This window comes from Klebsiella sp. D-Nf1 (genome assembly GCF_002810515.1).
Taxonomy (GTDB): Bacteria; Pseudomonadota; Gammaproteobacteria; order Enterobacterales; family Enterobacteriaceae; genus Klebsiella; species Klebsiella variicola.
This window is the reverse complement of the sequence record NZ_PIOK01000002.1, coordinates 225,286-282,185: the sequence shown is the minus strand read 5'-3', so window position 1 is coordinate 282,185 and position 56,900 is coordinate 225,286. Positions and strand designations below refer to the sequence as shown.

General features: G+C 56.8%; 57 protein-coding genes and 1 other RNA gene (2 of these 58 only partly in view). 30 read left to right on the top strand and 28 right to left on the bottom strand.

All coding sequences use genetic code 11. The features are described 5' to 3' along the window. The 4 genes in view from CWM54_RS11345 to CWM54_RS11330 are tightly spaced (at most 49 nt apart) and all read left to right on the top strand, a layout consistent with a single transcriptional unit that may run on beyond the window. Positions 1-264, top strand: the 3' portion of a protein-coding gene (locus tag CWM54_RS11345) for a copper resistance protein (RefSeq protein WP_100697119.1). The gene continues 96 nt to the left of window position 1, outside the view; 264 of the gene's 360 nt are visible here — the last part of the coding sequence; its start codon lies off the left edge, out of view; its stop codon occupies positions 262-264. A gap of 49 nt (positions 265-313) precedes the next feature. Next, positions 314-2,323 (top strand): protein-disulfide reductase DsbD family protein, encoded by a 2,010-nt coding sequence (locus CWM54_RS11340; protein ID WP_100697117.1) that lies wholly within the window; start codon positions 314-316, stop codon positions 2,321-2,323. A gap of 1 nt (position 2,324) precedes the next feature. Then, positions 2,325-2,936 carry a DsbA family protein gene (locus CWM54_RS11335; RefSeq protein ID WP_100697115.1) on the top strand — a complete coding sequence of 204 codons (612 nt, stop codon included), beginning with the start codon at positions 2,325-2,327 and terminating at the stop codon, positions 2,934-2,936. Beyond that, entirely contained in the window at positions 2,926-3,429 is a 504-nt protein-coding gene (locus CWM54_RS11330; RefSeq protein WP_100697113.1) for a protein disulfide oxidoreductase, read from the top strand. The genes CWM54_RS11335 and CWM54_RS11330 overlap by 11 nt, the downstream gene beginning before the upstream one ends. Positions 3,430-3,577: 148 nt before the next feature. On the opposite strand, the gene CWM54_RS11325 is transcribed toward CWM54_RS11330, so the two are convergent. The 8 genes from CWM54_RS11325 to CWM54_RS11290 all read right to left on the bottom strand — a co-directional run bounded on the left by CWM54_RS11325 (position 3,578) and on the right by CWM54_RS11290 (position 13,699). Further along, the gene (locus tag CWM54_RS11325) at positions 3,578-4,321 is read right to left on the bottom strand and encodes an SDR family oxidoreductase (protein WP_100680710.1); all 744 of its coding nucleotides are present in this window, start codon (positions 4,319-4,321) and stop codon (positions 3,578-3,580) included. Positions 4,322-4,381: 60 nt separating this feature from the next. Beyond that, positions 4,382-7,255, bottom strand: coding sequence for an aminomethyl-transferring glycine dehydrogenase (gcvP, locus tag CWM54_RS11320; RefSeq protein ID WP_100697111.1), 2,874 nt, complete (start codon positions 7,253-7,255; stop codon positions 4,382-4,384). Between the two features lie 206 nt (positions 7,256-7,461). Then, a complete protein-coding gene (gene gcvH / locus CWM54_RS11315) occupies positions 7,462-7,851 on the bottom strand; it encodes a glycine cleavage system protein GcvH (protein ID WP_008806439.1) in 390 nt (129 codons plus the stop codon). A 24-nt stretch (positions 7,852-7,875) separates the two neighbouring features. Further along, positions 7,876-8,970, bottom strand: a complete 1,095-nt coding sequence (gene gcvT, locus CWM54_RS11310; protein WP_100697109.1) for a glycine cleavage system aminomethyltransferase GcvT — start codon at positions 8,968-8,970, stop codon at positions 7,876-7,878. A gap of 422 nt (positions 8,971-9,392) precedes the next feature. Further along, on the bottom strand, positions 9,393-10,595 hold the full coding sequence (gene ubiI / locus CWM54_RS11305) for an FAD-dependent 2-octaprenylphenol hydroxylase (protein ID WP_100697107.1): 1,203 nt from the start codon (positions 10,593-10,595) through the stop codon (positions 9,393-9,395). Positions 10,596-10,605: 10 nt separating this feature from the next. Further along, positions 10,606-11,784: a 2-octaprenyl-6-methoxyphenyl hydroxylase gene (gene ubiH, locus CWM54_RS11300; RefSeq protein ID WP_100680708.1), complete on the bottom strand. Its 1,179-nt coding sequence runs from the start codon at positions 11,782-11,784 to the stop codon at positions 10,606-10,608. Next, positions 11,781-13,097 (bottom strand): Xaa-Pro aminopeptidase, encoded by a 1,317-nt coding sequence (gene pepP / locus CWM54_RS11295; RefSeq protein ID WP_100680707.1) that lies wholly within the window; start codon positions 13,095-13,097, stop codon positions 11,781-11,783. The genes ubiH and pepP overlap by 4 nt, the downstream gene beginning before the upstream one ends. A gap of 23 nt (positions 13,098-13,120) precedes the next feature. Then, positions 13,121-13,699, bottom strand: a complete 579-nt coding sequence (locus tag CWM54_RS11290) for a YecA family protein (RefSeq protein ID WP_084441568.1) — start codon at positions 13,697-13,699, stop codon at positions 13,121-13,123. A 166-nt stretch (positions 13,700-13,865) separates the two neighbouring features. Here CWM54_RS11290 and zapA point away from each other — a divergent pair, with 166 nt between their 5' ends. From zapA to CWM54_RS11275, 3 genes are all read left to right on the top strand, one after another. Then, positions 13,866-14,195 carry a cell division protein ZapA gene (zapA, locus tag CWM54_RS11285; RefSeq protein WP_004205298.1) on the top strand — a complete coding sequence of 110 codons (330 nt, stop codon included), beginning with the start codon at positions 13,866-13,868 and terminating at the stop codon, positions 14,193-14,195. 41 nt (positions 14,196-14,236) lie between these two features. Next, a non-coding RNA gene (gene ssrS / locus CWM54_RS11280) (6S RNA) lies at positions 14,237-14,420 on the top strand. 99 nt (positions 14,421-14,519) lie between these two features. Beyond that, positions 14,520-15,116 (top strand): 5-formyltetrahydrofolate cyclo-ligase, encoded by a 597-nt coding sequence (locus CWM54_RS11275; protein WP_100697103.1) that lies wholly within the window; start codon positions 14,520-14,522, stop codon positions 15,114-15,116. Between the two features lie 83 nt (positions 15,117-15,199). On the opposite strand, the gene serA is transcribed toward CWM54_RS11275, so the two are convergent. Further along, entirely contained in the window at positions 15,200-16,432 is a 1,233-nt protein-coding gene (serA, locus tag CWM54_RS11270) for a phosphoglycerate dehydrogenase (protein WP_074387601.1), read from the bottom strand. A 269-nt stretch (positions 16,433-16,701) separates the two neighbouring features. Beyond that, on the bottom strand, positions 16,702-17,361 hold the full coding sequence (rpiA, locus tag CWM54_RS11265) for a ribose-5-phosphate isomerase RpiA (RefSeq protein ID WP_061153342.1): 660 nt from the start codon (positions 17,359-17,361) through the stop codon (positions 16,702-16,704). Between the two features lie 167 nt (positions 17,362-17,528). On the opposite strand from rpiA, the gene argP reads away from it, so the two are divergent. Continuing rightward, the gene (gene argP, locus CWM54_RS11260) at positions 17,529-18,422 is read left to right on the top strand and encodes a DNA-binding transcriptional regulator ArgP (protein WP_008806448.1); all 894 of its coding nucleotides are present in this window, start codon (positions 17,529-17,531) and stop codon (positions 18,420-18,422) included. A gap of 54 nt (positions 18,423-18,476) precedes the next feature. Here argP and CWM54_RS11255 read toward each other — a convergent pair whose 3' ends face one another. The 7 genes from CWM54_RS11255 to tkt all read right to left on the bottom strand — a co-directional run bounded on the left by CWM54_RS11255 (position 18,477) and on the right by tkt (position 26,946). Further along, positions 18,477-19,235 (bottom strand): oxidative stress defense protein, encoded by a 759-nt coding sequence (locus tag CWM54_RS11255; RefSeq protein ID WP_061153341.1) that lies wholly within the window; start codon positions 19,233-19,235, stop codon positions 18,477-18,479. Positions 19,236-19,324: 89 nt separating this feature from the next. After that, a complete protein-coding gene (gene argO, locus CWM54_RS11250; RefSeq protein ID WP_008806450.1) occupies positions 19,325-19,960 on the bottom strand; it encodes an arginine exporter ArgO in 636 nt (211 codons plus the stop codon). Between the two features lie 151 nt (positions 19,961-20,111). Beyond that, on the bottom strand, positions 20,112-20,969 hold the full coding sequence (locus tag CWM54_RS11245; protein WP_061153340.1) for a small-conductance mechanosensitive channel MscS: 858 nt from the start codon (positions 20,967-20,969) through the stop codon (positions 20,112-20,114). Positions 20,970-21,160: 191 nt separating this feature from the next. Further along, positions 21,161-22,240: a class II fructose-bisphosphate aldolase gene (fbaA, locus tag CWM54_RS11240; RefSeq protein ID WP_008806452.1), complete on the bottom strand. Its 1,080-nt coding sequence runs from the start codon at positions 22,238-22,240 to the stop codon at positions 21,161-21,163. 97 nt (positions 22,241-22,337) lie between these two features. Then, positions 22,338-23,501: a phosphoglycerate kinase gene (gene pgk / locus CWM54_RS11235; protein ID WP_039102545.1), complete on the bottom strand. Its 1,164-nt coding sequence runs from the start codon at positions 23,499-23,501 to the stop codon at positions 22,338-22,340. A gap of 39 nt (positions 23,502-23,540) precedes the next feature. Beyond that, positions 23,541-24,569, bottom strand: a complete 1,029-nt coding sequence (gene epd / locus CWM54_RS11230; RefSeq protein ID WP_061153339.1) for an erythrose-4-phosphate dehydrogenase — start codon at positions 24,567-24,569, stop codon at positions 23,541-23,543. Between the two features lie 385 nt (positions 24,570-24,954). Continuing rightward, complete coding sequence (tkt, locus tag CWM54_RS11225; RefSeq protein WP_100697101.1) at positions 24,955-26,946, bottom strand: transketolase; 1,992 nt, start codon at positions 26,944-26,946, stop codon at positions 24,955-24,957. Positions 26,947-27,225: 279 nt separating this feature from the next. Between tkt and CWM54_RS11220 the strand changes: the two genes are divergently transcribed. Then, positions 27,226-27,984 carry a M48 family metallopeptidase gene (locus tag CWM54_RS11220; RefSeq protein WP_012540572.1) on the top strand — a complete coding sequence of 253 codons (759 nt, stop codon included), beginning with the start codon at positions 27,226-27,228 and terminating at the stop codon, positions 27,982-27,984. A gap of 124 nt (positions 27,985-28,108) precedes the next feature. Here the strand turns inward: CWM54_RS11220 and CWM54_RS28585 are convergent, their stop codons facing one another. Then, positions 28,109-28,273 (bottom strand): hypothetical protein, encoded by a 165-nt coding sequence (locus CWM54_RS28585; protein ID WP_165785923.1) that lies wholly within the window; start codon positions 28,271-28,273, stop codon positions 28,109-28,111. 88 nt (positions 28,274-28,361) lie between these two features. On the opposite strand from CWM54_RS28585, the gene CWM54_RS11215 reads away from it, so the two are divergent. After that, a complete protein-coding gene (locus CWM54_RS11215) occupies positions 28,362-29,630 on the top strand; it encodes an OprD family outer membrane porin (protein WP_100697099.1) in 1,269 nt (422 codons plus the stop codon). A 131-nt stretch (positions 29,631-29,761) separates the two neighbouring features. Here CWM54_RS11215 and speB read toward each other — a convergent pair whose 3' ends face one another. The 4 genes from speB to CWM54_RS29270 all read right to left on the bottom strand — a co-directional run bounded on the left by speB (position 29,762) and on the right by CWM54_RS29270 (position 33,595). Further along, entirely contained in the window at positions 29,762-30,682 is a 921-nt protein-coding gene (gene speB, locus CWM54_RS11210) for an agmatinase (RefSeq protein WP_002916572.1), read from the bottom strand. A gap of 233 nt (positions 30,683-30,915) precedes the next feature. Further along, positions 30,916-32,892 (bottom strand): biosynthetic arginine decarboxylase, encoded by a 1,977-nt coding sequence (gene speA, locus CWM54_RS11205; RefSeq protein ID WP_008806456.1) that lies wholly within the window; start codon positions 32,890-32,892, stop codon positions 30,916-30,918. A gap of 8 nt (positions 32,893-32,900) precedes the next feature. After that, positions 32,901-33,032, bottom strand: a complete 132-nt coding sequence (gene yqgB / locus CWM54_RS11200) for an acid stress response protein YqgB (protein ID WP_002916578.1) — start codon at positions 33,030-33,032, stop codon at positions 32,901-32,903. A gap of 287 nt (positions 33,033-33,319) precedes the next feature. After that, entirely contained in the window at positions 33,320-33,595 is a 276-nt protein-coding gene (locus CWM54_RS29270; RefSeq protein ID WP_136027425.1) for a hypothetical protein, read from the bottom strand. A 138-nt stretch (positions 33,596-33,733) separates the two neighbouring features. Between CWM54_RS29270 and metK the strand changes: the two genes are divergently transcribed. The 8 genes from metK to ruvX all read left to right on the top strand — a co-directional run bounded on the left by metK (position 33,734) and on the right by ruvX (position 40,991). Next, positions 33,734-34,888: a methionine adenosyltransferase gene (gene metK / locus CWM54_RS11190; protein WP_061153336.1), complete on the top strand. Its 1,155-nt coding sequence runs from the start codon at positions 33,734-33,736 to the stop codon at positions 34,886-34,888. A gap of 380 nt (positions 34,889-35,268) precedes the next feature. Continuing rightward, on the top strand, positions 35,269-36,663 hold the full coding sequence (locus CWM54_RS11185) for a sugar porter family MFS transporter (RefSeq protein WP_100697097.1): 1,395 nt from the start codon (positions 35,269-35,271) through the stop codon (positions 36,661-36,663). A 77-nt stretch (positions 36,664-36,740) separates the two neighbouring features. Next, positions 36,741-37,241, top strand: coding sequence for a SprT family zinc-dependent metalloprotease (locus CWM54_RS11180; RefSeq protein WP_008806459.1), 501 nt, complete (start codon positions 36,741-36,743; stop codon positions 37,239-37,241). Between the two features lie 94 nt (positions 37,242-37,335). Next, positions 37,336-38,043 (top strand): deoxyribonuclease I, encoded by a 708-nt coding sequence (gene endA, locus CWM54_RS11175; RefSeq protein ID WP_100680703.1) that lies wholly within the window; start codon positions 37,336-37,338, stop codon positions 38,041-38,043. 91 nt (positions 38,044-38,134) lie between these two features. Further along, a complete protein-coding gene (gene rsmE / locus CWM54_RS11170) occupies positions 38,135-38,866 on the top strand; it encodes a 16S rRNA (uracil(1498)-N(3))-methyltransferase (protein WP_061153332.1) in 732 nt (243 codons plus the stop codon). A 20-nt stretch (positions 38,867-38,886) separates the two neighbouring features. Continuing rightward, complete coding sequence (gene gshB, locus CWM54_RS11165) at positions 38,887-39,837, top strand: glutathione synthase (protein ID WP_008806462.1); 951 nt, start codon at positions 38,887-38,889, stop codon at positions 39,835-39,837. Between the two features lie 174 nt (positions 39,838-40,011). Further along, positions 40,012-40,575, top strand: coding sequence for a YqgE/AlgH family protein (locus CWM54_RS11160; protein ID WP_012540566.1), 564 nt, complete (start codon positions 40,012-40,014; stop codon positions 40,573-40,575). Further along, on the top strand, positions 40,575-40,991 hold the full coding sequence (gene ruvX / locus CWM54_RS11155; protein ID WP_012540565.1) for a Holliday junction resolvase RuvX: 417 nt from the start codon (positions 40,575-40,577) through the stop codon (positions 40,989-40,991). The genes CWM54_RS11160 and ruvX overlap by 1 nt, the downstream gene beginning before the upstream one ends. Before the next feature lie 52 nt (positions 40,992-41,043). Here the strand turns inward: ruvX and CWM54_RS11150 are convergent, their stop codons facing one another. Further along, positions 41,044-41,697 carry a LuxR C-terminal-related transcriptional regulator gene (locus CWM54_RS11150; RefSeq protein ID WP_100697095.1) on the bottom strand — a complete coding sequence of 218 codons (654 nt, stop codon included), beginning with the start codon at positions 41,695-41,697 and terminating at the stop codon, positions 41,044-41,046. Between the two features lie 348 nt (positions 41,698-42,045). Further along, complete coding sequence (locus tag CWM54_RS11145) at positions 42,046-43,026, bottom strand: type IV pilus twitching motility protein PilT (RefSeq protein ID WP_100697093.1); 981 nt, start codon at positions 43,024-43,026, stop codon at positions 42,046-42,048. A gap of 16 nt (positions 43,027-43,042) precedes the next feature. Between CWM54_RS11145 and CWM54_RS11140 the strand changes: the two genes are divergently transcribed. From CWM54_RS11140 to CWM54_RS11105, 8 genes are all read left to right on the top strand, one after another. After that, complete coding sequence (locus CWM54_RS11140; protein WP_061153329.1) at positions 43,043-43,744, top strand: YggS family pyridoxal phosphate-dependent enzyme; 702 nt, start codon at positions 43,043-43,045, stop codon at positions 43,742-43,744. A 20-nt stretch (positions 43,745-43,764) separates the two neighbouring features. After that, entirely contained in the window at positions 43,765-44,331 is a 567-nt protein-coding gene (locus tag CWM54_RS11135) for a YggT family protein (RefSeq protein WP_004205182.1), read from the top strand. Next, entirely contained in the window at positions 44,328-44,618 is a 291-nt protein-coding gene (gene yggU, locus CWM54_RS11130) for a DUF167 family protein YggU (protein ID WP_002916614.1), read from the top strand. Before CWM54_RS11135 ends, yggU begins: the two co-directional genes overlap by 4 nt. A gap of 12 nt (positions 44,619-44,630) precedes the next feature. Beyond that, positions 44,631-45,224: an XTP/dITP diphosphatase gene (locus tag CWM54_RS11125; protein ID WP_012540562.1), complete on the top strand. Its 594-nt coding sequence runs from the start codon at positions 44,631-44,633 to the stop codon at positions 45,222-45,224. Continuing rightward, positions 45,217-46,353 carry a radical SAM family heme chaperone HemW gene (hemW, locus tag CWM54_RS11120; protein ID WP_100680701.1) on the top strand — a complete coding sequence of 379 codons (1,137 nt, stop codon included), beginning with the start codon at positions 45,217-45,219 and terminating at the stop codon, positions 46,351-46,353. The genes CWM54_RS11125 and hemW overlap by 8 nt, the downstream gene beginning before the upstream one ends. Positions 46,354-46,658: 305 nt before the next feature. Next, the gene (locus CWM54_RS11115; RefSeq protein WP_100680700.1) at positions 46,659-47,645 is read left to right on the top strand and encodes a TRAP transporter substrate-binding protein; all 987 of its coding nucleotides are present in this window, start codon (positions 46,659-46,661) and stop codon (positions 47,643-47,645) included. 45 nt (positions 47,646-47,690) lie between these two features. Further along, a complete protein-coding gene (locus CWM54_RS11110) occupies positions 47,691-48,194 on the top strand; it encodes a TRAP transporter small permease (RefSeq protein ID WP_100680699.1) in 504 nt (167 codons plus the stop codon). Beyond that, a complete protein-coding gene (locus CWM54_RS11105) occupies positions 48,194-49,495 on the top strand; it encodes a TRAP transporter large permease (RefSeq protein ID WP_100680698.1) in 1,302 nt (433 codons plus the stop codon). The genes CWM54_RS11110 and CWM54_RS11105 overlap by 1 nt, the downstream gene beginning before the upstream one ends. A gap of 47 nt (positions 49,496-49,542) precedes the next feature. On the opposite strand, the gene CWM54_RS11100 is transcribed toward CWM54_RS11105, so the two are convergent. The 3 genes from CWM54_RS11100 to trmB are packed head-to-tail and all read right to left on the bottom strand — an operon-like array spanning position 49,543 to position 51,358. Next, the gene (locus tag CWM54_RS11100; protein ID WP_012540560.1) at positions 49,543-50,262 is read right to left on the bottom strand and encodes a DUF2884 domain-containing protein; all 720 of its coding nucleotides are present in this window, start codon (positions 50,260-50,262) and stop codon (positions 49,543-49,545) included. Positions 50,263-50,312: 50 nt separating this feature from the next. Next, entirely contained in the window at positions 50,313-50,639 is a 327-nt protein-coding gene (locus CWM54_RS11095) for a YggL family protein (RefSeq protein ID WP_012540559.1), read from the bottom strand. Next, complete coding sequence (gene trmB, locus CWM54_RS11090; protein WP_100697091.1) at positions 50,639-51,358, bottom strand: tRNA (guanosine(46)-N7)-methyltransferase TrmB; 720 nt, start codon at positions 51,356-51,358, stop codon at positions 50,639-50,641. Before trmB ends, CWM54_RS11095 begins: the two co-directional genes overlap by 1 nt. A gap of 136 nt (positions 51,359-51,494) precedes the next feature. On the opposite strand from trmB, the gene mutY reads away from it, so the two are divergent. The 4 genes from mutY (at position 51,495) to CWM54_RS11070 (ending at position 55,431) form a co-directional block, all read left to right on the top strand. Then, positions 51,495-52,553 (top strand): A/G-specific adenine glycosylase, encoded by a 1,059-nt coding sequence (gene mutY / locus CWM54_RS11085; RefSeq protein ID WP_061153325.1) that lies wholly within the window; start codon positions 51,495-51,497, stop codon positions 52,551-52,553. A 27-nt stretch (positions 52,554-52,580) separates the two neighbouring features. Then, a complete protein-coding gene (locus tag CWM54_RS11080) occupies positions 52,581-52,856 on the top strand; it encodes an oxidative damage protection protein (protein WP_004105744.1) in 276 nt (91 codons plus the stop codon). A 48-nt stretch (positions 52,857-52,904) separates the two neighbouring features. Next, entirely contained in the window at positions 52,905-53,987 is a 1,083-nt protein-coding gene (gene mltC / locus CWM54_RS11075) for a membrane-bound lytic murein transglycosylase MltC (protein ID WP_100680696.1), read from the top strand. Between the two features lie 190 nt (positions 53,988-54,177). Then, positions 54,178-55,431 (top strand): nucleoside permease, encoded by a 1,254-nt coding sequence (locus CWM54_RS11070; protein WP_100697089.1) that lies wholly within the window; start codon positions 54,178-54,180, stop codon positions 55,429-55,431. 43 nt (positions 55,432-55,474) lie between these two features. Here CWM54_RS11070 and CWM54_RS11065 read toward each other — a convergent pair whose 3' ends face one another. Then, on the bottom strand, positions 55,475-56,900 hold the 3' portion of the coding sequence (locus CWM54_RS11065; protein ID WP_100697087.1) for an ornithine decarboxylase. 713 nt of this gene lie beyond the right edge of the window; only the last 1,426 of its 2,139 coding nucleotides appear in the window; the start codon falls outside the window, past its right edge — the gene reads right to left on this strand; the stop codon is at positions 55,475-55,477.

The window sequence follows — 56,900 nt, the reverse complement described above, 5'->3', positions numbered from 1 at the left end:
TTGGTCATGAACCTCACCGCCGACAGCCCGTCGCTACAGCAACATCAGGATAAGGCCGATGCTCCGGTTACGCCGTGCGAGCTCAGCGCCAAGTCGCTGATGGCCGTTCCGCCGATGCTGTTTGAAGGCGCGCTGTTGGCTATCGCCCTGCTGCTGGCGGTGCTGGCGGCCATCCCGCCGCGTATCGAACGCCAGTGGCCTCCCCGCGTTATCTCCCCACCCCGATTACGGGTGCATCTGCGATTATGCGTCTTCCGTGAGTGATTAATTCTCCTGACAGCTCAGGTTAATTTATTACTTACGGAGAAAATTTATGTTTATGGTATTCAGGCGACTACTGGTCTGCCTGCTTTGGCTATGGCTGCCCGTCAGCCAGGCCGCCGACAGCGGCTGGCTGCGCGTCGCCGACAATCAACACGCCAGCGTGCGCCTGCGGGCGCAAAGCGAAAGCAATGGCGAAACCCGCCTGCTTTTAGACGTAGCGCTGGAAAAGGGCTGGAAAACCTACTGGCGTTCGCCGGGCGAAGGCGGCATTGCGCCAACTATCGCCTGGCACACGCCGCTGGAGGTGAACTGGCGCTGGCCGACGCCGCAACGCTTCGACGTCGCAGGTATATCCACTCAGGGGTATCACGGCGACGTCAGCTTCCCGATGACCCTGCGCGGCAAAATACCGCCGACGCTTAGCGGCGTCCTGACGCTCTCTACCTGCAGCAATGTCTGCATTCTCACTGACTACCCCTTTTCGCTGGATATGACGACTGCGGCGGGGGAGCGATTTAATTACGATTTCACCCGCGCGATGGGCACGCTGCCCCTGCGCGACGGTCTCACCTCGGCGCTTAACGCCAGCTACGTCAGCGGTAAGCTGACGGTGACCGCCCGCCGCGATGCCGGCTGGCAGCAGCCAGCGCTGTTTATCGACAGCATGGAGGATGTCGATTTCGGCAAGCCGAGTTTTACCAGCCGCGGCGATACGTTGACCGCCACCGTACCGGTCACCGATAGCTGGGGCGAAGCGGCGCCGGACCTGAGCGGCAAAACGCTGTCGCTGGTGCTGGCCGATAGCGGCCAGGCGCAGGAAAGCCATATTGCCATTGCTGCCGGCAGTGCGGCGCCGGGGCTGGCATTAGGCTGGGTGCTGCTGATGGCGCTGGCCGGCGGGCTCATTCTCAACGTAATGCCGTGCGTGCTGCCGGTGCTGGCGATGAAGCTCGGCTCGCTGGTGCAAACCGAACGTCGCGAACGCGGCGCGGTGCGGCGGCAGTTCCTCGCCTCGGTATGCGGGATCGTCGTCTCCTTCCTGGCGCTGGCTTTGATGATGACGCTATTGCGTTTAGGTAATCAGGCGCTCGGCTGGGGGATCCAGTTCCAGAACCCGTGGTTTATCGGCGCGATGGCGCTGGTGATGGTGCTGTTCAGCGCAAGTTTATTAGGGCTGTTCGAAATCCGTCTCTCCTCCAGCGCCAGTACCTTCCTCGCCACCCGCGGCGGCAACGGATTAATGGGCCATTTCTGGCAAGGCGCCTTCGCCACCCTGCTGGCGACGCCCTGCACCGCGCCGTTCCTCGGTACCGCCGTTTCGGTAGCGCTGGTGGCGCCGCTGCCGCTGCTGTGGGGGATTTTCTTCGCCATGGGGATCGGCATGAGCCTGCCGTGGCTGCTGATCGTTGCCTGGCCGGGTCTGGCGCAACGTCTACCGCGCCCGGGCCGCTGGATGAATCATCTGCGCGTGGTGTTGGGGCTAATGATGCTTGGTTCAGCGCTATGGCTGGTCAGCCTGCTGACGATCCACATCGGCCGTACGCCGGTGCTTACCCTGCTGGTGATTCTGGCCATCGTCCTGCTCCTGGCCACCGCCTGGCGCTACCGCTGGCGGACAGCGCTACGCGCGGGCGCCCTGGCCATCGTAGCGGCGGGCGCCGTCGCCTTTGTCGCCCAACAGGACGGCCAGGGCCCGCGCCGCGACCGGGTTAACTGGCAGCCGCTCAGCGAGCAGGCTATCGCTAACGCCCTTGCGGAGCATAAACGGGTATTTATTGATGTCACCGCCGACTGGTGCGTGACCTGTAAAGCCAATAAATACAACGTGCTGCTGCGCGATGACGTCCAGCAGGCGCTGTTAGCGCCAGACGTGGTCGCCTTACGCGGCGACTGGAGCCGCCCCTCCGCCGACATTAGTCAGTTTTTAACCGCTCGCGGCAGCGCCGCGGTGCCGTTTAACCAGATTTACGGACCGGGATTGCCGCAGGGACAGATTCTGCCTGCGCTGTTAGATCGCGAACACCTTCTCGCCACCCTGTCCGCCGCTAAAGGAAAATAACATGAGAGCTATCATCGCCTTATTGCTGCTGTGCGTATCGGCCTTCAGCGTCGCCGCCCCGGCGGAAGAACCACAATCGAACGGTAATGACCAGTTAGCCCAGCTGCTGTTTAACGATCCGAATAGCCCGCGCACCGGCGCGAAAGCGCCAAAACTCACGATCGTCTCGTTTACCGATTACAACTGTCCTTACTGCAAACAGTTTGATCCGCTGCTGGAAAAAATCGTCCACGATAATCCGGACATCCAGCTCATCGTTAAGCTGCTGCCGTTTAAAGGGCAAAGTTCGGTGAATGCCGCTAAAGCCGCGCTCTCCACCTGGCGTCAACAGCCCGATAAATTCTGGGCACTGCATCAGCGGCTGATGGCGAAAAAGGGCTATCACGATGACGCCAGTATCGCCGCGGCGCAGAAGAAAACCGCCACCGATAGCGTCAGTGTCGATGACAAGACCATGGACTCGCTGAAGATGAACCTGATTTTGTCGCAGGTGCTGAATATTCAGGGCACGCCGGCGACCATCATCGGCGACCAGATGGTGGCCGGCGCGATCCCTGCTGAAGACCTGGAGGGGCTGGTGAAAGAACAGCTGGCGAAAGCCCGTGGCCAGTAAAATCAGGCGCTGGCTGCGCGAGCTGGCGGTGTGGCTGCTGATTGGCGCGACGGTGAGCCTGGCGGTAGATTATTTCCGCCAGCCCGCGTTGCCGCAAAACATCAGCGCCACGCCGCTACAAACCCTCGACGGCAGGACGCTGGATCTGAACGCCATGAGCCAGCAAAAGCCGCTACTGCTGTACGTCTGGGCGACCTGGTGCGGGGTTTGTCGCTATACCACGCCGTCGGTGGCATCGCTCGCCGCCGACGGCGGCAATGTGCTAACGGTAGCCCTGCGTTCCGGCGATAACGCCGCGCTGGAGAAGTGGCTGACCAGGAAGAAAATGGCGCTGCCGACGGTGAATGATCCAAGCGGCCAGCTGGCGCGGCAGTGGGATATCCAGGTAACACCAACGCTGGTGATCATTTCTCAAGGCGAGGTGAAGTCGGTTACCACCGGCTGGACCAGCGGTTGGGGGATGCGTCTGAGGCTGTGGCTGGCCTCCTGGTAGACCGTCGGTTTCCCCGGCTCGCGCTGCGCTTAGCCGGGCTACGGGTACACATCATTGGGTAGCCCGGATAAGGCGTAGCCGCCATCCGGGAAGGGTTACCCCGTAGGCCCGGCAAGCGCAGCGCCGCCGGGCAATAGACATCTACGGGTTATTTCCCCCCCGCCAGTTCAAGGAAACTGCCCGTCACATACGACGCTTTGTCGCTCAGCAGCCAGGCAATGGCCTGAGCGACCTCTTCCGGCTGGCCGCCGCGCTGCATCGGCAGCGAATGCTTCACTCGATCCACGCGTCCCGGTTCGCCGCCGGAGGCATGCATCTCGGTATAAATCAGCCCCGGACGCACGCCGTTCACCCGGATCCCTTGCGCCGCCACCTCCAGCGCCAGCCCGGTGGTCAGGGTATCTACCGCTCCCTTTGAAGCGGCATAGTCAACGTACTCCCCCGGCGCGCCAAGGCGCGACGCCGCCGACGAAACGTTAACTATCGCTCCGCCCTTGCCGCCATGCCGATGCGACATACGCTTGACCGCCTCACGGCAGCAGAGGAAGTAGCCGGTGACGTTGGTGGCCAGCACGCGGTTAATACGCTCGGCGCTCAGGCTCTCCAACGTACATTGGGTAAACAGGATCCCGGCGTTGTTGACCAACGCCGTCAGCGGTTCGCCCATGCGGTCAATCGCCTCAAACATCGCCATCACCTGAGCTTCATCGCTGATATCCGCCCGCAGCGCCGTGGCTTTGCCGCCAGATTCAACAATGCTATTCACGACTTCGGTGGCGGCTTTAATGTTGTGATGGTAATTGACCGCGACGGTATACCCTTCCTGCGCCAGCAGCAGCGCCGTCGCCCGGCCTATGCCGCGGCTCGCGCCGCTAATCAGTGCTATTGCCATACCTTCCCTCCAAAAAATAAAGGCGCCGCAGCGCCTTTAAAAGTTTAGCTAATTCACCACTTACTGGTATTCGCTCATCGGTACGCAGGAGCAGAACAGGTTACGGTCGCCGTAGACATCGTCCAGGCGTTTTACCGTCGGCCAGTACTTGTTGTGCAACCCTGCCGGGAATACCGCCAGCTCGCGGCTGTACGGATGGTTCCACTCGCTCACCAGCTCGCCCTGGGTGTGCGGCGCGTTCACCAGCGGGTTATCTTCCAGCGGCCATTCACCAGCTTTAACGCGATCGATTTCCGCGCGGATCGCCAGCATCGCGTCAATAAAGCGGTCCAGCTCGACCTTGCTTTCCGATTCCGTCGGCTCAACCATCAGCGTCCCGGCGACCGGGAAGGACATGGTCGGCGCATGGAAACCAAAGTCGATCAGACGCTTGGCGATATCCAGTTCACTGATGCCAGTCTCTTCTTTCAGCGGGCGAATATCGAGAATACATTCGTGCGCCACGCGACCGTCGCGGCCGGTATAGAGCACCGGGTAAGCATCTTTCAGGCGGGTAGCGATATAGTTGGCGTTAAGGATCGCGTTCTGGCTCGCCTGTTTCAGCCCTTCCGCGCCCATCATGCGGATATACATCCAGCTGATCGGCAGGATGGAAGCGCTGCCGAACGGCGCGGCGGAGACCGCGCCCTGACGGGTCAGCATGCCTTCAATCTGCACCACGCTGTGGCCCGGTACAAACGGCGCCAGGTGTGCTTTCACGCCGATTGGCCCCATACCCGGACCGCCGCCGCCGTGCGGAATACAGAAGGTTTTATGCAGGTTGAGGTGCGAAACGTCAGCGCCGATAAAGCCCGGAGAAGTGATCCCAACCTGGGCGTTCATGTTGGCGCCGTCGAGATAAACCTGGCCGCCGAACTGATGCACTATCTCGCACACTTCACGGATGGTCTCTTCATACACGCCGTGGGTCGACGGATAGGTGACCATGATGCAGGAGAGGTTCGCCCCTGCCTGCTCTGCTTTTTCACGCAGATCGGCAAGATCGATGTTGCCGTTTTTGTCGCAGGCAACGACCACCACCTGCATACCCGCCATCTGCGCGGAAGCCGGGTTGGTGCCGTGCGCGGAGCTTGGGATCAGGCAGATATCGCGATGGCCTTCGTTGCGGCTCTCGTGATAGTGGCGAATCGCCAGCAGGCCGGCATATTCGCCCTGCGCGCCGGAGTTCGGCTGCATACAGACGGCGTCATAACCTGTCAGTTTCACCAGCCAATCTGAGAGCTGGGCGATCATCTGATGATACCCTTCCGCCTGATCGACCGGGCAGAACGGGTGCAGCTCGGCAAATTCCGGCCAGGTGATCGGGATCATCTCCGCCGCGGCGTTCAGTTTCATGGTGCAGGAGCCCAGCGGGATCATCGCCTGGTTCAGCGCCAGATCCTTACGCTCCAGGGCGTGCATGTAGCGCATCATCTCGGTTTCGCTATGGTAGCGGTTAAACACCGGATGGGTGAGGATCGCATCGTCGCGCAGCATCGCCGCCGGGATCGAACGACTATCCAGCGCCACGTCTTTATCCAGGGTATCGATATCCAGACCGTGATCGTCGCCGACGATGGCGCGGAACAGGTTCAGCACATCTTCGCGGGTGGTCGCTTCATCAAGCGTAATGCCCACCGCGCCGTGAATATCGCTGCGCAGGTTAATCTGCAGCGCTTCGGCACGCGCCAGCACCGCGGCTTTATCCGCCACTTCGACGCAAAGGGTGTCGAAGTAGTGCGCATGGCGCAGCTTCAGCCCTTTCTTCTGCAGGCCGTCGGCCAGAATGTCGGTCAGGCGATGAATGCGGCCAGCGATACGTTTCAGGCCCGCCGGGCCGTGGAAAACCGCGTACAGGCTGGCGATGTTGGCCAGCAGAACCTGCGAGGTACAAATGTTGGAGTTCGCTTTCTCGCGGCGGATATGCTGCTCGCGAGTCTGCATCGCCATGCGCAGCGCGGTATTACCCGCCGCATCTTTCGATACGCCGATAATACGGCCCGGCATGGAGCGTTTGAATTCATCTTTCGCCGCGAAGAAGGCCGCGTGCGGGCCGCCATAGCCCATCGGCACGCCGAAACGTTGAGCGGAACCGAAGACAATATCGGCGCCCTGCTTGCCCGGCGCCGTCAGCAGCACCAGCGCCATAAAGTCGGCGGCGACGCTGACAATCACTTTGCGCGCTTTCAGCTCGGCGATAAGTTTACTGTAATCGTGGATTTCACCGGTGGTGCCCACCTGCTGCAGCAGCACGCCAAAGACATCCTGGTGATCGAGCACTTTGTCGGCGTCATCGACAATCACGTCGAAGCCGAAAGTTTCCGCACGGGTACGCACCACGTCCAGCGTTTGCGGATGGACGTCGGCGGCAACGAAGAAGCGGTTGGCGTTCTTCAGTTTACTCACGCGTTTGGCCATCGCCATTGCTTCGGCAGCGGCGGTGGCTTCATCGAGCAGCGAAGCGGAAGCGATATCCAGCCCGGTCAGATCCAGAGTGACCTGCTGGAAGTTCAGCAGTGATTCCAGACGGCCCTGGGAGACTTCCGGCTGGTAAGGGGTATAGGCGGTATACCAGCCCGGGTTTTCCAGCATGTTGCGCTGAATGACCGGCGGCAGCTGCACGGCGGTGTAGCCCATGCCGATGTAAGACTTGAAGCGCTTGTTGCGACCGGCGATCGCCTTCAGCTCCGCCAGCGCGGCGAATTCGGTAGTCGCGTCGCCCACCTGTGGTGGGGTCGCCAGCTGGATATCCTGCGGCACAATCTGGCCAATCAGGGCGTTAAGCGAATCCGCGCCGACGGTCTTCAGCATCTCTTGCTGCTGCTGAGCGTCCGGGCCAATGTGACGTTCAATAAAGGCGTCGCGGTTTTCAAGCTGACTTAAAGTCTGAGTCATGAGCGATGGTTCCTGAAACGTGCGGTGAATCGTGATTGTCTGACTGGTTTGCCCGGCAAGCGCTGATGCTTACCGGGCCAGAATACGCAAAATCATTCGCGTTGCAGGAAGGCGGCGACACAGCGACTCCCCGGGAGCTTACAAAAGTAAGTGACCGGGGGGAGCCAGAAAGCCAACGCCCCTGCAGCGTGAAGGATGAAGCGTATTTATTCGTCTTCTAACAGAGCTTCATAGGCGGTCGCATCCAGCAGCGCGGCAACCTGCGCTTCGTCGCTGGCTTTAATTTTGAAGATCCAGCCGTCGCTATACGGATCGCTGTTGACCAGTTCCGGAGAGTCGTTCAGCTCTTCGTTGACGGCAACGATTTCACCGCTAATCGGCGCGTAGATATCGGAAGCCGCTTTCACGGATTCGGCAACGGCGCAATCGGCACCCGCTTCAACGGTGGCGCCCACTTCCGGCAGGTCAACGAAAACCATATCGCCAAGCAGCTCCTGCGCGTGCTCGGTGATCCCGACGGTATAGGTGCCGTCCGCTTCTTTACGCAGCCACTCGTGTTCTTTGCTGTATTTCAGTTCTGCTGGTACGTTGCTCATTAATTCATCTCCAAAAAAGGGAAATCACACAATGGCTTTGCCATTGCGTACAAAACCAGGTTTAGTCACTTTTACCGGCATTTCACGGTTACGAATTTGCACCACCGCGGTGTCGCCAATCCCGGCCTGTACGCGAGCCAGCGCGATGCTATAGCCCAGCGTCGGCGAGAAGGTGCCGCTGGTGATAATGCCTTCTTTTTGATTACCGTCGCTATCGGTAAAACGTACCGGCAGGCCGCCGCGCAGGACGCCTTTCTCGGTCATCACCAGGCCCACCAGCTGCTCGGTGCCTTTTTCGCGCTGCATTTCCAGCGCTTCGCGGCCGATGAAGTTACGATCGGCGGGCTCCCAGGCGATAGTCCAACCCATGTTCGCCGCCAGCGGCGAGACGCCTTCGTCCATTTCCTGGCCGTACAGATTCATCCCGGCTTCCAGGCGCAGAGTATCGCGCGCGCCAAGACCGCAAGGCTTAACGCCGGCGTCCAGCAGACCGCGCCAGAAATCCGCCGCCTGCTCGTTCGGCATCGCAATTTCATAACCCGCTTCGCCGGTATAACCGGTGGTGGCGATAAACAGGTCGCCGGACTGCACGCCAAAGAACGGCTTCATGCCTTCCACAGCCTGACGCTGAGCGTCGGTGAACAGCGTCGCCGCCTTCGCTTTCGCCTGCGGACCCTGGACCGCGATCAGCGACAGATCGTCGCGAACGGTAATTTCAAGGCCGTAAGGTTCAGCTTGCTCGGAGATCCAGGCGAGGTCTTTTTCGCGGGTGGCGGAGTTAACAACGAGGCGGAAATAATCTTCAGAAAGGAAATAAACAATCAGGTCATCGATGACGCCGGCGGAGGCGGTCAGCATGCCGGTGTAGAGCGCTTTGCCTGGGGTGGTCAGCTTCGCCACATCGTTGGCCAGCAAATAGCGCAAGAACTCGCGGATCCGGCTGCCGTGGAAATCGACGATGGTCATATGCGATACATCGAACATCCCTGCATCGCCGCGCACCGCATGGTGCTCATCAATCTGGGATCCGTAATGCAGCGGCATCATCCAGCCATGGAAATCCACCATGCGAGCGCCGCACAGCGTGTGTTGTTCATACAACGGAGTCTGTTGAGCCATCTTTTCCTCATCGAATAAAACGGAACCAGCCACGAGATTGTCGGCGATTTTGCGCCACAAAATTCGGCGACGGCACCGCTAACGGACGCCGACGCAAACGTTCTCTTTTGCCTGAACTTACCACCGAACCCGGCGCTAAACCATAAGCTCATTCAGGGCATCACATTAGCTTATGACTAAAATCCGCCGAAAAGCCTACAGAGTTATTGACTGGAAAAAAGCGATTTATGCCACATAAAATTAACATCAAGCTTTCATCGATAAGGCAATGATGGTGTTTTATGCGATTTTACGGGCCTAATTTCTTTAACAAAAAAAAGAGCGCATTAATAAAACTAATGCGAAAAAAGAGGTGAAATTAGAATATTTCAAATGAGGGAGAAAACCCGGCGCGCAGGCCGGGTGAAAGAAGTGTGACGCGGTTAACGTAACCAGGCGGGGAGATCGTTCAGGCCCATCGCCTGGCGAATCAGTTGCGGTTTCACGCCTGGCAACGTATCGGCCAGTTTGAGTCCCATATCGCGGAGGAATTTCTTCGCCGGATGGCTACCGGAGAACATTTCGCGGAAGCCCTGCATACCCGCCAGCATCAGCGCAGCGCTGTGCTTGCGGCTGCGCTCGTAGCGGCGCAGATATAAATGCTGGCCGATATCTTTCCCCTGCGCGTGCAGGCGCTTCAGCTCGTCGATAAGCTCGGCGGCATCCATAAAACCGAGGTTAACCCCCTGCCCGGCCAGCGGGTGGATGGTATGCGCGGCATCGCCGACCAGCGCCAGGCGGTGGGCGGCAAACTGACGGGCATAGCGGCCGGTCAGCGGGAAGACTTCACGTTCGCTTGCCAGCTGGCAGAGGCCGAGGCAATTATCGAAGGCGATTTTCAGTGCCTGGTTGAAAGTGGCTTCATCAGCCTCCTGCATCCGCTTCGCTTCCGCTGGCGACAGCGACCAGACGATCGAGCACAGGTGCGGATCGCTCAGCGGCAGGAAGGCCAGAATGCCCTCGCCATGGAACGCCTGGCGTGCCACCGCCTGATGCGGCTCAGTCGTGCGTATCGTCGCCACCAGCGCATGATGGTGGTAATCCCAGAAGGTCAGCGGAATATCGGCCTTATTACGCAGCCATGAATTCGCGCCATCAGCGCCAACCACCAGCCTCGCGGTCAACATGCTGCCGTCCTGCAGGCTGAGAAAGGCTTCGTTTTCACCCCACGCCACCTGCTGCAGCTCCGCAGGCGCCAGCAGGGTGACGTCAGCGCAGCGCTGCGCTCTCTGCCACAATGCGTGATGCACCACGGCATTTTCAATAATATGGCCCAGATGGCTGAAGCCCATGCTCTGGTCATCGAAGCTAATGCGGCCGAAGCTGTCTTTGTCCCACACTTCCATACCGTGATAGCAGCTGGCGCGCTGGGCGACGATCTCATGCCAGACATCCAGCTTAGTCAGTAGCTTTTCGCTGGCGGCATTGATCGCCGAAACGCGCAGCGCCGGCGGCGCATCGGCGGCCAGAGGCTGTGGCGCTGCTTTCTCCAGCACCGCGACGCGCAGGCCGCTGCCCTGTAAACCGCAGGCTACCGCCAGTCCCACCATTCCACCGCCAACAATGGCAACATCAACACTTTGCACGTTTTACTCCTTAACGGGGAACCCAACCGAGGGTACGCTGCGCCAGCGCATCGCGCGCTGGGGTAAATAATTCCATGGCCATCAGACCGACGTTGCGCCCCGCCACCAGCGGCGCCCAACGGTTGGCAAACAGATGCACCAGCCCATCGGTGACACCGATAGTGGCGGCTTTATCACCTGCCCGCCGTGCCTGGTAGCGGCACAGCAGGGAATAATCGCCCACATCGTCGCGGGCCACGTGCGCGTCGGCAAGCATCTCCGCCAGGCTCATCACATCGCGCAGGCCAAGATTAAAGCCCTGCCCGGCGATCGGATGCAGCGTCTGCGCCGCATTACCGACCAGCGCCAGACGGTGTGACACCGCACGGGTGGCAGTGGTTAAGGCTAACGGATAGACGCTGCGCTTACCGGCATGGGTAATACGCCCCAGCCGCCAGCCGAATGCCTGCTGTAACGCCTGACAAAAACGTTCGTCAGACCAGCTCAGCACCTCGTCGCGCCGCGACTGCGGATGGCACCACACCAGCGAACAGCGTCCTTGCGACATCGGCAGCATCGCCAGCGGACCGTGCTCGGTAAAACGCTCGAAGGCGCGGCCTTCGTGCGGCAAGGCGGTGCTAACGTTGGCGATAATCGCCAGTTGCTCATACGGCTGCTGCTGCCAGCTGATGCCGCAGTGAGCGCCCAGCGCCGAACGGGAACCGTCCGCCGCCACCAGCAGCTTACCGTTGATGATTTCGCCGCCCTCAAGCGTAAGGCTGACGCTCTCCTCCCGGCGGCTGACCGCTTCCACTTTCGCCGGACAGTGCAGCGTGACGCCTGGCGCCTCGCGCAGCAGGCTAAACAGCCGCTGGCCGACATCGTGGAGTTCAACCACCTGCCCCAGCGCCGACAGACCGTAATCGGCCGCCGCCAGGTTTACAAACCCGGCATGGCCGCGGTCGCTGACATGTACCCGCTGGATAGGCGTTGCTCGTTTAGCAAGGTTCTGCCAGATACCGATGCGCGCCAGCTGCTGGCAGGTGCCCGCAGCCAGGGCAATCGCCCGATCGTCAAAGCCTGGGTGGCGTGACGAATGCGGATCCTGCGCTTCAATCAGATGGACCGGCAGGGCGCCGCCGGTCAAACGGGAGATGGCCAGCGCGAGCGTCGCCCCGGTCATCCCGCCACCGACGATCAGCACGCTCATGACTGGCGCGCCGCCGCCATCAGCGCCTCGATCTCATCCGCCTTCTTCACCACGCTGGCGGTGAGATTTTCGTTGCCGTCTTCGGTAATGACGATGTCATCTTCAATACGGATGCCGATACCGCGATACTGCGCGGGGACATCGGCGTCGGTAGCGATATACAGCCCCGGCTCGACGGTCAGCACCATCCCCGGCTCCAGTATGCGCGAACGGTCGGTATCGTAATTGCCGACATCGTGCACATCCAGCCCCAGCCAATGGCTCAGGCCATGCATAAAGTACGGGCGGTGGGCATTATTGGCGATGAGTTCGTCAATCTCGCCTTTCAGGATCCCCAGCCGCACCAGGCCGGTGATCATAATGCGCACCACTTCCTGGTTAACCTGATAGATCGAAGTGCCCGGGCGATAAAGCTCCAGCGCGGTTTCCAGCGATTCCAGCACGATGTCGTAGATTTCACGCTGCGGTTTAGTGAATTTGCCGTTTATCGGGAAAGTGCGGGTAATGTCTCCCGCGTAGCCGCGATATTCGCAGCCGGCGTCAATCAGCACTAAATCGCCATCACGCAGTTCGGATTCGTTTTCGGTGTAGTGCAGAATGCAGCCGTTTTCGCCGCCGCCAACGATGGTGTTATAGGACGGGAAACGCGCGCCGTGGCGGTTGAATTCATGGAGAATTTCACCTTCCAGCTGATATTCGAACATGCCGGGGCGGCATTTTTCCATCGCCCGGGTATGGGCAAGGGCGGAAATTTCGCCGGCGCGGCGCATCACTGCCAGCTCTTCCGCGGATTTAAACAAACGCATTTCATGAACCGCAGGCCGCCAGTCGATGACGGAGTTCGGCGCCTGCAGATTCTGGCGCGAGCCTTTGCGCAGTTTTTCGAGGGCGTTAAACACAATCTCATCGGCATAGGCATATTCGCCCTGGGCGAAATAGATAGCGTCCAGACCATTGAGCAGCTGATACAACTGCTGGTTGATTTCACTAAATGCCAGCGCGCGATCGACACCGAGCTTCGCCGGCGCGGCATCCTGGCCCAGACGGCGACCGAACCAGATCTCAGCGGTCAGATCGCGAACCCGGTTAAACAGCACGCTATGATTGTGCGTTTCATCGCTTTTAATCAACACCAGCAGCGCTTCCGGTTCGTTGAAGCCGGTGAAGTACCAAAAATCGCTGTTCTGCCGGTAGGGATATTCCGAATCTGCGCTACGCACCGCTTCCGGTGCGGCGAAAATCAGCGCCGCGCTGCCTGGCTGCATCTGCGCCAGCAGCGCCTGGCGACGCGAGAGAAATTCCTGCTGAGTCATGACGCCCCCTGAACGAATTTTAGTTAGTGTAATGTCGGTTTGCGGACTTCCGGTGCGGTTGGCTGCTGACGAGAAAAAGTGTCGTGGCACAGCAGTGCGGCAACGCGGACATACTCGATAATCTCCTCCAGAGACATCTCCAGCTCTTCCTGATCTTCGTCTTCATCGTAGCCCAGCTGGGCAATATTACGCAGATCGTCAATCGCTTCCCCGGTCTCGTCTTTCACTTTATCCAGCTTCGGTTGGCTGACGCCAAGGCCGAGCAGGAAATGGTTGACCCAACCGGCGAGAGCGTCGGCGCGGTCGAAGACGCTTACCGCATCGCCTTCCGGCAGATACAGTTGAAAGAGGAAACCGTCGTCATCCAGTGAATCGCTGATGGCGGAATGCATGTTACGCAGCACCTGGGCCAGTTCATGACCAAAGGCGAGCCCTTCGTTGGTCAGGTCGTGCACCAGCGGCAGCCAGCTGCTGTCCGTGTTGCCGCCGCACAGCAATCCGCTGATCAAACCGTGCATTTCGGCTGGGGTGAGGCCGACCCCTTGTTGGTTCAGTAACTGGTCTACATCGTTGTAACCAGGCATTTCGTTCTGTATAGACATGCGCATTCGTCATCGTTGGGAGGAATATTCATGATATGCTACCACTTTGGACCCTGGTGAACCAGAAAAGGGCTTGTATCCCCGCACCAGGGTAGCTATAGTGTCGCCCCTTCGCAGACCCGGGCTCGGATGTGAAGGCAGCGCAGTCAATCAGCAGGAAGGTGGCATGTCTGCACAACCCGTAGATCTCCAAATTTTCGGCCGTTCACTGCGAGTGAATTGCCCGCCTGAACAAAGGGATGCCCTGAATCAGGCAGCTGAAGACCTTAATCAGCGGTTGCAAGATTTAAAAGAACGCACTAGAGTCACAAATACTGAGCAGCTGGTCTTCATCGCCGCGTTGAACATCAGCTATGAGTTGACTCAGGAAAAAGCGAAGACCCGCGACTACGCTTCGAGCATGGAGCAGCGCATTCGGATGCTTCAGCAGACCATCGAACAAGCATTGCTTGAGCAAGGTCGCATAAGCGAAAGACCAGGGTCAAAGTTTGAATAACACTTTGCAGTTAACTGTGTTAGAGTAATTCCAGGAACAAAATTTCTCTGAGATGTTTGCAAGCGGGCCAGTCCCCTGAGCCGATATTTCATACCACAAGAATGTGGCGCTCCACGGTTGGTGAGCATGCTCGGTTCGTCCGAGAAGCCTTAAAACTGTGACGACACATTCACCTTGAACCAAGGGTTCAAGGGTTACAGCCTGCGGCGGCATCTCGGAGATTCCCTTCTTTAGTTCGCATTATCCCAACGCTCTAGTTTTCGGCTACTGCCGCCCTGTATTACACTTCCTCGTATTGTTTCGCTTGCTCGTAATGAGACCTGCATGACCCTACAGCCCGATATCCCGCTCTCCAGACAGCATATTCGCCAGCAGATCCGCGAGCGTCGCCGCGCGCTCAGTCCGGAGCAACAGCGCCTGTTTGCCCAACAGGCCGCGGAGCGGATGATGACCTGGCCGCCGGTCGTACTCGCCCATACCGTGGCGCTGTTCCTCTCCTTTGACGGCGAGCTGGACACCCAGCCGCTAATTGACCAGCTATGGCGCGCCGGCAAACGGGTGTATCTGCCGGTGCTGCATCCGTTTAGCCCCGGAAACCTGTTGTTTTTACACTACCATCCGCAGAGCCAACTGATAGTGAATCGCCTGAAAATCCGCGAACCGAAGCTCGATGTGCGTGACGTGCTGCCGCTCGCTGAACTCGATGTGCTGGTGACCCCGCTGGTAGCCTTCGATGTCAGTGGTCAGCGACTGGGAATGGGCGGCGGTTTTTACGACCGTACGCTGCAAAACTGGCAGCAGTATCGCCTGCAGCCGGTAGGCTACGCGCACGACTGCCAGCAGGTGGATAGCCTGCCAAGTGAAGAGTGGGATATCCCGCTACCCGCGGTGATCACCCCGGGAAAAACCTGGAGTTGGTAGGTACGCGGGGACGAGAATTTCAGCCTGGAAAGTATTAACAAAAAAACGGGCAGGTACGCGACCTGCCCGAGAGGCAAAAATGATTAGAACAACAGACGGGCGCGGATAGTCCCCGGGATCGCTTTCATTGCCTGCAGCGCCTGCTGGGCAACATCTTCTTCCGCTTCAATATCAATAACCACGTAGCCCATCTGCGGCGACGTTTGCAGATACTGCGCGGCAATGTTGATGCTCTGCGCGGCGAAGATCTGGTTGATAGCGGTCAGGACGCCCGGCCGGTTCTCATGGATATGCAGCAGACGGCGACCGCCGTGCAGCGGCAGAGAAACTTCCGGGAAGTTGACCGCTGACAGGGTTGACCCGTTGTCAGAGTACTTCGCCAGCTTGCCGGCCACTTCCAGACCGATGTTCTCCTGCGCTTCCTGGGTTGAACCGCCAATATGCGGGGTCAGGATCACGTTATCAAACTCGCACAGCGGTGAAGTGAAGGGATCACTGTTGGTCGCGGGTTCGGTCGGGAAGACGTCGATAGCCGCCCCGGCCAGATGCTTACTCGCCAGCGCATCGCACAGCGCCGGAATATCCACCACGGTACCGCGGGAGGCGTTGATCAGCAGCGCGCCCGGCTTCATCAGCGCCAGCTCTTCCGCGCCCATCATGTTTTTGGTGGAGGCGTTTTCCGGCACATGCAGGCTGACCACATCGCTCATGTTCAGCAGGTCGGAGAGATGCTGAACCTGGGTGGCGTTGCCGAGCGGCAGTTTGTTTTCAATATCATAGAAGAAGACATGCATCCCCAGCGATTCCGCCAGAATGCCGAGCTGGGTACCGATATGGCCGTAACCGATAATCCCCAGTTTCTTGCCGCGCGCTTCAAAGCTGCCCACCGCCAGCTTATTCCATACCCCACGATGCGCTTTGGCGTTGGCTTCCGGCACGCCGCGCAGCATCAGCAGCAGTTCGCCGATGACCAGCTCCGCCACCGAGCGGGTGTTGGAGAACGGGGCGTTAAATACCGGGATACCCCGCTTCGCTGCCGCGTCCAGATCCACCTGGTTAGTACCGATACAGAAGCAGCCAACTGCTACCAGTTTTTCTGCCGCGGCGAAAATCTCTTCAGTCAGATGAGTACGGGAACGCAGGCCGATGAAATGGGCATCACGGATCGACGCTTTCAGCTCTTCGGAGTCCAGCGCGCCTTTGTGAAATTCGATGTTGGTGTAACCTGCTGCACGAAGGTTATCGATTGCCTTTTGATGCACACCTTCAACCAGCAGAAATTTAATCTTGTCTTTTTCCAGTGATACCTTAGCCATTTCCCCGTCCTGTTTTGTCTTAACTAATGTCGTGCTGAACGAAAGTTCGTCTCAGCAACATATCAAAAAAAACTATCGCGGCAATATGAACGTTTGCGTCGCCGTCCTGAAGAAATGTCATCCAGAAGCAAATGGCAGGACAAAACACCAGAAAGAAGATTAATGGTAGTTTGTTAATCAGGATGGTTGCATAAATGTGACAGAAGTCACCAAATTGCACCAGGTGAAAAAATATTTGCGAGGGAGCCGGTTGGCTCCCTGCGGACAGACTATTTTACGATGGTTTTCACGCCATCGGCAGTTCCGATCAGCGCCACGTCAGCCCCGCGGTTGGCGAAAAGCCCCACGGTCACGACGCCCGGAATGCTGTTGATGGCATTCTCCAGCGCGACGGCATCAAGAATTTCCAGGCCATGCACGTCCAGGATCACGTTGCCGTTATCGGTCACCACGCCCTGACGGTACTCCGGACGACCGCCCAGCTTGACCAGTTGACGCGCGACGGCGCTGCGCGCCATCGGAATGACTTCAACCGGCAGCGGAAATGCACCGAGAATATCAACCTGCTTGGAGGCATCGGCGATACAGATAAATTTATCGGCGACCGAGGCAATGATCTTCTCACGGGTCAGCGCCGCGCCACCGCCTTTGATCATTTGCATATGGCCGTTGATCTCATCTGCGCCATCAACATAGATCCCCAGGCGATCGACGCTGTTGAGATCGAAGACGGTGATCCCGAGGCTTTTGAGCTTTTCGGTAGAGGCATCGGAGCTGGAGACCGCGCCTTCAATCTGCCCCTTCATCGTGCCCAGCGCGTCAATAAAATGGGCCGCCGTCGAGCCGGTACCCACGCCGACAATGGTCCCTGGCTGTACGTATTGCAGCGCCGCCCAACCTACTGCTTTTTTCAGTTCATCCTGCGTCATAATTATGGTCCGAGATGTGAATGCCTGTGGCGCATTATAGAACATCGACAGTGGAAATGTCCCTGCGATGCAGATCACACAACTGAGCAGACCAATTTCGTCTGTATCAAATAAAAATTTATGTCATAGTGCGAGATAACGATTAGTTATGGGGGCACGCCAGAATAATGAAACGACCGGACTACAGAACACTACAAGCGCTGGATGCGGTGATTAGGGAACGAGGATTTGAGCGCGCCGCGCAGAAGCTATGTATTACCCAGTCCGCCGTCTCACAGCGTATTAAGCAGCTGGAAAATATGTTCGGTCAGCCGCTGCTGGTGCGCACCGTGCCGCCACGCCCTACCGAGCAGGGGCAAAAGCTGCTGGCTCTGTTGCGCCAGGTTGAACTATTGGAAGAAGAGTGGCTGGGCGACGAGCAGACTGGCTCCACGCCGCTACTGCTGTCGCTGGCGGTGAACGCCGACAGTCTGGCAACCTGGCTCCTGCCGGCGCTGGCCAATGTTCTGTCAGACTCCCCTATTCGTCTCAACCTGCAGGTGGAAGATGAAACCCGCACCCAGGAGCGCCTGCGCCGTGGTGAAGTGGTGGGCGCAGTGAGTATCCAGCCGCAGGCGCTGCCAAGCTGCCTGGTGGATCAGCTCGGCGCGCTCGATTACCTGTTTGTCGCCTCAAAAGAGTTTGCGCAACGCTATTTCCCGAATGGCGTGACGCGTTCTGCGCTGCTGAAAGCGCCGGTCGTCGCCTTTGATCATCTGGACGATATGCATCAGGCGTTCCTGCAACAAAACTTCGACCTGCCGCCGGGTAGCGTCCCCTGCCACATCGTCAACTCGTCGGAAGCCTTCGTGCAACTGGCGCGCCAGGGCACTACCTGCTGTATGATCCCGCATCTGCAAATCGAAAAAGAGCTGAAAAGCGGCGAGCTTATCGACCTCACGCCCGGTCTGTTCCAGCGTCGTATGCTGTACTGGCACCGCTTTGCACCGGAAAGCCGCATGATGCGCCGGGTGACCGATGCGCTTATTGATTACGGCCACAAAGTGCTGCGCCAGGATTAAATCGCAGGCATAAAAAAAGCCACTTCAGGGAAGTGGCTTTTTTGTTTCTATCGCTTACTGCGCTGGTTTCGGCTCTTCCGCCGGTTTCGCTGGCGCGGCGGCCTGAGCTGGCTGCAGCTCAAAGACCACGTCAACCTGGTCGTCAAACTGGATAGTCGCCTGCTCGTAGGTTTCCTGGGCAGAAACTGGCGCTGCGTCAGCGGCCTTCATCATACGAACCATCGGGCTCGGCTGATAGTTGGAGACGTGGTAACGCACGCTGTAGACCGGCCCCAGCTTGCTGTGGAAGCCAGCCGCCAGCTCCTGCGCCTGATGCACCGCGTCATCAATGGCCGCTTTACGCGCCTTATCTTTGTAGGCATCCGGTTGCGCAACACCCAGCGAAACGGAGCGAATTTCGTTCAGTCCCGCCTTCAGCGCACCGTCCAGCAGGCCGTTAAGTTTATCCAGCTGGCGCAACGTCACTTCCACAGTGCGCACCGCGCGATAGCCTTTCAGAATGCTTTTCCCGTTCTGATAGTCATAATCAGGCTGGGTACGCAGATTCGCCGAGCTGATGTCTTTTTTCGCGATACCGCTCTTTTCAAGGAAAGAGAGATACTGCGCGACGCGGTCGTCTGCCTGCTTTTTCGCCGATGCGGCATCTTTCGCCGCGACGTTCACTTCGATCGCCAGGGTGGCAATATCCGGAACCGCGGCAACGCTTGCTGTGCCTGAAGTCACAATGTGCGGACCGTCTGGCAATTCGTTTGCCTGTGCCGCCATTGTGCTAAATCCGAGTGCTGCCGCCAGGGCCAAGATTTTTAACTTCACTGTCGTTTCTCCATGTTACTTAAATCGCCCTTACGGGACGCATGCCAGCAAGCTTAGCGCGTACAGCAGGAAAGTCCATCGGACAACGCTTAGTTGAGCAACGCCAGGATATGGCCGACGCCCTCTTTTGCCAGCTGAAACGCAATAAACCACATGACGGCACCGACCACAATATTGATGATCCGCTGGGCTTTGGCGGTACGCAGCCGAGGCGCCAGCCAGGCGGCTAACAGCGCCAGGCCAAAGAACCACAGGAAAGAGGCGCTAATGGTCCCCAGCGCAAACCAGCGCTTCGGCTCCACCGCCAGTTGACCTCCCAGGCTGCCCAGCACCACAAAGGTATCCAGGTAAACGTGCGGATTTAGCCAGGTGACCGCCAGCATGGTGATAATGATTTTCCAGCGCCCCTGCTGCATCACCTCGGCGCTGGCGAGCTCAAGATTCTGACTGAACGCCGTTTTCAGTGCGCCGAAGCCATACCACAACAAAAAGGCCACGCCGCCCCAGGTCACTATCGCCAGCAGCCACGGGGATTGCATCAGCAGCGCGCTACCGCCAAAAATACCGGCGCAGATCAACAGCAAGTCGCTGACCGCGCACAGCAGGGCAATCATCAGGTGATACTGACGACGGATCCCCTGATTCATCACAAAAGCATTTTGCGGGCCAAGCGGCAAAATCATTGCCGCTCCCAGGGCAAGGCCCTGAAAGTAATAGGTAAACATAAGGATTTTTCCGCTGTGTTCGAGAGTGGCGCTGACTATAACGCGAATGGATTATTAGCGGAAATTGAAAGTATTAATCGTTAATTAGAGAAGCTAATAACACGCCATTAAAAAAGGCCGGCATGGCCGGCCTGAATCTGTCACTGGCGATTTACTCTGCTTTTTCCGGCAGGCGGACCACATGAACATCCATCTGCGGATACGGGAAACTGATGCCGTTGGCGTCGAAATCACGCTTAATACGCTCCAGCACGTCCCAATAGACGTTTTGCAGATCGCTGCTTTTGCTCCACACGCGAACCACGAAGTTCACCGATGAGGCGCCAAGTTCGTTCAGGCGTACAGTCATTTCGCGATCGCGCAGAATACGATCGTCAGATTCGATAATCGAGGTCAGCAGCTGCTTCACCTTGTCGATATCGGCATCGTAGGATACGCCAATGATAAACTCATTGCGGCGCGCCGGTTCGCGGGAGAAGTTAATGATGTTGCCGGCGATGATTTTGCCATTCGGCACCACCACGATTTTGCCGTCTGCGGTACGCAGGGTGGTGGAGAAAATCTGCACGTTCTGCACGGTGCCGGCGATGCCGCCGAGATCGACATATTCACCCGCGCGGAACGGGCGGAACATCACCAGCAGTACGCCTGCGGCAAGGTTCGACAGCGATCCCTGCAGCGCTAAACCCACCGCCAAACCGGCGGCACCCAGCACAGCAATGACCGAGGCGGTCTGCACACCGACCCGGCCCAGGGCGGCAATCAGGGTGAAGGCGATAACCGCGTAACGCACCAGCGCCGAGAGAAAATCAGCAACGGTGGCATCAATCTTACGCGCCAGCATCAGGCGGTTGACGGTGTTAGAGACGATGCGCGCCACGATCATCCCGATAATCAGGATAACGATAGCGGCAACGATGTTGACGGCATAGCTCAGCAGCAGCTCCTGGTTGCGTGCCAGCCACGTCCCGGCGTTGTTGATGCTATCGACAACGTTCAAATCTTCCATTTAACATTCCTTATGAATCCCCGAACGGGGAAGTAAATAACTCAGCCTGCAACAGGGCAGTCAGGTTATAGGGTAAACAATAAGTGCACGTTTTGCCAAATGGATCACAGTTTTCCTGCTCGCTATCCTGTTGTTAAAGTAATAAAAAAGCCCGCATTGCTGCGGGCTTCAGGGTAAGAAACAGATTTTTCTTACAGAACGTCGATCGCGTTCAGCTCTTTAAATGCCTGCTCCAGACGGGTCACCATGGAAGTCTGTGCAGCACGCAGCCATACGCGCGGATCGTAGTATTTCTTGTTCGGCTGGTCTTCGCCTTTCGGGTTGCCCAGCTGGCCCTGCAGGTAAGCTTCGTTCGTTTTGTAGTACTGCAGGATACCGTCCCAGGTCGCCCATTGGGTGTCGGTATCGATGTTCATTTTCACTACGCCGTAGCTGACGGAGTCTTTGATTTCCTGAGCGGAAGAACCGGAACCGCCGTGGAAGACGAAGTTCAGGCTGTTGTGCGGCAGGTTGTGTTTCTTGGAAACATATTCCTGAGAGTCGCGCAGGATGGTCGGGGTCAGAACCACGTTACCCGGTTTGTACACGCCGTGTACGTTACCGAAGGAAGCGGCGATGGTGAAGCGCGGGCTGATTTTGCTCAGCTCGGTGTACGCGTAATCCACGTCTTCCGGCTGGGTGTACAGGGCAGAAGCGTCCATGTGGCTGTTGTCCACGCCGTCTTCTTCGCCACCGGTGCAACCCAGTTCGATTTCCAGGGTCATGTCCATTTTGGCCATGCGCGCCAGGTACTTAGAGCAGATTTCGATGTTTTCGTGCAGGGACTCTTCAGACAGGTCGATCATGTGAGAAGAGAACAGCGGTTTACCGGTAGCGGCGAAGTGTTTTTCACCCGCGTCCAGCAGACCGTCGATCCACGGCAGCAGTTTCTTCGCGCAGTGGTCAGTGTGCAGGATAACCGGCACGCCGTAGTGCTCAGCCATCTGGTGCACGTGGTGCGCGCCAGAGATAGCGCCGAGGATAGCAGCACCCTGAGGAACGTCAGTTTTCACGCCTTTGCCCGCGATGAACGCTGCGCCGCCGTTAGAGAACTGAACGATAACTGGAGAACGAACTTTCGCAGCAGCTTCCAGAACGGCGTTGATGGAGTCAGTACCCACGCAGTTTACCGCCGGCAGAGCGAAGTTGTTTTCTTTAGCTACCTGGAACACTTTCTGAACGTCGTCGCCAGTGATGACGCCCGGTTTTACGAAATCAAAAATTTTAGACATGTTACTTAGTCCTGTATCTGTATCTTCGACCGTTGAAGAAGGTTCGCGAGCCCTTAAGCGCGCTGAAAAACAGGCGGGTTTCCCCGCCTGAACTGAATTACTGCTTAGCGCGCTCTTCGAGCATCGCTACTGCCGGCAGGACTTTGCCTTCGACGAATTCAAGGAACGCGCCGCCGCCAGTGGAGATGTAGGAGATTTTGTCAGCGATGCCGAACAGGTCGATCGCTGCCAGGGTGTCACCGCCGCCGGCGATGGAGAAACCTTCGCTGTCCGCGATAGCGTTAGCCACGATCTCAGTCCCTTTACGGAAGTTCGGGAATTCGAATACACCGACCGGGCCATTCCACAGGATGGTTTTGGCATTTTTCAGGATATCAGCCAGTTTCTGTGCGGAAACGTCGCCAAGGTCGAGGATCTGCTCTTCATCTTTAATGTCGTTAACAGACTTCAGGGTTGCAGTCGCGGTTTCGGAGAACTCAGTCGCCACGCGAACGTCCGTCGGAACCGGGATATCACAGGTGCTCAGCAGGCGCTTAGCTTCATCAACCAGGTCTGCTTCGTACAGGGATTTACCGACGTTGTGGCCCTGGGCAGCAACGAAGGTGTTGGCGATACCACCGCCGACGATCAGCTGGTCAGCGATTTTAGACAGGGAATCCAGCACGGTCAGTTTGGTGGACACTTTAGAACCACCCACGATAGCGACCATCGGACGAGCCGGCTCTTTCAGCGCTTTACCCAGCGCGTCCAGTTCAGCGGCCAGCAGCGGGCCTGCGCACGCCACGTCAGCAAATTTGCCGATGCCGTGGGTGGAAGCCTGCGCACGGTGCGCAGTACCGAAAGCGTCCATGACGAACACGTCACACAGCGCGGCGTATTTTTTGGACAGCGCTTCGTCGTCTTTTTTCTCGCCTTTGTTGAAGCGAACGTTTTCCAGAACCACCAGCTCACCGGCAGCCACTTCCACGCCGTCCAAGTAGTCTTTAACCAGACGTACCGGGTTGGACAGTTTGTCTTTCAGGTAATTAACAACCGGCAGCAGAGAGAATTCTTCGTTGTACTCGCCTTCGGTCGGACGACCCAGGTGAGAAGTAACCATGACTTTCGCGCCCTGCTTCAGCGCCAGTTCAATGGTCGGCAGAGATGCACGGATACGTGCGTCGCTGGTTACTTTCCCGTCTTTAACTGGTACGTTCAGATCCGCACGGATAAAAACGCGTTTACCAGCCAGATCCAGATCGGTCATCTTAATTACAGACATGGTGAATCCTCTCGTTGATTCATAAAGTTTTGTCGACGTTTACGCGTCGAACCTGAAACCAATAGCCGCCATCGCTAACGTCGTGTCGAGCATTCGGTTAGCAAAGCCCCATTCGTTATCGCACCAGACCAGCGTTTTGATCAGATGCGCGCCACTGACCCGGGTTTGCGTGCCATCAACAATAGCACTGTGCGGATCGTGGTTAAAATCTGTCGAGACCAACGGTAATTCCGTATAGTCAACTATACCATGAAATGCACCTTGTGCTGCTTTTTGCAGCAACTGGTTGACTTCACATGCTTTTACCGGTTTTTTCACCGTCACGCTCAGGTCAATTGCCGTCACGTTTATCGTCGGTACTCGCACGGCAATCGCTTCAAAACGGTCGTTAAACTGCGGGAAAATACGGGTGATCCCTGCCGCCAGTTTGGTATCCACCGGAATGATCGACTGGCTGGCCGCGCGGGTACGCCGTAGATCCGGATGGTAGGCGTCAATCACCTGCTGGTCATGCATCGCCGAGTGGATAGTAGTGACGGTGCCGGACTCGATGCCATAGGCATCATCTAACAATTTAATGACCGGAATAATGCAGTTGGTAGTACAGGAGGCGTTGGAGACAATGCGGTGCTCGGCGCGGAGCTCGTCCTGATTAACGCCATAGACCACCGTCGCGTCGAGATCGTTGCCGCCAGGATGGGAGAAAAGCACTTTCTTCGCGCCAGCCTGCAGATGGGCTTCGCCGTGTTCACGACTACCGTATACGCCGGTGCAGTCGAGCACCACATCTACCGCCAGCTCGCGCCAGGGCAACGCCGCAATGGTCGGCTCGTGTAACAGGCGGATGGCGTCATCGCCAACAAAAAGCTGCTCGCGCTCCTGGCGGACATCCCAGGCGAAGCGGCCATGGCTGGTATCATATTTCAACAAATGCGCGATACCCGCCGCATCAGCCAGCTCATTGATTGCCACCACGGTGATTTCCGCACGACGCCCGGATTCATACAAAGCGCGAACCACGTTGCGTCCTATGCGACCGAAGCCATTAATCGCGATGCGAATGGTCATAGATCTCCTGCAAGGCTAACCCTGTTTTGAGGTGGCTGACAGAGTAATCCAGCAACGCTCTGAGGGGAACCTTACCAGCTGCAAACTGCGACTGATTGATTAATTGTCGAACATTTAAACGACTGAAACGCTTCAGCTAGAATAAGCGAAACAAGGAATAAAAGGAATGTTTGTCCAGAGCAATAAACCAGCTATATGACTTATGTCACATTTTCTTTGGAATAATTCACAGTGCGGTTACATGTTCGAAGAATAGTGCATACAAAAAAGCCGGGTGGCGAGGTAAAAGCAAAACGGTAACCCAGGGGTTACCGTTTTTGGTTTTTGCACCCCCTCCTGTGGGAGAGGGTTGGGGTGAGGGCATCAGCCCGCACCGTACCAGCCATTACAGCAGTGCTTTGGCTTTAGCAACCACGTTGTCGACGGTGAAGCCGAACTCTTCGAACAGCTGCTCAGCCGGCGCAGACTCACCGAAGGTGGTCATGCCAACGATCGCGCCGTTCAGGCCAACGTATTTGAACCAGTAGTCAGCGATACCGGCTTCTACCGCAACGCGGGCAGAAACGGCTTTCGGCAGTACGGATTCGCGATAAGCGGCATCCTGCTTGTCGAACGCGTCGGTGGACGGCATGGAGACCACGCGCGCCTTCACGCCTTCGGCAGTCAGTTTGTCCCACGCGGCAACCGCCAGCTCTACTTCTGAACCGGTCGCGATGAAGATCAGCTCCGGCTGGCCGGCACAATCTTTCAGCACGTAACCGCCGCGAGCGACGTTTGCCAGCTGCTCTGCGGTACGCTCCTGCTGCGCCAGGTTCTGACGGGACAGAATCAGCGCGGTCGGGCCGTCGTGACGCTCTACGCCATATTTCCACGCAATCGCGGATTCAACCTGGTCACACGGACGCCAGGTGGACATGTTCGGGGTCACGCGCAGGGAAGCCACCTGCTCTACCGGCTGGTGAGTCGGGCCGTCTTCGCCCAGACCGATGGAGTCGTGGGTGTAGACCATCACCTGACGCTGTTTCATCAGCGCGGCCATACGTACCGCATTACGCGCGTATTCCACGAACATCAGGAAGGTGGAGGTATACGGCAGGAAACCGCCGTGCAGCGCGATACCATTGGCGATAGCGGTCATACCGAATTCACGCACGCCGTAGTGAATGTAGTTACCGGCAGTGTCTTCGTTGATCGGCTTAGAACCAGACCACAGGGTCAGGTTGGACGGCGCCAGGTCAGCGGAGCCGCCGAGGAATTCCGGCAGCAGCGGGCCAAACGCTTCGATGGCGTTCTGCGATGCTTTACGGCTCGCGATTTTCGCCGGGTTCGCCTGCAGCTTAGCGATGAATTCGTTGGCTTTGGCGTCGAAGTCAGACGGCATCTCACCTTTCATACGACGGGTGAATTCGGCCGCTTCCTGCGGGAAGGCTTTCGCGTAGGCAGCAAACTTCTCATTCCATGCGGCTTCTTTTGCCTGGCCAGCTTCTTTTGCATCCCACTGCGCATAGATGTCAGACGGGATGTCAAACGGCGCGTGTTTCCAGCCCAGCGCTTCGCGGGTCAGCGCGATTTCTGCGTCGCCCAGCGGTGCGCCGTGGGAGTCGTGGGTACCGGCTTTGTTCGGCGAACCAAAACCAATGATGGTTTTGCACATCAGCAGGGACGGTTTGTCGGTGACCGCACGCGCTTCTTCTACTGCGCGTTTGATGGCGTCAGCGTCGTGACCGTCAACGCCGCGCACCACGTGCCAGCCGTAGGCTTCAAAGCGTTTCGCGGTATCGTCGGTGAACCAGCCTTCAACGTGGCCGTCGATGGAGATGCCGTTGTCATCATAGAAGGCAACCAGTTTGCCCAGTTTCAGGGTACCGGCCAGGGAGCACACTTCGTGAGAGATGCCTTCCATCATGCAGCCGTCGCCCATGAAGGCGTAGGTGAAGTGGTCGACGATGTCGTGGCCCGGACGGTTGAACTGCGCCGCCAGGGTTTTCTCGGCGATAGCCATCCCGACCGCGTTAGCGATACCCTGGCCCAGCGGACCGGTGGTGGTTTCCACGCCCGCGGTGTAGCCGACTTCCGGGTGACCCGGGGTTTTGGAGTGCAGCTGGCGGAAGTTTTTCAGCTCTTCAATCGGCAGATCGTAGCCAGTGAGGTGCAGCAGGCTGTAAATCAGCATCGAACCATGGCCATTTGACAACACAAAACGGTCACGGTCAGCCCAGGCCGGATTGTTCGGGTTATGGTTCAGGAAATCACGCCACAGCACTTCGGCAATGTCAGCCATACCCATCGGGGCACCCGGGTGGCCGGATTTGGCTTTCTGTACAGCGTCCATGCTCAGCGCACGAATAGCGTTAGCAAGCTCTTTACGTGAGGACATTTTGACTCCAGTTCGGACTGTTGAAGGCCATGCCCTTAACGACTTGACGAGAGCGCGTTTTGGGCTACGCCGGAAAAAAGTGTGAACAATGTAACCCAAGCGACAAGTCATGTACATGGAGCATCCTTTTGCCCTTTAAGAAATCTCTGGAACAGGTTGTGCTACCCCGGAATCCGCTCGCCCGCATCCTGCGATACTCTTTATAATTTACGCAGAATACGGTTCCCTGCCGTCGCCGTATTTTCGGATAAACAACCATAAGATTGTGGAAGATAAAAAATGAAAATTCGCTCAACCGTACTTGCTCTTGGGATCGCAGCAACCCTCACCGGATGTCAGAACATGGACTCCAATGGTCTGCTCAGCTCAGGCGCCGAAGCCTTCCAGGCGTACTCCCTCAGCGACGCGCAGGTGAAAACCTTAAGCGACCAGGCCTGTAAAGAGATGGACGCCAAAGCGAAAATCGCCCCGGCCAGCAGTGAATACAGCCAGCGTCTGAGCAAAATCGCGACCGCGCTGGGCGATAACATCAATGGCCAGCCAGTGAACTACAAAGTCTATGAGACCAAGGATGTGAACGCCTTCGCGATGGCGAACGGCTGCATCCGCGTTTACAGCGGGCTGATGGACCTGATGAACGATAATGAAGTTGAAGCGGTTATCGGCCACGAAATGGGCCACGTTGCGCTGGGCCACGTGAAGAAAGGCATGCAGGTCGCGCTGGGCACCAACGCCGTGCGTGCGGCGGCGGCCTCCGCCGGCGGAATCGTCGGCAGCCTGTCGCAGTCGCAGCTGGGCGATTTAGGCGAAAAACTGGTGAACTCGCAGTTCTCCCAGCGTCAGGAATCGGAAGCGGATGACTACTCTTATGACCTGCTGCGTAAGCGCGGCATCAATCCGTCGGGACTGGCCACCAGCTTCGAAAAACTGGCCAAGCTGGAAGCCGGTCGTCAGAGCTCTATGTTTGACGATCACCCGGCCTCCGAAGCGCGCGCCCAGCATATTCGCGATCGCATGAAAGCCGACGGGATTAAATAATCGACAGCGGGAGGCATTATCGCCTCCCTTTTTTATATCCCTGTAAAAATATTTAGCCGCATGAATTGATAACTTAAGCGCACAAACCGTTAATTATTGTTGCACCTCGTCACAGCCAATTATTTTAATCGCTGCCACTCAGCAAAATATTATTTGGTAAATAAAAACCGGTGTACACAATCCGCCTTTCAGAACCGCGTTCCTCCAGATAATAAATAGTCCACCCCTCTTCGCCAAACGCAGCCGGCGTGCGCCACACAGCTTGTTTCCTGGCGATACCATTGCTCACACAATGATTGCTTTCGACATTATTTCAGGAGAATATCGCGACTGCAGTGATTCCCTTGAATATATCGACAGACAGAGAAGTGCCTTCAGTGAAAAAAGAATTATCGTTAATCGCACTCGGCATTATTGCCGCCGCACCGACTTTCGCCAGCCAACAATCCGCCAGTCAGGGCTTTATTGACGACAGCCATCTGGATCTCTTTTTGCGTAACGCTTATATCAAACGTGATTATCGCGATGGGTTGCCGGATAAAGCCGAATGGGGCCAGGGGATTATCGCCACCTTCGAATCGGGCTTTACCCAGGGGCCGGTCGGCTTCGGCGTGGACGGTATCGCCCAGTATGCGGTGCGCCTTGACGGCGGTCGCGGGCGCAGCGGCGCGGGCGGTATCGACTTTTTCGCCCAGGATGACGACGGCCGCGCAAAATCCGACCTCGCGAAATTCGGCGCCACCGGTAAAATGCGCTTCTCAAATACCGTGCTCAGCTACGGCAACCAGCGCCCGATGCTGCCCATCGTCTACGCTGACGACTCACGCCTGCTGTACGAGAGCTATACCGGCACCATGCTCACCTCGCGCGAAATCGACGGCCTGGAAATTAACGCCGGTTATCTCACCGACCAGCAGCGCAAAAGCGACGACAGCCATAACAGCGGCCTGAAAAGCCTGACCTTCGGCGGGGCCAGCTACCAGTTCAACGACCAGCTCAGCGGCACGTTGTACGCGTCACACGTCGAAGATGTGCTGAACAAACAGTATCTTGGCCTGAACTATAAGCAGCCGTTCGCCGCCAACCAACAGCTGGTTCTCGATTTCAACGGCTATCACTCACGCCTGGATCAAGAATATGCCGATGCCAATGACACCGGGCGCAGCAACAGCATCTGGAGCCTGGCCGCCAGCTACATCTGGGATATTCATACCTTTAAAGTCGCTTATCAGCAAAGCAGCGGCAGCACCGGTTACCACTACGGCGGCTACCAGAACCAGGGCGGCGTCGGCGATGGCGGGAACACCATCTGGCTGGCCAACTCCTACTGGTCTGATTTTAACGGTGAAGATGAACGCTCCTGGCAGGCATCGTACGGACTGGATTTTGCCGGGCTGGGATTACCGGGGCTGACCTGGACCACCGCCTACGTGCGCGGTGATAACATTAAAACTTCAGAGACCAGCAACGGCAAAGAACACGAATGGTTCAACCAGGTTCAATACCAGGTGCAAAACGGCGTGGCGAAAGATTTGAAATTCAAACTACGCTATTCGGTGCTGCGCGTTTCCAGCAACGCCAGCGACTATAACGTCAGCGGGAATGAAGTCCGCTTCTACGTCGAATATCCGTTTAACGTGTTTTGACGCGATAATGACCCCTCTCCTGCGCGCCGGCCCTCTCCCGGCGCGCAGGAGCACTCGCCCGGCGCCTTGATAACCCCTCTGTGCCGCGCGCAACCCTCTCCCGGGAAGGGAGAGGGTCGGGGTTACCCGGTTTATTCGCCCTTCTTCGCCGCCTGGATATAGAGCATTTCCAGAGCGAGGGTCGCCGCCGCCAGAGCGGTGATTTCGGACTGATCGTAGGCCGGAGCGACTTCCACCACGTCCATCCCAACGATGTTCAGATCCTTCAGGCCGCGCACCAGTTTGATCGCCCGGTCTGAGGTTAACCCGCCGATAACCGGGGTCCCGGTGCCTGGCGCAAACGCCGGATCCAGACAGTCGATATCAAAGGTCAGGTACACCGGCATGTCGCCGACGATCTGCTTCACCTGGGCAATCACGTCATCAACGCTGCGGTCATTGACCTGGCCGGCGTCCAGCACCGTAAAGCCATTATCTTTGTCGAACTCGGTACGGATACCGATCTGCACGGAGTGGTTCGGATCGATAAGCCCTTCGTTCGGCGCGGTGTAGAACATGGTGCCGTGGTCGAACTCGCAGCCGTTGGCGTAAGTGTCGGTGTGGGCATCGAAGTGCACCAGCGCCATTTTACCGAAGTGCTTAGCGTGGGCGCGCAGCAGCGGCAGGGTAACAAAGTGGTCACCGCCGAAGGAGAGCATGCGCTTGCCTGCCGCCAGCAGTTTCTCGGCGTGGGCCTGCAGTTTCTCGCTCATTTCGCGCGCGTCACCGAAGGCGTATACCAGATCGCCGCAGTCCACCACGTTCAGGCGTTCGCGCATGTCGAAGTTCCACGGGAAACGGTTGTGCTCCCAGGCGAGGTTAGTGGAAACCTGACGGATCGCCGCCGGACCATGACGGCCACCCGCGCGCCCGGAGGTCGCCATATCAAACGGCACGCCGGTGATGACCCAGTCCGCATCGCTTTCATACGGCATGAAGTTCATTGGCAAACGCAGAAAGCCAAAGGCGTTGGATACCAGGGAGTTATCGTATTGATGACCTAAAGTGCTCATGGATATGACCTCTTCTCGCAGTCGTGGAACGTAAAAAATAAGTATAAAAAAACCCCTCCGCGTCGTTAGGCCCGACGAGGAAGGGTTTGATAGATAAATCGCTTATTGGCGTGAATTATCGCCGGTAATGCATACGGGTTCAAGTGAGTATCGCATTCAGCCGGATGACGGCTTCGCCTTATCCGGCCTACCTTCGCAGGCCCGGTAAGCGCTACGCCACCGGGCATCAATGGTTACTCGTCTTCCAGATAAGTATAGCCGTACAGTCCCGCCTCAAACTCTTCGAGGAACTGCTGCTGCAGCGCGTCGTCCAGGCCGGTATTTTTCACCTGATCGCGGAACTGGGTCAGCAGCGTGTTCGGATCCAGCTGCACATACTGCAGCATATCCGCCACGGTATCGCCCTCGTCGGACAGCTCAACCTCAACGCTGCCGTCAGGGAAGACGAACACGTCCACCGCCTCGGTATCGCCAAACAGATTATGCATGTTGCCAAGGATCTCCTGATAGGCGCCGACCATAAAGAAGCCCAGCATCGGCGGGTTCTCCGGGTCGTACTCCGGCATCGGCATGGTGGTGGCGATCCCGTCGCCGTCCACGTAGTGATCGATGGCGCCATCGGAGTCGCAGGTGATGTCCAGCAGCACCGCGCGGCGCTCCGGCGACTTGTTCAGCCCTTCCAGCGGCATCACCGGGAACAGCTGATCGATTCCCCAGGCATCCGGCATCGACTGGAACAGCGAGAAGTTGACGTAGATTTTATCCGCCATCCGCTCCTGCAGCTCATCGATGATGGGACGATGCGCGCGGTTGCTCGGGTCGAGCTGCTTCTGCACTTCATGACACATGTTCAGATACAGCTGCTCGGCCCAGGCGCGCTCCTGCAGGTTGAAGGTGCCGGAGGAGTAGCCGATATGGATATCATGCAGATCCATCTGGCTGTCGTGCAGCCATTCGCGCAGCGAGCGGCGGTTGCCGGTCTCGTGCATCTCCAGCCAGGTTTCCCACATGCTCTGTAGCGGACGCGCAGCGTCTTCCGCCGGCGGGGTCGCCTCAGTGTATTCGTTACGCTCCACGCCGATGATGTTGGAAACCAGCACGGTATGGTGCGCGGTCACCGCGCGGCCGGATTCGGTGATCACCGTCGGGTGCGGCAGGCCGTTCTCTTCGCAGGCATCGCCGATCGCCCAGATAATGTTGTTGGCGTATTCGTTCAGACCGTAGTTCACCGAGCAGTCAGACTGCGAGCGGGTCCCTTCATAGTCCACGCCCAGACCGCCGCCGACGTCAAAGCACTGAATGTTGACGCCCAGCTTATGCAGTTCGACGTAGAAACGCGCGGATTCACGCACGCCGGTGGCGATATCGCGAATATTGGCCATCTGCGAACCGAGGTGGAAGTGCAGCAGTTGCAGGCTCTCAAGGTGCCCTGCGGCACGCAGGATCTCGACCAGCTGTAGTACCTGGGTCGCCGCGAGGCCAAACTTGGACTTCTCTCCGCCGGAGGATTGCCATTTGCCGGAGCCCTGCGAGGCCAGACGCGCACGCACGCCAAGGCGCGGCACCACGTTCAGGCGCTCGGCCTCTTCCAGCACGATGGCGATCTCGGACATCTTCTCGATGACCAGATAGACCTTGTGGCCCATCTTCTCGCCCACCAGCGCCAGGCGGATATATTCGCGGTCTTTATAGCCGTTACAGACGATGACGCTGCGGGTCATCCCGGCGTGCGCCAGCACGGCCATCAGTTCCGCTTTCGAACCGGCTTCCAGTCCCAGCGGCTCGCCGGAATGGATCAGCGATTCAATCACGCGACGGTGCTGGTTAACCTTAATCGGGTAGACGAGGAAGTAATCGCCGTTATAACCGTACGATTCACGCGCGCGTTTGAAGGCGGCGTTGATCGAGCGCAGGCGGTGCTGCAGGATCTGCGGGAAGCAGAACAGCGCCGGCAAACGTTGCCCTTGCGCCTCGCGGGCTTTGACTAATTCCGCGAGGTCCACGCGCGCTTCCGGGACGTCCGGATCCGGGCAAACGCTGATGTGGCCCAGTTCGTTGACGTCATAATAGTTATTGCCCCACCAGGCAATATTATAAGTACGCAGCATCTTGCTGGCTTCCTGGGAGCTCATCGCTACCTCCTGCATGGAACGTAGTACACCGTGTTCGCCTGCTGACGAAGGCGAAACCATAGACATGTCGTCAGACATAGCGAACCTCAATTTTTAATAATAAGTGTAAGACAGTTAACTACTATCGCAGTCCAAAGATGCGATAACAACCCATGAACAGTCCTAAAGCCCAGCACTATCTGCTGGTTTTGCGACTGCGCGACCGGTTTCTTATTCATATCATCGTAAAACACGTAGCCGAACAGAGTATGACAGTCCGGAGAAACCACGAGAAAACTCTTGCCTGGCAAGAGCGCCCTTGTTCAGTTTTCTGACGACCGACCGGCCCTGGAATCCTGAGAAGCGCCGAGATGGGGTGAACATCGGCTGGTTTGCATGAGAGAGATGCAGGTTGCGGAGTGCTGACGCGCGACAGAACGACGCGACGAATCAAGCGAAAAACGTTGGTTCATTATCTGGTATCACCTCCACACCGCCCTGCGACAGGGTCGGCGACAAGCCAAAGCTATACATACCGGGCAACAGGCGCTACGCCGCTGCGAGATTCTGTAAATACAGACTGCTTAACCCGGCTGGAAGTGGCACCACAGGGCGATGCCCCGTGCGCTTTTTTAATGAGCCGCGCGCGGCGTTTTATACCGAGAAGCAGGGTAAAAAGCAAAATAAAAATGTGTGCGTTTGCGTGGTTGTCAGGAAAATTTGCCAGGCGGGTTTTCCCATAAATGCGACCGCCATCAAAAAAGGCTGGAAATGGGCTCAAGAATTGACCTAAAATAGCCATCCAGAAGTTAATCCGTCTATACTGATTAACACTCAGACTGCTCGTGTCGCTACCTGCGCGGCTTTGCGCTGATTATCCACCAAAGCCACATTACACAACAGTATGAGCTATCCGAATCGTCCACAGGTGAAATAAAATATGGCAAAACACCTTTTTACGTCTGAGTCCGTATCAGAAGGGCATCCTGACAAAATTGCTGACCAAATCTCTGATGCCGTGCTGGATGCGATCCTCGAGCAGGATCCGAAAGCACGTGTCGCATGTGAAACCTATGTCAAAACCGGCATGGTGCTGGTAGGCGGCGAAATCACCACCAGCGCATGGGTTGATATCGAAGAGATCACCCGTAACACCGTCCGCGAAATTGGCTACGTGCATTCCGATATGGGCTTTGACGCCAACTCGTGTGCCGTTCTGAGCGCCATTGGTAAACAGTCTCCGGACATCAACCAGGGCGTCGACCGTGCCGACCCGCTGGAACAGGGCGCAGGCGACCAGGGTTTGATGTTTGGCTATGCAACCAACGAAACCGACGTGCTGATGCCAGCGCCGGTGACCTATGCTCACCGTCTGGTGCAGCGCCAGGCTGAAGTACGTAAAAACGGCACCCTGCCGTGGCTGCGTCCGGATGCGAAAAGCCAGGTGACCTTCCAGTATGACGACGGCAAAATCGTCGGCATCGATGCGGTCGTTCTGTCCACGCAGCACGCGGAAGATATCGACCAGAAATCTCTGCAGGAAGCGGTGATGGAAGAGATCATCAAGCCGACCCTGCCGACCGAATGGCTGAGCGCTTCGACCAAGTTCTTCATCAACCCGACCGGACGTTTCGTTATCGGCGGTCCGATGGGCGACTGCGGTCTGACCGGTCGTAAGATCATCGTTGATACCTACGGCGGCATGGCTCGTCATGGCGGCGGCGCGTTCTCCGGTAAAGATCCGTCTAAAGTTGACCGTTCCGCAGCCTACGCGGCGCGCTATGTGGCGAAAAACATCGTTGCCGCAGGCCTGGCCGATCGTTGTGAAATCCAGGTCTCCTACGCTATCGGCGTTGCAGAACCGACTTCCATCATGGTGGAAACTTTCGGCACCGAGAAAGTGCCTTCTGAACAGCTGACCCTGCTGGTGCGCGAGTTCTTCGATCTGCGTCCGTACGGCCTGATTCAGATGCTGGACCTGCTGCACCCGATCTACAAAGAAACCGCTGCCTACGGTCACTTTGGTCGCGAGCATTTCCCATGGGAAAAAACCGACAAAGCGGCTCTGCTGCGCGAAGCGGCCGGTCTGAAATAACCTCCCCGTTTCCTCTCTTCAAGGCCAGCCTCGCGCTGGCCTTTTTGTTTCCGTCGCCCTCCCTCTGCGCCTCGCTTCAGCGGAACGCTGCAACATGATGAAAGCGATTACATATTGATGAATGCCACTTCCTACCTACAGCAGGCATTTCATGCGTGTTTTTTTCACAATGTTACATATTGTTTCGGTCAACTCTGATTACCGTTTTTCAAATTGTCGACTATCCTTGCATATACTGCTGATTTAAAAAGCATTTAATGCATTACGTTTCTTTACCTTTGTGTAAACGATTACACAGCCGTGACTATAATCACGTTTTTTTACCGTCGAGTGTCCTACCCTAACCATCGACAGAATCAATAACTCAACTGGAGGGCGTTATGCCTGACAACAAAAAACAAGGGCGTTCGAACAAGACCATGACGTTCTTCGTCTGCTTCCTCGCCGCACTGGCTGGCCTGCTGTTCGGCCTTGATATCGGTGTTATTGCGGGTGCCTTACCCTTTATTGCCAATGAGTTCCAGATTTCAGCCCATACCCAGGAGTGGGTGGTCAGCTCCATGATGTTCGGTGCCGCCGTCGGTGCGGTCGGCAGCGGCTGGCTCTCCTTCAAACTGGGCCGTAAAAAAAGCCTGATGATCGGCGCCATCCTCTTTGTCGCCGGCTCTCTGTTCTCCGCTGCCGCGCCAAACGTCGAGATCCTACTGGTTTCCCGCGTGCTGCTGGGCCTGGCGGTGGGCGTCGCTTCATACACGGCTCCGCTGTATCTGTCGGAAATCGCGCCAGAGAAAATCCGCGGCAGTATGATTTCGATGTACCAGCTGATGATCACCATCGGGATCCTCGGTGCCTATCTCTCTGACACCGCTTTCAGCTACAGCGGCGCGTGGCGCTGGATGCTCGGCGTGATCATTATTCCGGCGGTATTGCTGCTGATCGGGGTTATCTTCCTGCCGGACAGCCCGCGCTGGTTCGCTGCGAAACGTCGCTTCGTCGATGCCGAACGCGTGCTGCTGCGTCTGCGCGATACCAGCGCCGAAGCGAAACGTGAGCTCGACGAAATCCGCGAAAGCCTGAAGGTGAAACAGTCCGGCTGGTCGCTGTTCAAAGACAACAGTAACTTCCGCCGCGCGGTGTTCCTCGGTATTCTGCTGCAGGTGATGCAGCAGTTCACCGGCATGAACGTCATCATGTACTACGCACCGAAGATTTTTGAACTGGCGGGCTATGCCAACACCACCGAGCAGATGTGGGGGACGGTGATCGTCGGTCTGACCAACGTGCTGGCCACCTTTATCGCTATCGGTCTGGTCGACCGCTGGGGCCGTAAACCAACGCTGATCCTCGGCTTTATCGTGATGGCCGCGGGCATGGGCGTGCTGGGTAGCATGATGCACATTGGCATTCACTCCTCTACCGCGCAGTACATCGCCGTCCTGATGCTGCTGATGTTCATCGTCGGTTTCGCCATGAGTGCCGGTCCGCTGATTTGGGTACTGTGTTCCGAAATCCAGCCGCTGAAAGGCCGCGACTTCGGCATCACCTGCTCCACAGCGACCAACTGGATTGCCAATATGATTGTCGGCGCCACCTTCCTGACCATGCTCAAATCGCTGGGCAGCGCCAATACCTTCTGGGTGTACGGCGGTCTGAACGTGCTGTTTATCCTGCTGACTATCTGGCTGATTCCGGAAACCAAAAACGTCTCGCTGGAACATATTGAACGTAACCTGATGCAGGGCCGTCCGCTGCGCGAAATCGGCGCCCGCGACTAACCCGCCTGAGCTTCCTCCCCTCCCGGGAGGAAGCTTCCTCTTGCTCTCCCCTGCCCGTCGCACTATCCTCTGGCGCTATGAAAACACCCCGTATTCCCATCGCTATTCAGCAGGCCGTGATGCGCAGCCTGCGGGAGCATCTCGCCAAAGCGAACCTCAAACTGGAACGCCGCTACGCTGAGCCGACGCTGGTCTACCAGCAGCGCGGTACCTCCGCCGGCACCGCCTGGCTGGAGAAAAACGAAATTCGTTTAAATCCGGTGCTGCTGCTGGAAAATCAGCAGGAGTTTATCGATGAAGTGGTGCCGCACGAGCTGGCGCACCTGCTGGTCTGGCAGCACTTTGGCCGCGTCGCGCCGCACGGTAAAGAGTGGAAATGGATGATGGAGAACGTCCTTGGCGTTCCCGCGCGTCGCACCCACCGTTTTGAACTCGATTCGGTCCGCCAGAACACCTTCCCCTATCGCTGTCGCTGTCAGCAGCATCAGCTCACCGTCCGTCGCCATAACCGGGTGGTGCGCGGCGAGGCCACCTACCGCTGCGTTCACTGCGGCGATCTGCTGGTGGCTGAAAAATAACCATCAGAATTTATTAGAAACTTTCTGATCTGACTGATTGCATCCAGCACCCTCATTCGCTACGTTGCGGGCTCGTTTTGACACGGAGTTAACGATGTCCCGTATGCATATTTTAGCCGTTGCGGTATTGAGCACGGCAGTCAGTGGCCCGCTCGCGGCCGCCGGTATTAATAGTTTTTCCCAGGCCAAGGCCGCTGGCGTCAAAGTGAACGCCGACGTTCCGGGCGACTTTTATTGCGGCTGTAAAATCGACTGGCAGGGTAAAAAAGGCGTTATCGATCTGGAATCTTGCGGCTATAAAGTGCGTAAAAATGAGAACCGCGCCAGCCGGGTGGAATGGGAACACGTGGTGCCAGCGTGGCAGTTCGGCCATCAGCGCCAGTGCTGGCAGGAAGGCGGGCGTCAAAACTGCGCCAAAGATCCGGAGTACCGCAAGATGGAAAGTGATATGCACAACCTGCAGCCGGCGGTGGGAGAAGTGAATGGCGATCGCGGCAACTTTATGTACAGCCAGTGGAACGGCGGTGAAGGCCAGTACGGCCAGTGCACTATGAAGGTCGATTTTAAAGATAAAGTCGCTGAGCCCCCTGCCCGCGCCCGCGGCGCCATCGCCCGCACCTACTTCTATATGCGCGACCGCTATCAGTTGAATCTTTCCCGCCAGCAAACTCAGCTGTTTATCGCCTGGGATAAGCAGTACCCGGTCACCCCCTGGGAGTGTGAACGCGATGAGCGCATCGCGAAAGTGCAGGGCAACCATAATCCGTATGTCCAGCAGGCTTGCCAGGCGCAAAAGAGCTAACCTACACTAGCGGCAATTGTTAATTTGCAGCCCTGTGCTTCCCACCTCACGGCGGGAAGCTGGCATCTGCGCAACGTACGGAATATCAAGCATGCGCATTCCTCGCATCCATCATCCAGAACGCCTCATTGTCGGCAGCCAGATTGCGCTGAGCGATGACGCGGCCAACCACGTCGGTCGCGTCCTGCGCATGGCCACCGGTCAGCACTTACAGCTTTTTGACGGCAGTAACCAGGTGTTTGACGCCGTCATCACCGAGGCTGGCAAGAAAAATGTCACGGTTGAGGTGCTCAGCGGCGACCCCGACGATCGTGAATCGCCGCTGCATATTCACTTAGGCCAGGTGATGTCGCGCGGTGAAAAAATGGAATTTACTATCCAGAAATCGATCGAACTCGGGGTAAGCCTCATAACGCCACTGTTTTCCGAGCGCTGCGGCGTTAAACTGGACGCCGAACGTTTGCAGAAGAAGATCCAGCAGTGGCAGAAAATCGCTATTGCCGCCTGCGAACAGAGCGGTCGTAACGTGGTACCGGAAATACGTCCGGCCATGCAGCTGGAAGAGTGGTGCGCCGAGCAGGACAGCGGGCTGAAGCTCAACCTGCACCCGCGCGCCAGCGCCAGCATTAATACGCTGCCGCTACCGGTTGAACGCGTCCGTCTGTTGATTGGTCCGGAAGGTGGGCTATCGGCAGAAGAGATAGCGATGACCGCGCAATACCAGTTTACTGATATCCTGTTGGGACCGCGCGTTCTGCGTACAGAGACTACTGCGCTCACCGCCATCACCGCCCTGCAGGTGCGTTTTGGCGACTTAGGTTGAGGCGTTAACGGAGAAGAACCATGATCAAGCTCGGCATCGTGATGGATCCCATCGCAACCATCAACATCAAGAAAGACACCAGCTTCGCTATGTTGCTGGAAGCGCAGCGTCGCGGCTATGAACTCCATTATATGGAGATGAACGACCTCTATTTGATCAACGGCGAAGCCCGCGCCCGTACGCGCACGCTGAGCGTCGAACAGAACTACGATAAATGGTATGACTTCACCGGTGAGCAGGATCTGCCGCTGGCGGATCTTGACGTTATTTTGATGCGTAAAGATCCGCCGTTCGATACCGAATTTATTTATGCCACCTACATCCTGGAGCGGGCGGAAGAGAAAGGCACGCTTATCGTCAACAAGCCGCAGAGCCTGCGCGACTGTAACGAGAAACTGTTCACCGCCTGGTTCTCTGAACTGACTCCGGAAACGCTGGTCACCCGCAATAAAGCCCAGCTGAAAGCCTTCTGGGAAAAACACGGCGATATCATCATGAAACCGCTCGACGGCATGGGCGGTGCCTCTATTTTCCGCGTCAAAGCCGGCGATCCGAACCTTGGCGTGATCACGGAGACCCTGACCGAGCTCGGCAGCCGCTACTGCATGGCGCAGAACTATCTGCCCGCCATTAAAGACGGCGACAAGCGCGTGCTGGTGGTGGACGGCGAGCCGGTGCCTTACTGCCTGGCACGTATTCCGCAGGGTGGCGAGACCCGCGGCAACCTGGCCGCTGGCGGCCGTGGCGAAGCTCGCCCGTTGACCGAAAGCGACTGGGAAATTGCCCGCCGCGTCGGCCCGACGCTGAAAGCCAAAGGCCTTATCTTCGTCGGCCTGGATATCATCGGCGACCGTCTGACGGAAATTAACGTCACCAGCCCCACCTGCGTGCGTGAGATTGAAGCCGCCTTCCCGGATATTTCGATCACCGGCATGCTGATGGACGCTATCGAAAGACGTATCACCAAATAAACACCAGGGCGGATAAACGTCCGCTCATGGCGCAGCGAGCGCGGTTGACCGCGCTCGTCAAACGCTGCCAGCCAGGCGCCACTCGGGCGCCAGCCAGATAAAGTGCATCGACACTATTCTACTTTGCCCGCATACTGGGTGTTGCTTTTTGAACCAGGAACAGAACCTCTGACAATGAATTTACAGCATCACTTTCTGATTGCCATGCCTGCGCTTCAGGATCCTATTTTCCGCCGCTCCGTGGTCTATATCTGCGAGTATAACGACGAGGGAGCCATGGGCATTATTATCAATAAGCCGCTGGAAAATCTGCAGGTGGAAGGGATCCTTGAGAAGCTCAAGATTGTTCCGGAGCCGCGCAATCCGGAGATCCGTCTGGATAAACCGGTGATGCTGGGCGGCCCGCTGGCGGAAGACCGCGGCTTTATTCTGCATACCCCGCCCTCTGACTTCTCCTCGAGTATCCGCATTTCGGATAACACAGTGGTCACCACCTCGCGGGATGTTCTTGAAACCTTAGGTACCGACAGACAGCCGGGCAACGTACTGGTTGCGCTGGGCTACTCCTCATGGGAGAAAGGGCAACTGGAGCAAGAGATTTTAGATAATGCCTGGCTCACCGCCCCTGCCGACCAGAATATTCTCTTCCGCACGCCCATCGCCGATCGCTGGCGCGAGGCGGCTAAACTGATTGGTATCGACATTGTGACGATGCCAGGCGTCGCGGGGCATGCATGATGAGCGGAACCTTTCTCGGCTTTGATTTCGGCACCAAAAGCATCGGCGTGGCGGTGGGGCAACGCATCACCGCAACCGCGCGACCATTACCGGCGCTGAAGGCGCAGGACGGTAAACCGGACTGGAATGTCATCGAAAAACTGCTCAAAGAGTGGCAGCCTGAGGCGGTGATCGTTGGCCTGCCGCTGAATATGGACGGTACCGAGCAACCGCTGACGGCGCGCGCACGGAATTTCGCCAATAAAATTCATGGCCGCTTTGGCGTCGCGATCGTCCTTCACGATGAACGTCTGAGTACGGTGGAGGCTCGGGCAGGCTTATTTGAACACGGCGGCTACCGGGCGCTGAATAAAGGTAGCGTTGATTCGGCTTCAGCCGTGGTGATTCTGGAAAGCTACTTCGAGCAGAGCTTTTAGGCTCTGCTCTCCTGCGCCGCAGGCAAATTGCTGACGGCGCGCTTCCGGCCGCTTAGTGGCGCAGATGTTCGTTCGCCCAGCTCACCGCTTGAGTACGATTCTTCACGCTCAGTTTACGAAACACATTGTACAGGTGCGTACGCACCGTGTTCTCGCTGATAAACAGGGCACGGGCAATATCCAGATTCGTCGCCCCACAGCGCAGCTCGTTGAGGATCTCACATTCCCGCTCGGTGAGTGGCGAGTTCTCAACGGGCGCCGATGCATGGTCCGCAGCGTACATCGCCGGGTGCATCACGCTCAATTCAGCCGTCTGTTCGCCGTTCAGTACGGCCTTAACGCCCTCAATTAAGCGCGATTCATCATCGTCATGGCGGAACACGCCATATAAAGCCGGCCACTGCGCCATTTCGTATAACTCATACTTTTGTGCGCTATTAATAATCAACAAGCGAGGATTATCTGCCTGCAGTCGAATAATGTCTCGCCACACCCCATTTAATTTCTTATTTGACACTGCAATATCAAATAATATTACAGAATCTTTCGCCAGGCGCTGCACCAGTGGTTTATTAATGTTTTGTAAAACCACTGATGTCATCAGGGTTTCACTCAGATAGCTGGCAAAGGCTTTGCTCTGAATTGACGGGTGGGTAATAAATGTAACCTGACGAGAACATGATGAATTTCCATTAAAATTAATCACTTAAAACTCTCCTTAGCTGCTACCCACCGTCATGGTGGTTAAATGAATAAAAAAATATACAAACAGTGGTGAATTTATAAATAGCCTTGGCAATTTACAAATTGAAACGTTATTCCATGAGAATCATCCTATTCCCGTAAACAGCATAAATCGAATACCTCAAAGCTGTCAAAAGGTAATCAAACTTTTTTCCTGGAAATGCGTATTCACTGTCGACATATCGCAACTGAATGTGTTATTTGAATTTATTCAGAATGGTTATTTGTATTACCAAATAATATAAATAAACAGCCATCAAACATTCAGTTAACATATCATTTAACCCACCCTGCCTGCTTCACGCTTCTCTTACAGCTCGCCTGCGGCGACACGTTGCTGAAAACTCTGCGTAAATGTCAGCATTCCGGCCTGCATCCCGGTCTGCATCACGCCGGGCAACTGGTGTACTTTTCCTTCACGGATCAAATTCGCCACGGCGGGGGTATTGACCAAAAGCTCGTATAGCGCAACTCTCCCGCCCTGACGCGCAGGTAACAATTTTTGCGCCAGCACCGCGCACAGGCTTCCGGCCAGCTGACTACGAACCTGATCTTTCTCCTCTGCCGGAAAAACATCGATCAATCTCTCCACTGCCGGCGCCGCACCGCGGGTGTGTAACGTCGCCATCACCAGATGCCCAGTCTCCGCAGCCGTTAACGCCAGACGGATGGTTTCGCTGTCGCGTAGCTCGCCGAGCAGGATCACATCCGGATCCTGGCGCAGCGCCACGCGGAGCGCCGCGGCGAATGAAGGACAGTGACGGCCAATCTCCCGCTGCTGGATCAGGCAGCGCTCGCTGTGATGAATAAACTCCACCGGGTCCTCCAGGGTCAGAATATGGCCATCAAGACGCTGGTTGAGATGCCCCACCATCGCCGCCAGGGTGGTCGACTTGCCGCTGCCCGTCGCTCCGGTGACCAGCAGCAGGCCACTCTCTTCCGCCAGCAGTTCGCTCAGGGCAGGCGGGGCGCCCAGCGTCTCCAGACGCGGGCACTGTTCAGGAAGGAGCCGCAGCACCAGCGATATTCCACGCGTATGGGCGAAAGCGCTGGCGCGCAGCCGCGAACCGCAGGCCAGGGTCAGCGCAAAGTCAATCTGGCCGTGTTCCTGCCAGTGCTGTAACTGTGCGGCATCAAGCCAGCAGTTGAGTAAATCCGGGATATCCGGCGCGGGAAAGGGGGCGGGCTCCAGCCAGCCCTGCCGCCGCCAGCGCGGTGCGGCGGAATTGCACAGGTGTAGATCGGAGACATTATGCTTTACACTAAGGGCTACGATTTCTTCCAGCTTCATAACTCATCCTCGGAATATGAACGATATTGCGCATAACCTGGCACAGGTCCGGGACAAAATCTCCGGTGCCGCCGCTCGTTGCGGGCGTGCGCCAGAAGAAGTGACATTGCTTGCAGTGAGTAAAACAAAACCTGCGAGCGCGATCGAAGAAGCCATCGCGGCAGGCCAGCGGGCATTTGGTGAAAACTACGTCCAGGAGGGCGTGGAGAAGATTAACCATTTCCAGCAGGCCGGCGTCAGTGGGCTGCAGTGGCACTTTATTGGCCCTCTACAGTCCAACAAAAGCCGGCTGGTGGCAGAGCATTTTGACTGGTGCCATACCGTCGATCGGCTGAAAATCGCCACCCGCCTGAGCGAACAGCGCCCGGCGCATCTGCCGCCGCTGAAGGTGCTAATTCAAATCAATATCAGCGATGAGCAGAGTAAATCCGGCATCCCGTTGGAAGCACTCGATGCATTAGCGGCGGAGATCGCTGAATTACCTCATCTGGAGCTGCGCGGCCTGATGGCCATCCCCGCGCCTGAGTCAGAATATGTAAGGCAGTTTGCCGTCGCCCAGCAAATGGCGGTAGCATTTGCGCGATTAAAAACGCGGTACCCCACGGTCGATACGTTGTCTCTGGGAATGTCGGACGATATGGAAGCCGCAATCGCGGCGGGAAGCACGATGGTGCGCATCGGCACAGCCATTTTTGGTGCGCGCGACTACAGCAAATAATAAGGAATCTGAGGAACGCCATGAAGACGTTGACTTTCCTGCTTTCAACGGTCATTGAGCTTTACACGATGGTCGTGTTGTTACGCGTCTGGATGCAGTGGGCGCGCTGCGACTTTTACAACCCGTTTTCGCAGTTTGTGGTGAAGGCCACGCAGCCGATTGTCGGGCCGCTGCGCCGGATTATCCCGGCGATGGGGCCGATTGACAGCGCCTCGCTGCTGGTGGCATTTATTCTCTGCGTCATCAAAGCGATCGTGCTGTTTATGGTGATCACCTTCCAGCCGATCATCTGGATCTCCGCCCTGCTTATTCTGCTGAAAACCATCGGCTCATTGATCTTCTGGGTGCTGCTGTTGATGGCGATCATGAGCTGGGTCAGCCAGGGCCGTAGTCCGGTGGAGTACGTGCTGATGCAGCTGGCGGACCCGCTGCTGCGCCCTATCCGCAACCTGCTGCCGTCGATGGGCGGTATCGATTTCTCGCCGATGGTGCTGGTGCTGCTGCTGTACGTGATTAATATGGGCGTCGCCGAGGTGCTGCAGGCCACCGGTAACGTGCTGCTGCCGGGGCTGTGGATGGCGCTATGAGTGCCGTTGAAACCTGTGCTGACGGGCTGGTGCTGAGGCTGTACATTCAGCCGAAGGCCAGCCGCGATAGCATCGTGGGCGTACATGGCGACGAGCTCAAAGTCGCCATTACCGCCCCGCCCGTTGATGGCCAGGCCAATGCCCACCTGGTGAAATTTCTCGCCAAACAGTTCCGCGTCGCCAAAAGCCAGGTACTGATTGAAAAAGGCGAGCTGGGTCGCCATAAGCAAGTTAAAATCATCGCCCCACAACAGATCCCGACTGCGGTCGCGGCGCTAACTGAATAAACAGGATTCATCATGCAAAAAGTCGTCCTCGCGACCGGCAACGCCGGTAAAGTGCGCGAACTGGCCTCGCTGCTGGAAGATTTTGGCCTCGATATCGTCGCTCAGACTGAGCTGGGCGTGGACTCTGCGGAAGAGACCGGCCTGACCTTTATTGAAAACGCGATTCTGAAAGCGCGTCATGCGGCACAGATCACCGGCCTGCCGGCCATCGCCGACGATTCCGGTCTGGCCGTCGATGCTCTTGGCGGCGCGCCGGGTATTTACTCCGCCCGCTATTCCGGCGTCGACGCCACCGACCAGCAGAATCTTGAGAAGCTGCTCGACGCGTTAAAGGACGTGCCGGACGACCAGCGTCAGGCGCAGTTCCACTGTGTGCTGGTCTATCTGCGCCATGCCGAGGATCCCACGCCGCTGGTGTGCCACGGCAGCTGGCCTGGGGTAATCACCCGACAAGCCGCCGGTACGGGTGGCTTCGGCTACGACCCGATCTTCTTCGTCCCGTCAGAAGGGAAAACCGCGGCCGAACTGAGCCGTGAAGAAAAGAGTGCGATTTCCCATCGTGGGCAAGCGCTAAAACTGTTACTGGAAGCATTACGTAATGGCTAATTTGCCGCCGCTGAGTCTCTATATTCATATTCCCTGGTGCGTGCAGAAATGCCCGTACTGCGACTTTAATTCGCATGCGCTGAAAGGCGAGGTGCCGCATGACGATTACGTCCAGCATCTGCTAAACGACCTGCAGGCCGATGCGCTATATGCCCAGGGACGGGAAATAGGCACTATTTTTATCGGCGGCGGTACGCCGAGCCTGCTGTCCGGCCCGGCCATGCAAACTCTGCTGGATGGCGTCCGCGCCTGCCTGCCGCTGGCAGCCGGGGCGGAAATCACCATGGAAGCCAACCCGGGCACCGTGGAGGCCGATCGCTTCGTTGATTACCAGCGCGCCGGGGTGAACCGTATCTCCATCGGCGTACAAAGCTTTAGCGAACCGAAGCTGCAGCGCCTGGGGCGGATCCACGGTCCGGAGGAGGCCAAGCGCGCAGCACGTCTCGCCAGCGGCCTCGGCCTGCGCAGCTTCAATCTCGACCTGATGCACGGCCTGCCGGACCAGTCGCTGGAGGAGGCGCTGGACGATCTGCGTCAGGCGATTGCGCTGAATCCACCGCACCTGTCGTGGTACCAGCTGACCATTGAGCCGAACACCCTGTTCGGTTCCCGGCCGCCGGTGCTGCCGGATGACGACGCGCTATGGGATATTTTCGAGCAGGGGCATCAGCTGCTGAGCGCCGCCGGCTATCAGCAGTACGAGACTTCCGCCTACGCTAAACCGGGCTTCCAGTGTCAGCATAATCTCAACTACTGGCGCTTCGGCGACTACCTCGGCATCGGCTGCGGCGCGCACGGTAAGATAACCTTCCCTGACGGACGCATCCTGCGGACCGCCAAAACCCGCCACCCGCGCGGGTATATGGAGGGCCGCTACCTCGAGCGTCAGCATGATGTGGAAGAGGCGGATAAACCGTTTGAGTTCTTTATGAACCGTTTCCGCCTGCTGGAGGCCGCGCCGCGCGCAGAATTTAGCCGCTATACCGGTCTTGAGGAAGCGGTGATCCGCCCGCAGCTGGACGCGGCGATAGCCCAGGGGTATCTACAGGAAGACGAGCAGAACTGGCAGATCACCGAGCACGGTAAGCTGTTTTTGAATTCCCTTCTCGAACTCTTCCTTAACGAATAAATATCACCACTGTCCTTCCTTTTATCGTTTTAACGGGAAGGACAATAGTTCGAATTTATCGACATATCAACCTCACCATTCCCGAACCATTCTTTTAAAATATTCCACCCTCTAATTAATTCATTTTTATTTATAGAAACCAAATATAATTAAACCCATAAAAGCCGTTATTTCATTGCCTCATTGAGAAAAAGTGTGAGTCAGGCAGCTTAAAGATGTACGACAACAAGGATAATATGTCATACAGAAACAAAGCATGACGCTTAAGATATTGACCAATTACCACAAGTGCATGGAGCCAACTCATGAAAAAATACGCTTTTTCTCGTTCTCTGATAGCAATATCTTTGCTTGCTCTATTCTGTTCAGGAGCCAGCGCAGCTGAAAAAATCACGTTAAAACTGGCACATAACCTTGAACGCAGCCACGTGGTGCATCAGGCGTTTGAAGAGATGGCCAAAGAGGTAAACCAGCTTTCTGACGGTAATATGAAGATTCGTATTTACCCCAGTAGCCAGATGGGCAGCGCACGCGAAACGATGGAGTTATTACAAAATGGCGCGCTGGATTTGACCAAAGGTTCTGCCAGCGATCTGGAGTCATTTGATAATATCTACGCGATATATAATTTACCGTTTCTGTTTAACGATCAAAATCATTTCAATAAGGTGGTCTTCGGGGAAGTGGGCAAGGAAATAATGGATTCGACGAAAGAGAAAGGATTCTTTGCCCTTTCCGCTTATGTCGCCGGAACCCGAAGTTTTTATGCCAAAAAGCCCATCACCAAACCGGAAGATTTAAAAGGACTGAAGATCCGCGTGCAGGCCAGCCCGACGACATTAAAAATGATTGAATTAATGGGCGGCTCCCCGACACCAATCTCCTTTGGTGAGGTTTATACCGCCATGCAGCAAGGGGTGGTGGACGGCGCGGAAAATAACGTGCCCTCCTGGGTGCAGACTCGCCATATCGAAATCGCGAAAGTGTTCTCTGAAGATGAGCATGCCTCCATCCCTGACTTCCTCGTTATCTCCAGCAAAACCTGGGACAAACTGACGCTGGAGCAGCAGCAAATCCTGGTCAAAGCGGCGAAAGCCTCAGAGGTTTATCAGCAACAGCTGTGGCAGAAGATCGACGCCGATACCCGCGCGCAGGCCAAAGCCCTGGGGGGCGAAATTATCAAAGTGGATAAAGCGCCGTTCCGCGCCGCCGTGCAGCCGCTATTTGATGACTTTAAGAAAGATCCAAAACAGGCCGCTCTGCTGGCCAAATTTGACGCTGCCGCTGAATAACCTTTAACGGGCCAGCCCCTGGCCCGCTTCACCAGGAAATCAATGATGATACTTAACCGCATAAAGCTAGCGGTGGACCGCACCATCGCCGCATTCTCTGTCGTCGTAATGATTGCGCTGGTTGTCTGCGTCGTCTGGCAGGTGTTCAGCCGCTACGTGCTCAACCAGCCTAGCACCCTGACCGACGAACTGGCGCGTTTCTTAATGATCTGGGTCGGGCTACTGGGTGCGGCCTATACCGTCGGCGCCCAGCGTCATCTGGCGATCGATTTACTTACACTGATGCTCTCTTCCCGCAAGCAGGCACTGCTCAGCGTCATTATCAATCTGCTTATCTTTCTGTTTGCTGGCTCAGTGATTGTTACCGGCGGCGTAAAACTGATTGAAAAAACGCTGTCGACCGCCCAGGTCTCAGCCGCGATGCAGATCCCGATGGGCTATGTGTATCTGATCCTGCCGCTCACCGGCATCATGATGATGTTTTACGCGTTGTGTTTTATCAGCAACGGTCTAAAAAGCATGAAACATTCAGAAGCAGGAGCAAATTAATGGATAGCTATATTGCACTGACGCTGTTTGGCTCGTTCTTTATTCTGGTCTTTATTGGCGTACCTATCTCTTTTTCCATCGGTCTCGCTACCGTCGGCTCAATGCTGCTGATGTTTCCCTGGGATATCGCAGTGATTACCGTTTCTCAGCGCCTGGCGAATGGACTCGATAACTTCGCGCTGCTGGCTATTCCCTTCTTTATCTTTGCCGGTACCCTGATGAACAGCGGGGGGATTGCTATACGCTTAATCAATCTGGCGCAGGTGATGGTTGGGCGGGTACCCGGATCGTTGGGGCACGTCAACGTGCTGGCCAATATGATGTTCGGCTCGATCTCCGGTTCGGCGGTCGCAGCCGCCGCTGCGGTAGGGGGGACGCTCAATCCCATTCAGACACAGAAAGGCTACGATCCGGCGTTCTCCACTGCGGTAAACGTTTCATCCTGCATCACGGGCTTGCTCATTCCGCCATCAAACGTGCTGATCGTCTTTTCTCTGACGGCCGGCGGCGTCTCGGTCGCCTCGCTGTTTATGGCCGGTTATTTGCCGGGCATTCTGATGGGTCTGTCTATCATGCTGGTCTGCGCCGGTATCGCTAAACATCGCGGCTATCCGGTTTCCGAGCGCCCGACCTGCGCCCAGGCGGCAAAGGCTTTTTTTGACGCCCTGCCCAGCCTGCTGCTGGTCATTATTGTGATGGGCGGGATCCTCGGCGGTATTTTCACCGCCACTGAAGCTTCCGCCATCGCCGTGGTCTATACCTTTATCCTCTCGGTGCTGATTTATCGGGAAGTCAAATGGCGCGACCTGCCAAAGCTGATCCTTGAATCGGTGGTGATGACCTCTATCGTCCTTCTGCTGATCGGTTTTTCCGTCGGCATGTCGTGGGCAATGACCAATGCCGATATTCCCTACATGATAAGCGATGCGCTCATGGGGTTTTCTGAAAATCCGCTGGTGATCCTGCTGCTGATTAACATCGTGCTGTTAATCGTCGGTATCTTTATGGATATGACCCCAGCAGTACTGATTTTCACGCCGATATTTCTGCCCATCGCTGAGGATTTAGGCATGAACCCGGTCCATTTTGGCATCATGATGGTCGCCAATCTGTGCATCGGCCTGCTGACCCCGCCGGTAGGCAGCGCGCTGTTTGTCGGCTGCTCCATTTCAGGGGTTAAAATTCAGCAGCTCATCAAACCGCTGCTGCCGTTCTACGCCGCCCTGTTGATCGCGCTGATGATGATTGTTTATATCCCGCAGCTCTCGCTGTTTATTCCACAGCTGCTGGGGCTGATGTGATCGACTGAGCCTAACCGCTACCTGCAGGCGCAGGTAGCGAAATCAACTTACTTTAACGAGCCAACCAGCGATTTCCGGCTATCCTCCAGCGAGACCACCCGGCTGCAGACGTCCTTACCAAACTGCTGGAAATCGGCCTCCTGGTTTTTCCATTCATCCTGAATCGCCGTTTGCAGGCCGCCGAGGCTGCCGAGAATGCCCTGCAGTGGGTTGCCGCCGCCTTTGAGCACTGCTTTCGCGCCCATCTCGTTAATACTGTCCTGCAGAATGCCGCCCATCGCCTGATTCACTAGTTGCTGGCCATCGGCGCGTACCTGGTCGATAGCTTTATAGTGGAAGGTCAGGCCATCGCTGCGGCGCTCAATGATGCGGTTCATCTGTTCTTTCAGCTGCGCGTCCAGCTTGGTCAAGCGACCGTGCATGCTGCTGTTGGCGCCAACCTGTTCAGTGATGATTTTATCCAGCGCCTTACGGCCTTTTTCGACTCGCGAACGCGCACCTTCGTCAATCCACGGCAGGCTGCTGCGCAGGCTGGCCTGGTAATCCTGCGCCTGTTCGCGCTGGGCGGCGCTCAGAGTATAGGCTTTACCGTTAAAGGTCAGGTTGCCGTCCGGCTTTATCACCAGATTGCCGTTTTCCCCTTTCACCTGCACCTGCTGCGGGCTAAGGATCACATCGTCACGCGGCGTGACGCTACACTGGTAGTCCGCATGGGCAGACAAAGCGGTGACGGAGAGCGCCACCGCCAGCAGCGTTTTACGCATCATAAAACTCCCTTAAGACAAAACGGGCCGGCAGTTGCCGACCCTTGTCAAACTTAGTCCCACCAGACGTCAAAAAGTTCGCTGGTGCGCACATCCTCTAACTTACGCGCTTCCAGCCATTTGCGTACGATGGCCTGATGCTCTTCGGTGCACTTACCGATCTCCTGCATGCAGATGAGACCTTCCCAGGAGAGATATCCGCTGCCGTCGAAGGCCAGCTTGTTCGGCTCGATCACCTCTTCGATCAGATCGTTGACCGTCTGGTCGATCTGCTCTTCGGTGGTCCCTTCCGGGAAACGCCAGGCGACGGAGAAGCCTAACTCCTGAAACTCATCGATATGCATTTTTTTACGCAGACGACGGCTACGATTCTTGGCCATTATTTCACCCTCTCGAACATTAAGTCCCATACGCCGTGGCCAAGACGATGACCACGCTGTTCAAATTTGGTTACCGGGCGCGATTCCGGGCGCGGTACGTAATCGTTGCTTGCCGACTGGTTACGATAGCCTTCCAGCGAGGACATCACTTCCAGCATATGCTCGGCATAGGCTTCCCAGTCGGTCGCCATATGGAAGACGCAGCCGAGTTTCAGTTTGCTTTTTACCAGCTCAGCGAAAGGCGGCTGCACGATACGACGTTTATTATGACGCGCTTTATGCCACGGGTCAGGGAAAAACAGCTGCACCATATTCAGTGAGTTATCCGGGATCATGGTATGCAGCACTTCCACCGCATCGTGACACATCACACGCAGATTTTGCACACCTTCTTCTTCAGCAGAAGCCAGACAGGCGCCAACGCCCGGGGAGTGCACTTCAATGCCGAGGAAATTCTGTTCCGGTTTGGCTTTTGCCATCGCCACCAGCGAAGCCCCCATGCCGAAACCAATTTCTAGTGTGACCGGCGCTTCGCGGCCAAACAGGGCAGCGAAATCGAGCGGCGCATCGTTGAATTCAACGCCCATCACCGGCCAAATGTTATCCAGCGCATGCTGCTGCCCTTTCGTCAGGCGCCCCTGGCGACGGACGAAGCTACGAATACGGCGCAGCGGGCGGCCGTTTTCATCGAATTCCGGAGAAATGACGTCGTTTTTCATAAAAGTTAAGTCTGCTAGTGAAAGTGTTCGGAAAACGGGCATTATCCAAAGTTACCCGGCGGATGCAAGGGTTTACAGCCACTCGCCCTTGTGCTGCAATCTGCCACCCTGTAATCGCGATCCCGGAGCCATAGCTTTGACTTTTCTCGCCGCGCAATTTTCAGCCCAGGTCCTGGACTGGTACGACAAATACGGGCGTAAAACCCTGCCCTGGCAAATCGCCAAGACGCCCTACAAAGTATGGCTCTCCGAAGTGATGTTGCAACAAACCCAGGTGACCACGGTAATCCCGTATTTTGAACGCTTTATGGCGCGTTTCCCAACGGTAGTGGATCTCGCCAACGCGCCGCTGGATGAAGTGCTGCATCTGTGGACCGGACTTGGCTACTACGCACGGGCGCGCAACTTACATAAAGCCGCCCAGCAGGTGGCGACACAGCATGGCGGCATCTTCCCGCAAACCTTTGACGAAGTGGCAGCGCTGCCCGGCGTCGGGCGTTCAACGGCAGGGGCGATTCTGTCGCTTTCGCTCGGTCAGCATTATCCGATTCTCGACGGCAACGTGAAGCGCGTGCTCGCCCGCTGCTATGCTGTCAGCGGCTGGCCGGGGAAAAAAGAGGTCGAAAAACGGCTGTGGGATATCAGCGAAGAGGTGACTCCGGCGCAAGGGGTAGAACGCTTCAACCAGGCGATGATGGATCTCGGGGCGATGGTTTGCACCCGCTCGAAGCCGAAGTGCGAGCTGTGCCCGTTGAGCAACGGCTGCGTGGCCTATGCGAACCATTCATGGGCGGAATATCCGGGCAAAAAACCGAAGCAGATCATCCCGGAACGCACCGGCTATTTCCTGCTGATGCAGCACGGCGACGAGGTGTTTCTCTCCCAGCGTCCACCGGTGGGTTTGTGGGGCGGATTATTCTGTTTTCCGCAGTTTGCAGACGAAGCCGGGCTGCGCGAGTGGCTGGCGCAGCGTCAGATAAAGACCGATAATCTGACGCAATTAACCGCCTTTCGCCACACTTTCAGCCATTTCCACCTGGATATTGTGCCGATGTGGCTTACAGTGCACTCATCTGGCGCATGCATGGATGAAGGCAACGCACTCTGGTATAACTTAGCGCAGCCGCCGTCGGTCGGACTGGCGGCCCCCGTGGAGCGCTTGTTGCAACAGTTAAAAGCCGGAACGCCGGTATAAATTTTCGGCTATCAAAGAGGAGTGATTATGAGCAGAACCATTTTTTGTACTTTCCTGCAGCGTGAAGCGGACGGCCAGGATTTCCAGCTGTATCCGGGCGAGCTCGGCAAGCGCATTTACAACGAAATCTCCAAAGAAGCCTGGGCGCAGTGGCAGCACAAGCAGACCATGCTGATCAACGAGAAAAAACTCAGCATGATGAACCCGGAGCACCGCAAGTTGCTGGAGCAGGAGATGGTGCAGTTCCTGTTTGAAGGGAAAGACGTGCATATCGAAGGCTACACGCCGCCAGAAAAACAGTAAGGGCCCTGTGGCCTTTTAAAAACAAACACAACACGCACGCCCGGAATGATGAAAAAATACTTAGCGCTCGCGCTGATTGCGCCGTTGCTCGTTTCGTGTTCCAGCTCCAATAAAAAAGGCACCGAATATAACGAGGCCTGGGTCAAGGACACGAACGGATTCGATATCCTGATGGGCCAGTTTGCCCACAACATCGAGAACATTTGGGGGTATAACGAAGTCCTGCTCGCCGGGCCGAAGGACTACGTCAAATACACCGATCAATATCAAACCCGTAGCCACATCAACTTTGATGCCGGGACGATCACCGTCGAGACCATCGCGGGCACCGATCCGCGCGGGCGACTGCGTCAGGCGATCATCAAAACGCTGCTGATGGGCGATGACCCCAACTCCATTGACCTCTACTCCGACGTCGATGATATTCAGATCTCCAAAGAGCCGTTCCTCTATGGTCAGGTGGTCGATAACACCGGTGAATCCATCCGCTGGGAGTGGCGCGCCGCGCGCTATGCCGATTATCTACTGCAAACCCGTCTGAAGAGCCGCAGCAACGGCCTGCGCGTGATCTACAGCATCACCATCAATCTGGTACCGAACCACCTCGACAAACGTGCGCATAAGTATCTCGGCATGGTGCGTCAGGCCTCGCGTAAATACGGTGTTGATGAGTCGCTGATCCTCGCAATTATGCAAACAGAATCATCGTTTAACCCGTATGCGGTGAGCCACGCCGATGCCATGGGGCTGATGCAGGTCGTCCAGCACAGCGCCGGGAAAGACGTTTTCCGCTCGCAGGGTAAATCGGGTCTGCCGAGCCGCAGCTATCTGTTCGACCCGGCAAATAACATTGATACCGGTACCGCCTATCTGGCGATGCTGAACAACGTTTATCTCGCTGGCATCGATAACCCCACCTCGCGTCGCTACGCGGTGATCACCGCCTATAACGGCGGCGCCGGCAGCGTGCTCCGCGTCTTCTCCAGCGATAAAGTGCAGGCGGCTAACATCATTAACAGCATGGCGCCGGGCGATGTCTATCAGGCGCTGACCACCCGTCACCCGTCGGGCGAATCACGCCGCTATCTGTATAAAGTTAACACCGCGCAGAAAAGCTATCGCCGTAAATAACGCTCCTCTCTCACAGGCCCGGACATCGCACTGGGCCTCTCTATTTATATGACATACTTCGTCATATCTTTTCGATTTTCTGCGGCAGTTAACAGAAGCATCTCACAGCTGAATGATAGAATCGCATCAAAATAACGGTGGTTATGTTATTTAAAAAACATAACAAGCCCACATTCGTGAGGATAAATACATGAATCTTAAGCTGCAGCTAAAAATACTGTCGTTCCTGCAGTTCTGCCTTTGGGGGAGCTGGCTGACCACGCTTGGCTCATACATGTTTGTCACGCTGAAGTTTGACGGCGCGGCAATCGGCGCAGTGTATAGCTCGCTCGGTATCGCCGCGGTGCTGATGCCGACGCTGCTCGGCATCGTCGCCGATAAGTGGATCAGCGCTAAATGGGTTTACGCCGTTTGCCACCTGGTGGGCGCGCTAACGCTGTACCTCGCGGCGCAGGTCACCACGCCGGGTGAGATGTTCCTCGTGATCCTCCTCAACTCGCTGGCCTATATGCCGACGCTGGGGCTGATTAACACCATCTCCTACTACCGCCTGCAGTCGGCAGGACTGGATATCGTCACCGATTTCCCGCCGATTCGTATCTGGGGCACCATCGGCTTTATCTTCGCCATGTGGGGCGTGAGCTTCTCGGGCTTTGAGCTGAGCCATATGCAGCTCTATATCGGCGCGACGCTGTCGGTCTTGCTGACGCTGTTCACCCTGACGCTGCCGCATATTCCGGTCGCCAACGCCCAGCGCAATCAAAGCTGGACGGAGATGCTGGGGCTTAACGCCTTTGCGCTGTTTAAAAACAAGCGCATGGCTATCTTCTTTATCTTCTCTATGATGCTCGGCGCCGAACTGCAAATCACCAATATGTTCGGCAACACCTTCCTGCATAGCTTCGATAAAGATCCGCTGTTTGCCGGCAGCTTTATCGTCGAGCACGCCTCGGTGCTGATGTCGATTTCGCAGATCTCCGAAACGCTGTTTATCCTGACCATTCCGTTCTTCCTCAGCCGCTACGGCATTAAGAACGTGATGCTGATGAGTATCGTGGCGTGGATGCTGCGCTTCGGCCTGTTCGCCTTCGGCGACCCGACGCCGTTCGGCACCGTACTACTGGTGCTGTCGATGATCGTCTATGGCTGCGCCTTCGACTTCTTCAACATCTCCGGTTCGGTATTCGTTGAGAAAGAAGTGCGTCCGGAAATCCGCGCCAGCGCCCAGGGGATGTTCCTGATGATGACCAACGGCTTCGGCTGCATTCTTGGCGGGATGGTGAGCGGCAAAGTGGTTGAGCACTTTACCGTCGAGGGGATCACTAACTGGCAGAGCGTATGGCTGATTTTCGCTGGCTATTCGCTGGTGCTGGCCTTTGCCTTCGTGGCGCTGTTCAAATACAAACACGTCAGACAACCGACCGCCGCGCAGCAGAGCGCCTGATCGTCACAAGCAAAACGCCCCGCCTGCTCGGCGGGGCGTTTTTTTATCCCTTCAGCACGTAGCCATACAGCCGCTTAATGCCATCCGGATCCGTCTCGCTGTAAACCCCCTGCAGCTCCGGTGAGAAGCCCGGCAGCATATTGACCCCCTCCTCCAGCGCGAGGAAATAGCGCAGTACTGCCCCGCCCCAGATCTCGCCGGGCACCACGCATAATACCCCCGGCGGATAGGGCAGCGCCCCTTCAGCCGCGACGCGGCCTTCCGCTTCGCTCAGACGCACCAGCTCCACGTTGCCGCGGATAAATTCGCGGTTAGCATCCTGCGGATTCATCACCACGCGCGGGAAGCTCCGTTTACGGAACATCTCCTTTTGCAGGCTCTTCACATCAAAGCTGACGTACAGATCGTGCATCTCCTGGCACAGCTCGCGGAGGGTGTAATCGCGATAGCGCACCGGATATTTGTTGTAGATGGTCGGCAGCACGTCAGCCAGCGGCGTATCCGACTCAATATGCTGTTCGAACTGCCCCAGCATCGCCACCAGCTGCGCCATTTTTTCGGCGCTCTCCGCCGGCGTCAGCAGGAACAGAATCGAGTTGAGATCGCACTTCTCCGGCACGATGCCGTTTTCACGCAGATAATGCGCCAGAATGGTTGCCGGGATGCCAAACTCACTGTACTCCCCACTTTCAGCGTCAATGCCCGGGGTGGTCAGCAGCAGCTTGCACGGGTCGACAAAATACTGGTCGTCCGCATAGCCCTCAAAACCATGCCAGCGCGCGTCGGGTTCGAAGCTGAAGAAGCGGCGCTCCCGGGCGATCGCCTCGGTCGGGTGATCCTGCCATGGACGCCCCGCCACCACTGGCGGAATAAAGGGCTGGATCATCTTGCAGTTAGCGATGATCGCTTTCCGCGCCTCAATGCCCAGCGCCACACACTCGGCCCACAGGCGGCGGCCGCTCTCACCTTCATGAATTTTGGCGTTGACGTCCAGCGCGGCAAACAGCGGATAGAACGGGCTGGTGGAGGCATGCAGCATAAAGGCGTTATTCAGCCGCTTGTGCGGACAGAAGCGCGCCTGGCCGCGCAGATGGTTATCCTTTTTGTGGATCTGCGACGTCTGCGAGAAGCCGGCCTGCTGCTTGTGCACGGACTGGGTGACAAAAATACCCGGATCGTCCGGGGTCAGCTCCAGCAGCAGCGGCGAGCAGTCGGCCATCATCGGGATAAACTGCTCATAGCCCACCCAGGCCGAGTCGAACAGGATGTAATCGCAGAGGTGGCCGATTTTATCCACTACCTGGCGGGCGTTATAGACCGTGCCGTCGTAGGTCCCGAGCTGGATCACCGCCAGACGAAACGGGCGGGAGGCATTGGCTTTCTCTGGCGCCGCTTCGCGGATGAGATCCCGCAGGTAACGCTCATCAAAGCAGCGCTCGTCAATGCCGCCAATAAAGCCGAACGGATTG

Bases quoted from the DNA above. Each gene is read 5' to 3' on its own strand.
- CWM54_RS11340 (WP_100697117.1), top strand. From the start codon at position 314: ATGTTTATGGTATTCAGGCGACTACTGGTCTGCCTGCTTTGGCTATGG.
- CWM54_RS11335 (WP_100697115.1), top strand. From the start codon at position 2,325: ATGAGAGCTATCATCGCCTTATTGCTGCTGTGCGTATCGGCCTTCAGC.
- CWM54_RS11325 (WP_100680710.1), bottom strand. From the start codon at position 4,321: ATGGCAATAGCACTGATTAGCGGCGCGAGCCGCGGCATAGGCCGGGCG.
- gcvP (WP_100697111.1), bottom strand. From the start codon at position 7,255: ATGACTCAGACTTTAAGTCAGCTTGAAAACCGCGACGCCTTTATTGAA.
- gcvH (WP_008806439.1), bottom strand. From the start codon at position 7,851: ATGAGCAACGTACCAGCAGAACTGAAATACAGCAAAGAACACGAGTGG.
- gcvT (WP_100697109.1), bottom strand. From the start codon at position 8,970: ATGGCTCAACAGACTCCGTTGTATGAACAACACACGCTGTGCGGCGCT.
- ubiH (WP_100680708.1), bottom strand. From the start codon at position 11,784: ATGAGCGTGCTGATCGTCGGTGGCGGGATGACCGGGGCGACGCTCGCG.
- pepP (WP_100680707.1), bottom strand. From the start codon at position 13,097: ATGACTCAGCAGGAATTTCTCTCGCGTCGCCAGGCGCTGCTGGCGCAG.
- CWM54_RS11290 (WP_084441568.1), bottom strand. From the start codon at position 13,699: ATGTCTATACAGAACGAAATGCCTGGTTACAACGATGTAGACCAGTTA.
- zapA (WP_004205298.1), top strand. From the start codon at position 13,866: ATGTCTGCACAACCCGTAGATCTCCAAATTTTCGGCCGTTCACTGCGA.
- CWM54_RS11275 (WP_100697103.1), top strand. From the start codon at position 14,520: ATGACCCTACAGCCCGATATCCCGCTCTCCAGACAGCATATTCGCCAG.
- serA (WP_074387601.1), bottom strand. From the start codon at position 16,432: ATGGCTAAGGTATCACTGGAAAAAGACAAGATTAAATTTCTGCTGGTT.
- rpiA (WP_061153342.1), bottom strand. From the start codon at position 17,361: ATGACGCAGGATGAACTGAAAAAAGCAGTAGGTTGGGCGGCGCTGCAA.
- argP (WP_008806448.1), top strand. From the start codon at position 17,529: ATGAAACGACCGGACTACAGAACACTACAAGCGCTGGATGCGGTGATT.
- argO (WP_008806450.1), bottom strand. From the start codon at position 19,960: ATGTTTACCTATTACTTTCAGGGCCTTGCCCTGGGAGCGGCAATGATT.
- CWM54_RS11245 (WP_061153340.1), bottom strand. From the start codon at position 20,969: ATGGAAGATTTGAACGTTGTCGATAGCATCAACAACGCCGGGACGTGG.
- fbaA (WP_008806452.1), bottom strand. From the start codon at position 22,240: ATGTCTAAAATTTTTGATTTCGTAAAACCGGGCGTCATCACTGGCGAC.
- pgk (WP_039102545.1), bottom strand. From the start codon at position 23,501: ATGTCTGTAATTAAGATGACCGATCTGGATCTGGCTGGTAAACGCGTT.
- epd (WP_061153339.1), bottom strand. From the start codon at position 24,569: ATGACCATTCGCATCGCGATTAATGGCTTCGGTCGCATAGGACGCAAC.
- tkt (WP_100697101.1), bottom strand. From the start codon at position 26,946: ATGTCCTCACGTAAAGAGCTTGCTAACGCTATTCGTGCGCTGAGCATG.
- CWM54_RS11220 (WP_012540572.1), top strand. From the start codon at position 27,226: ATGAAAATTCGCTCAACCGTACTTGCTCTTGGGATCGCAGCAACCCTC.
- speB (WP_002916572.1), bottom strand. From the start codon at position 30,682: ATGAGCACTTTAGGTCATCAATACGATAACTCCCTGGTATCCAACGCC.
- speA (WP_008806456.1), bottom strand. From the start codon at position 32,892: ATGTCTGACGACATGTCTATGGTTTCGCCTTCGTCAGCAGGCGAACAC.
- yqgB (WP_002916578.1), bottom strand. From the start codon at position 33,032: ATGAATAAGAAACCGGTCGCGCAGTCGCAAAACCAGCAGATAGTGCTG.
- CWM54_RS29270 (WP_136027425.1), bottom strand. From the start codon at position 33,595: ATGGCTATTTTAGGTCAATTCTTGAGCCCATTTCCAGCCTTTTTTGAT.
- metK (WP_061153336.1), top strand. From the start codon at position 33,734: ATGGCAAAACACCTTTTTACGTCTGAGTCCGTATCAGAAGGGCATCCT.
- CWM54_RS11185 (WP_100697097.1), top strand. From the start codon at position 35,269: ATGCCTGACAACAAAAAACAAGGGCGTTCGAACAAGACCATGACGTTC.
- CWM54_RS11180 (WP_008806459.1), top strand. From the start codon at position 36,741: ATGAAAACACCCCGTATTCCCATCGCTATTCAGCAGGCCGTGATGCGC.
- endA (WP_100680703.1), top strand. From the start codon at position 37,336: ATGTCCCGTATGCATATTTTAGCCGTTGCGGTATTGAGCACGGCAGTC.
- rsmE (WP_061153332.1), top strand. From the start codon at position 38,135: ATGCGCATTCCTCGCATCCATCATCCAGAACGCCTCATTGTCGGCAGC.
- gshB (WP_008806462.1), top strand. From the start codon at position 38,887: ATGATCAAGCTCGGCATCGTGATGGATCCCATCGCAACCATCAACATC.
- CWM54_RS11160 (WP_012540566.1), top strand. From the start codon at position 40,012: ATGAATTTACAGCATCACTTTCTGATTGCCATGCCTGCGCTTCAGGAT.
- ruvX (WP_012540565.1), top strand. From the start codon at position 40,575: ATGAGCGGAACCTTTCTCGGCTTTGATTTCGGCACCAAAAGCATCGGC.
- CWM54_RS11145 (WP_100697093.1), bottom strand. From the start codon at position 43,026: ATGAAGCTGGAAGAAATCGTAGCCCTTAGTGTAAAGCATAATGTCTCC.
- CWM54_RS11140 (WP_061153329.1), top strand. From the start codon at position 43,043: ATGAACGATATTGCGCATAACCTGGCACAGGTCCGGGACAAAATCTCC.
- CWM54_RS11135 (WP_004205182.1), top strand. From the start codon at position 43,765: ATGAAGACGTTGACTTTCCTGCTTTCAACGGTCATTGAGCTTTACACG.
- yggU (WP_002916614.1), top strand. From the start codon at position 44,328: ATGAGTGCCGTTGAAACCTGTGCTGACGGGCTGGTGCTGAGGCTGTAC.
- CWM54_RS11125 (WP_012540562.1), top strand. From the start codon at position 44,631: ATGCAAAAAGTCGTCCTCGCGACCGGCAACGCCGGTAAAGTGCGCGAA.
- hemW (WP_100680701.1), top strand. From the start codon at position 45,217: ATGGCTAATTTGCCGCCGCTGAGTCTCTATATTCATATTCCCTGGTGC.
- CWM54_RS11115 (WP_100680700.1), top strand. From the start codon at position 46,659: ATGAAAAAATACGCTTTTTCTCGTTCTCTGATAGCAATATCTTTGCTT.
- CWM54_RS11110 (WP_100680699.1), top strand. From the start codon at position 47,691: ATGATACTTAACCGCATAAAGCTAGCGGTGGACCGCACCATCGCCGCA.
- CWM54_RS11105 (WP_100680698.1), top strand. From the start codon at position 48,194: ATGGATAGCTATATTGCACTGACGCTGTTTGGCTCGTTCTTTATTCTG.
- CWM54_RS11100 (WP_012540560.1), bottom strand. From the start codon at position 50,262: ATGATGCGTAAAACGCTGCTGGCGGTGGCGCTCTCCGTCACCGCTTTG.
- CWM54_RS11095 (WP_012540559.1), bottom strand. From the start codon at position 50,639: ATGGCCAAGAATCGTAGCCGTCGTCTGCGTAAAAAAATGCATATCGAT.
- trmB (WP_100697091.1), bottom strand. From the start codon at position 51,358: ATGAAAAACGACGTCATTTCTCCGGAATTCGATGAAAACGGCCGCCCG.
- CWM54_RS11080 (WP_004105744.1), top strand. From the start codon at position 52,581: ATGAGCAGAACCATTTTTTGTACTTTCCTGCAGCGTGAAGCGGACGGC.
- mltC (WP_100680696.1), top strand. From the start codon at position 52,905: ATGAAAAAATACTTAGCGCTCGCGCTGATTGCGCCGTTGCTCGTTTCG.
- CWM54_RS11070 (WP_100697089.1), top strand. From the start codon at position 54,178: ATGAATCTTAAGCTGCAGCTAAAAATACTGTCGTTCCTGCAGTTCTGC.